Origin of the sequence: Micromonospora citrea (assembly GCF_049629545.1) — a bacterium.
GTDB classification, from domain to species: domain Bacteria; phylum Actinomycetota; class Actinomycetes; order Mycobacteriales; family Micromonosporaceae; genus Micromonospora; species Micromonospora citrea_A.
Window position 1 is genome coordinate 1 of the sequence record NZ_JBNADX010000037.1, and the last position, 42,705, is coordinate 42,705.

General features: G+C 72.9%; 40 protein-coding genes, 3 tRNA genes and 1 rRNA gene. 26 read left to right on the forward strand and 18 right to left on the reverse strand.

From position 1 onward, the window contains the following. Positions 1-70: 70 nt before the first annotated feature. Positions 71-1,219, forward strand: coding sequence for a magnesium/cobalt transporter CorA (gene corA / locus ACPFP2_RS27575; RefSeq protein ID WP_424092823.1), 1,149 nt, complete (start codon positions 71-73; stop codon positions 1,217-1,219). A gap of 139 nt (positions 1,220-1,358) precedes the next feature. Here corA and ACPFP2_RS27580 read toward each other — a convergent pair whose 3' ends face one another. Further along, positions 1,359-2,159 carry a hypothetical protein gene (locus ACPFP2_RS27580; RefSeq protein ID WP_424092825.1) on the reverse strand — a complete coding sequence of 267 codons (801 nt, stop codon included), beginning with the start codon at positions 2,157-2,159 and terminating at the stop codon, positions 1,359-1,361. Between the two features lie 118 nt (positions 2,160-2,277). Here ACPFP2_RS27580 and ACPFP2_RS27585 point away from each other — a divergent pair, with 118 nt between their 5' ends. Both ACPFP2_RS27585 and ACPFP2_RS27590 read left to right on the forward strand, forming a co-directional pair. Then, the gene (locus tag ACPFP2_RS27585; protein ID WP_088976586.1) at positions 2,278-2,808 is read left to right on the forward strand and encodes a peptidylprolyl isomerase; all 531 of its coding nucleotides are present in this window, start codon (positions 2,278-2,280) and stop codon (positions 2,806-2,808) included. Positions 2,809-2,835: 27 nt separating this feature from the next. Continuing rightward, a complete protein-coding gene (locus ACPFP2_RS27590) occupies positions 2,836-3,774 on the forward strand; it encodes a rhomboid family intramembrane serine protease (RefSeq protein WP_424092827.1) in 939 nt (312 codons plus the stop codon). 31 nt (positions 3,775-3,805) lie between these two features. On the opposite strand, the gene ACPFP2_RS27595 is transcribed toward ACPFP2_RS27590, so the two are convergent. Continuing rightward, a complete protein-coding gene (locus tag ACPFP2_RS27595) occupies positions 3,806-4,234 on the reverse strand; it encodes a PH domain-containing protein (protein ID WP_424092829.1) in 429 nt (142 codons plus the stop codon). 85 nt (positions 4,235-4,319) lie between these two features. Here ACPFP2_RS27595 and ACPFP2_RS27600 point away from each other — a divergent pair, with 85 nt between their 5' ends. The 8 genes from ACPFP2_RS27600 (at position 4,320) to ACPFP2_RS27635 (ending at position 12,197) form a co-directional block, all read left to right on the forward strand. Beyond that, positions 4,320-5,492 carry a thiolase family protein gene (locus ACPFP2_RS27600; protein WP_424092831.1) on the forward strand — a complete coding sequence of 391 codons (1,173 nt, stop codon included), beginning with the start codon at positions 4,320-4,322 and terminating at the stop codon, positions 5,490-5,492. Between the two features lie 43 nt (positions 5,493-5,535). After that, positions 5,536-6,528 carry a phosphotransferase gene (locus ACPFP2_RS27605; RefSeq protein WP_424092833.1) on the forward strand — a complete coding sequence of 331 codons (993 nt, stop codon included), beginning with the start codon at positions 5,536-5,538 and terminating at the stop codon, positions 6,526-6,528. A 169-nt stretch (positions 6,529-6,697) separates the two neighbouring features. Further along, positions 6,698-7,567, forward strand: a complete 870-nt coding sequence (locus ACPFP2_RS27610) for a DUF1906 domain-containing protein (protein WP_424092835.1) — start codon at positions 6,698-6,700, stop codon at positions 7,565-7,567. Positions 7,568-7,722: 155 nt separating this feature from the next. Continuing rightward, positions 7,723-8,646: a DUF1906 domain-containing protein gene (locus ACPFP2_RS27615; protein ID WP_424092837.1), complete on the forward strand. Its 924-nt coding sequence runs from the start codon at positions 7,723-7,725 to the stop codon at positions 8,644-8,646. Between the two features lie 117 nt (positions 8,647-8,763). Next, positions 8,764-9,273 carry a hypothetical protein gene (locus ACPFP2_RS27620; protein WP_424092838.1) on the forward strand — a complete coding sequence of 170 codons (510 nt, stop codon included), beginning with the start codon at positions 8,764-8,766 and terminating at the stop codon, positions 9,271-9,273. 68 nt (positions 9,274-9,341) lie between these two features. Next, positions 9,342-10,034 carry a response regulator transcription factor gene (locus tag ACPFP2_RS27625; RefSeq protein WP_424092840.1) on the forward strand — a complete coding sequence of 231 codons (693 nt, stop codon included), beginning with the start codon at positions 9,342-9,344 and terminating at the stop codon, positions 10,032-10,034. Then, positions 10,027-11,550, forward strand: a complete 1,524-nt coding sequence (locus ACPFP2_RS27630) for a sensor histidine kinase (protein WP_424092842.1) — start codon at positions 10,027-10,029, stop codon at positions 11,548-11,550. Before ACPFP2_RS27625 ends, ACPFP2_RS27630 begins: the two co-directional genes overlap by 8 nt. A 56-nt stretch (positions 11,551-11,606) precedes the next feature. Next, positions 11,607-12,197 (forward strand): hypothetical protein, encoded by a 591-nt coding sequence (locus ACPFP2_RS27635; RefSeq protein WP_424092844.1) that lies wholly within the window; start codon positions 11,607-11,609, stop codon positions 12,195-12,197. Positions 12,198-12,275: 78 nt separating this feature from the next. On the opposite strand, the gene ACPFP2_RS27640 is transcribed toward ACPFP2_RS27635, so the two are convergent. Both ACPFP2_RS27640 and ACPFP2_RS27645 read right to left on the reverse strand, forming a co-directional pair. After that, positions 12,276-13,874 (reverse strand): ricin-type beta-trefoil lectin domain protein, encoded by a 1,599-nt coding sequence (locus tag ACPFP2_RS27640; RefSeq protein WP_424092846.1) that lies wholly within the window; start codon positions 13,872-13,874, stop codon positions 12,276-12,278. Positions 13,875-14,023: 149 nt separating this feature from the next. Continuing rightward, the gene (locus ACPFP2_RS27645; RefSeq protein ID WP_424092848.1) at positions 14,024-16,183 is read right to left on the reverse strand and encodes a hypothetical protein; all 2,160 of its coding nucleotides are present in this window, start codon (positions 16,181-16,183) and stop codon (positions 14,024-14,026) included. Between the two features lie 127 nt (positions 16,184-16,310). Here ACPFP2_RS27645 and ACPFP2_RS27650 point away from each other — a divergent pair, with 127 nt between their 5' ends. Further along, positions 16,311-17,018 carry a glycosyltransferase family 2 protein gene (locus ACPFP2_RS27650; protein WP_424092893.1) on the forward strand — a complete coding sequence of 236 codons (708 nt, stop codon included), beginning with the start codon at positions 16,311-16,313 and terminating at the stop codon, positions 17,016-17,018. A 9-nt stretch (positions 17,019-17,027) separates the two neighbouring features. Here ACPFP2_RS27650 and ACPFP2_RS27655 read toward each other — a convergent pair whose 3' ends face one another. Next, positions 17,028-17,954: a transketolase family protein gene (locus tag ACPFP2_RS27655; protein WP_424092850.1), complete on the reverse strand. Its 927-nt coding sequence runs from the start codon at positions 17,952-17,954 to the stop codon at positions 17,028-17,030. Next, positions 17,954-18,670, reverse strand: coding sequence for a transketolase (locus tag ACPFP2_RS27660; RefSeq protein WP_424092852.1), 717 nt, complete (start codon positions 18,668-18,670; stop codon positions 17,954-17,956). Before ACPFP2_RS27660 ends, ACPFP2_RS27655 begins: the two co-directional genes overlap by 1 nt. Positions 18,671-18,715: 45 nt before the next feature. Between ACPFP2_RS27660 and soxR the strand changes: the two genes are divergently transcribed. After that, positions 18,716-19,171, forward strand: coding sequence for a redox-sensitive transcriptional activator SoxR (gene soxR / locus ACPFP2_RS27665; protein ID WP_424092854.1), 456 nt, complete (start codon positions 18,716-18,718; stop codon positions 19,169-19,171). Here the strand turns inward: soxR and ACPFP2_RS27670 are convergent. Beyond that, a complete protein-coding gene (locus ACPFP2_RS27670) occupies positions 19,158-20,135 on the reverse strand; it encodes an NAD(P)H-quinone oxidoreductase (RefSeq protein ID WP_424092856.1) in 978 nt (325 codons plus the stop codon). The two genes, soxR and ACPFP2_RS27670, sit on opposite strands and share 14 nt — an antisense overlap. Before the next feature lie 250 nt (positions 20,136-20,385). Between ACPFP2_RS27670 and ACPFP2_RS27675 the strand changes: the two genes are divergently transcribed. The 3 genes from ACPFP2_RS27675 (at position 20,386) to ACPFP2_RS27685 (ending at position 22,175) form a co-directional block, all read left to right on the forward strand. Further along, a tRNA-Ser gene (locus ACPFP2_RS27675) sits at positions 20,386-20,472 on the forward strand. Positions 20,473-20,552: 80 nt separating this feature from the next. Continuing rightward, positions 20,553-21,452: a 2-hydroxyacid dehydrogenase gene (locus ACPFP2_RS27680; protein WP_424092858.1), complete on the forward strand. Its 900-nt coding sequence runs from the start codon at positions 20,553-20,555 to the stop codon at positions 21,450-21,452. A gap of 189 nt (positions 21,453-21,641) precedes the next feature. Continuing rightward, positions 21,642-22,175 carry a YbhB/YbcL family Raf kinase inhibitor-like protein gene (locus ACPFP2_RS27685; RefSeq protein ID WP_424092859.1) on the forward strand — a complete coding sequence of 178 codons (534 nt, stop codon included), beginning with the start codon at positions 21,642-21,644 and terminating at the stop codon, positions 22,173-22,175. Positions 22,176-22,243: 68 nt separating this feature from the next. Here ACPFP2_RS27685 and ACPFP2_RS27690 read toward each other — a convergent pair whose 3' ends face one another. Then, positions 22,244-22,954 (reverse strand): class I SAM-dependent methyltransferase, encoded by a 711-nt coding sequence (locus ACPFP2_RS27690; protein ID WP_363911098.1) that lies wholly within the window; start codon positions 22,952-22,954, stop codon positions 22,244-22,246. Between the two features lie 211 nt (positions 22,955-23,165). Here ACPFP2_RS27690 and ACPFP2_RS27695 point away from each other — a divergent pair, with 211 nt between their 5' ends. After that, positions 23,166-24,992, forward strand: a complete 1,827-nt coding sequence (locus tag ACPFP2_RS27695) for a hypothetical protein (RefSeq protein ID WP_424092861.1) — start codon at positions 23,166-23,168, stop codon at positions 24,990-24,992. Between the two features lie 14 nt (positions 24,993-25,006). On the opposite strand, the gene ACPFP2_RS27700 is transcribed toward ACPFP2_RS27695, so the two are convergent. Continuing rightward, positions 25,007-25,786 (reverse strand): IucA/IucC family C-terminal-domain containing protein, encoded by a 780-nt coding sequence (locus ACPFP2_RS27700; protein WP_424092863.1) that lies wholly within the window; start codon positions 25,784-25,786, stop codon positions 25,007-25,009. A gap of 286 nt (positions 25,787-26,072) precedes the next feature. Between ACPFP2_RS27700 and ACPFP2_RS27705 the strand changes: the two genes are divergently transcribed. Next, on the forward strand, positions 26,073-27,578 hold the full coding sequence (locus tag ACPFP2_RS27705) for a peptide deformylase (protein WP_424092865.1): 1,506 nt from the start codon (positions 26,073-26,075) through the stop codon (positions 27,576-27,578). A gap of 114 nt (positions 27,579-27,692) precedes the next feature. On the opposite strand, the gene ACPFP2_RS27710 is transcribed toward ACPFP2_RS27705, so the two are convergent. Beyond that, positions 27,693-28,811, reverse strand: a complete 1,119-nt coding sequence (locus tag ACPFP2_RS27710; protein ID WP_424092867.1) for a globin domain-containing protein — start codon at positions 28,809-28,811, stop codon at positions 27,693-27,695. A 120-nt stretch (positions 28,812-28,931) separates the two neighbouring features. On the opposite strand from ACPFP2_RS27710, the gene ACPFP2_RS27715 reads away from it, so the two are divergent. Then, positions 28,932-29,702, forward strand: coding sequence for a CPBP family intramembrane glutamic endopeptidase (locus ACPFP2_RS27715; protein WP_424092869.1), 771 nt, complete (start codon positions 28,932-28,934; stop codon positions 29,700-29,702). On the opposite strand, the gene ACPFP2_RS27720 is transcribed toward ACPFP2_RS27715, so the two are convergent. Then, complete coding sequence (locus ACPFP2_RS27720; RefSeq protein WP_424092871.1) at positions 29,689-30,339, reverse strand: hypothetical protein; 651 nt, start codon at positions 30,337-30,339, stop codon at positions 29,689-29,691. The genes ACPFP2_RS27715 and ACPFP2_RS27720 overlap by 14 nt on opposite strands. A gap of 214 nt (positions 30,340-30,553) precedes the next feature. Between ACPFP2_RS27720 and ACPFP2_RS27725 the strand changes: the two genes are divergently transcribed. The 3 genes from ACPFP2_RS27725 (at position 30,554) to ACPFP2_RS27735 (ending at position 31,992) form a co-directional block, all read left to right on the forward strand. Beyond that, positions 30,554-31,036: a hypothetical protein gene (locus ACPFP2_RS27725; RefSeq protein WP_424092873.1), complete on the forward strand. Its 483-nt coding sequence runs from the start codon at positions 30,554-30,556 to the stop codon at positions 31,034-31,036. Positions 31,037-31,794: 758 nt separating this feature from the next. Beyond that, positions 31,795-31,885 (forward strand) — tRNA-Ser (locus ACPFP2_RS27730). Positions 31,886-31,919: 34 nt separating this feature from the next. After that, positions 31,920-31,992 (forward strand) — tRNA-Arg (locus tag ACPFP2_RS27735). A gap of 819 nt (positions 31,993-32,811) precedes the next feature. Here the strand turns inward: ACPFP2_RS27735 and ACPFP2_RS27740 are convergent. Further along, positions 32,812-33,876 carry a lytic polysaccharide monooxygenase auxiliary activity family 9 protein gene (locus tag ACPFP2_RS27740; RefSeq protein WP_424092875.1) on the reverse strand — a complete coding sequence of 355 codons (1,065 nt, stop codon included), beginning with the start codon at positions 33,874-33,876 and terminating at the stop codon, positions 32,812-32,814. Between the two features lie 222 nt (positions 33,877-34,098). Beyond that, positions 34,099-34,791, reverse strand: a complete 693-nt coding sequence (locus ACPFP2_RS27745; protein WP_424092877.1) for a winged helix-turn-helix transcriptional regulator — start codon at positions 34,789-34,791, stop codon at positions 34,099-34,101. Positions 34,792-34,907: 116 nt separating this feature from the next. Between ACPFP2_RS27745 and ACPFP2_RS27750 the strand changes: the two genes are divergently transcribed. Continuing rightward, entirely contained in the window at positions 34,908-35,270 is a 363-nt protein-coding gene (locus ACPFP2_RS27750) for a DsrE family protein (RefSeq protein ID WP_424092879.1), read from the forward strand. Positions 35,271-35,335: 65 nt separating this feature from the next. Here the strand turns inward: ACPFP2_RS27750 and ACPFP2_RS27755 are convergent, their stop codons facing one another. The 4 genes from ACPFP2_RS27755 to ACPFP2_RS27770 all read right to left on the reverse strand — a co-directional run bounded on the left by ACPFP2_RS27755 (position 35,336) and on the right by ACPFP2_RS27770 (position 38,831). Next, the gene (locus tag ACPFP2_RS27755) at positions 35,336-35,500 is read right to left on the reverse strand and encodes a hypothetical protein (protein ID WP_424092881.1); all 165 of its coding nucleotides are present in this window, start codon (positions 35,498-35,500) and stop codon (positions 35,336-35,338) included. After that, the gene (gene argS, locus ACPFP2_RS27760) at positions 35,497-37,215 is read right to left on the reverse strand and encodes an arginine--tRNA ligase (protein WP_424092883.1); all 1,719 of its coding nucleotides are present in this window, start codon (positions 37,213-37,215) and stop codon (positions 35,497-35,499) included. The genes ACPFP2_RS27755 and argS overlap by 4 nt, the downstream gene beginning before the upstream one ends. Positions 37,216-37,503: 288 nt before the next feature. Next, the gene (trpS, locus tag ACPFP2_RS27765; RefSeq protein ID WP_424092885.1) at positions 37,504-38,562 is read right to left on the reverse strand and encodes a tryptophan--tRNA ligase; all 1,059 of its coding nucleotides are present in this window, start codon (positions 38,560-38,562) and stop codon (positions 37,504-37,506) included. A gap of 98 nt (positions 38,563-38,660) precedes the next feature. Next, positions 38,661-38,831, reverse strand: a complete 171-nt coding sequence (locus tag ACPFP2_RS27770) for a hypothetical protein (protein ID WP_424092886.1) — start codon at positions 38,829-38,831, stop codon at positions 38,661-38,663. A 95-nt stretch (positions 38,832-38,926) separates the two neighbouring features. Between ACPFP2_RS27770 and ACPFP2_RS27775 the strand changes: the two genes are divergently transcribed. Next, positions 38,927-39,052, forward strand: coding sequence for a hypothetical protein (locus ACPFP2_RS27775; RefSeq protein ID WP_424092887.1), 126 nt, complete (start codon positions 38,927-38,929; stop codon positions 39,050-39,052). A 58-nt stretch (positions 39,053-39,110) separates the two neighbouring features. Continuing rightward, positions 39,111-39,374 carry an SCO4848 family membrane protein gene (locus ACPFP2_RS27780; RefSeq protein ID WP_424092889.1) on the forward strand — a complete coding sequence of 88 codons (264 nt, stop codon included), beginning with the start codon at positions 39,111-39,113 and terminating at the stop codon, positions 39,372-39,374. An 87-nt stretch (positions 39,375-39,461) separates the two neighbouring features. Here the strand turns inward: ACPFP2_RS27780 and ACPFP2_RS27785 are convergent, their stop codons facing one another. Next, a complete protein-coding gene (locus ACPFP2_RS27785) occupies positions 39,462-40,328 on the reverse strand; it encodes an NmrA family NAD(P)-binding protein (protein WP_424092891.1) in 867 nt (288 codons plus the stop codon). Positions 40,329-41,102: 774 nt separating this feature from the next. Between ACPFP2_RS27785 and ACPFP2_RS27790 the strand changes: the two genes are divergently transcribed. Then, positions 41,103-42,619: ribosomal RNA gene (locus ACPFP2_RS27790) — 16S ribosomal RNA — on the forward strand. Positions 42,620-42,705: the final 86 nt, after the last annotated feature.

The following is a 42,705-nucleotide window of genomic DNA, read 5'->3' on the forward strand; positions in this document are numbered from 1 at the left end:
GGGTGCGGGGAGGGGGTGGGAGGGGCGGCGTAGCGTGCGGGGTGGGCGGGGTGGGAGGGGAGAGGCAGGCATGGTGGAGCGGGGTGCGCGGGAGCGGTCGGCGACGCAGCACGGCGCGCGGGTGCTCAGCCCACGCGCCTGGGCCGCGCCGGTGCGTGCGATGTCCCGCATCCTCAACGCCGACGGCTCCCCCCGTACCCCGGCGCCGGCCGGGCCGGGGCGCAGCGGCGTGGTGGACTGCGCCCTCTACGTCGACGGTCGACGGCAGCCCGGCGAGTGGCACTACGCCGAGGCGCTGGAGGCCGCCCGCAGGGAGCGGGACGCGTTCGTCTGGCTCGGGCTGCACGAGCCGGAGCTGACCGAGATGTCCGCCATCGCCGAGACGTACGGCCTGCACGAGTTGGCCGTCGAGGACGCGGTCAAGGCGCAGCAGCGCCCCAAGCTGGAGCGCTTCGGGGAGGTCAGCTTCCTGGTGCTGCGTACCGCCCGTTACTGCGAGCACGCGGAGCTGACCGAGAACTCCGACGTGGTGGAGACCGGTCAGGTGATGCTCTTCATCGGGCCGGACTTCCTGATCAGCGTCCGGCACGGCGACGCCAGTCGACTCGCGGCGGTGCGGGCAGACCTGGAGGCCAAGCGGGAGCTGCTGCTGCACGGCCCGTGGGCCGTCGCGTACGCGGTCACCGACCGGGTGGTGGACCTCTACCTGGAGGTGGCCGACCGACTGGAGGACGACCTCGACGTGCTGGAGGCGGACGTCTTCGCGCCCCAGGGCAGTGGCCGGATCCAGCGGATCTACCAGATGAAGCGGGAGCTGGTGGAGTTCAAGCGGGCGGTGGTGCCGCTGCAACGACCGCTGCTCACCCTGGTGGCCGAGGTCAACCGGGAGGTACCCCGGGAGGTGCGCCGCTACTTCCGGGACGTGCAGGACCACCTCAGCCGCACCGTCGAGCAGGTCAACTCGTACGACGACCTGCTCAACTCGATCCTCCAGGCGCGGCTGGCGCAGGTCACCGTCGACCAGAACAACGACATGCGCAAGATCGCCGCGTGGGCGGCCATCGCCGCGGTCTGGACCGCGTTCGCCGGGGTCTACGGCATGAACTTCGAGAACATGCCCGAGTTGAAGTGGACGTACGGATATCCGGGCGTGCTCGCCCTGATGCTCGCCATCTCGCTGGCCCTGTACCGCTGGTTCCGCCGCAACGGCTGGCTCTGACCGACCCCGGCCTCGGCGCAGCGTCGTCGGTCGAGTCGGCCGCCCGGGTCGTCGAACGGGACGAGGGACGCGGGCACGACGGGTGCGCGAACGCCGGCGGCGCGGGAGTCGCCTCCCGCGCCGCCGGCGATGCCGCCGGTCAGCGGCTGCTGGACTTGGCCGTGCCCTTGCCGAGAGCCTTCGACACGTCGTCCGCCGGACGTCCGGAGACGTCGGTGGCGCCCTCGGCGACCGAGGGGACCTTGTCGTTGGCGTGGATCACCGGCTGGGTGCCGGGGGTGGTGGTCGAGGCGCTGTCCCCGCCGGCCACCGCCGAGCTGCCCGCGCCGGTCGGGCCACCGGCGGTGCCGGCACCGCTCGACATCGTCGAGGAGTCGGTCACCTTGCCACCGTTGGCCGAGGGGGTCTCGACCACGAGGGTGTCGACCTCGTCGCTGACGGGGTCGATGCCGCGGGTGGGGTCGTACTCGGCCCACTCCTGCTGCTCGCGGCGGCGGCGGACGGCCATCGCGCCGGCCATGCCGGCGACCGCGCCGGCGGCCAGCAGGCCGGTCATCAGGCCGCCCCGCGACTTCTTCTGCTTCTTCTTGGCGGCCTTGGCGTTCTTGGCCTTCACCTTCTTGTTCACCGCGGACTGCTTCGCAGCGGCGGCCTTCTTCCCGGCGATGACCTTGCCCGCCTGCTCGGCCTGCGCCTTGCGCAGAGCGAGGACCAGCGGCGCGACGGCCGCGGCCGTCGAGGCGAAGCCGCTCGACGCCCTGTCCCGCACGACGATCGCGGTCGGCGCGACGGCGCCCCGGGCTGCCTGGACCCGCGGGCCGACCGTGGCGCCGGCACCCTTCGCCGCGTACGCCGCGGCCTGTCGAAGGTGACCGATGCCCTGGTTCAGCTCGACCTTCGCGAGCTGCCCCTGGGTCTTACGCCGCCCGATTCCAAACACGGTTCCCACCTCCTGGGAGTTGTTCCTTCGTCATCCTCCACCTTCGGATGCCTCCGCACTGCCAGATCGGGCACATGGGAGGATCCGCATGGAACTGACCAACGAGTGAGGAGTACCCGTGGCCGAGGCTGTCTACGCCACCTTGCACACCAACGCTGGCCCGATCCGGCTGGAGCTCTTCCCCAACCACGCTCCGAAGACGGTCCGCAACTTCGTGGACCTGGCCGAGGGCAACAAGGAATACACCGACCCGCGTACGGGTCAGCCGGGCAGCGGGCCGTACTACGACGGCACCATCTCGCACCGGGTGATCAGCGGCTTCATGGTCCAGATGGGTGACCCGACCGGCACCGGCCGGGGTGGCCCGGGTTACAAGTTCGGTGACGAGTTCCACCCGGAGCTGCGCTTCGACCGGCCGTACCTGCTGGCGATGGCGAACGCGGGGCCGGGCACCAACGGCTCGCAGTTCTTCATCACCGTCGCGCCGACGCCGCACCTGAACAACCGGCACACCATCTTCGGCCAGGTCGCCGACGAGCAGTCGGCGAAGGTGGTCGACTCGATCGCGAACACCCCGACCGGTCCGAGCGACCGGCCGCTGCAGGACGTGGTGATCGAGCGGGTCGAGATCGAGCGCACCCCGGCCTGACCGGGGTGGCGAGGTACCTTTGCACGCATGACTGAACGCCCCGGGCAGGCAGGCGACGCCACCGGTGGGTCGGCGCCGACCACTCCGGTCTGCTACCGCCACCCTGACCGGGAGACGTACGTCCGGTGCACCCGCTGTGACCGGCCGATCTGTCCGGAGTGCATGCGGGACGCCTCCGTCGGCCACCAGTGCCCGGAGTGCGTGAACGAGGGACGCCGCAGCGTTCGGCCGGCGCGTACCGCCTTCGGTGGCGGTGCCGCCGGCCGTCGCGGCCTCGTCACCCGGACGCTGATCGCGCTGAACCTGCTGATGATGGTGCTCTCCATCGCCAGTGACGGCGGCGGCGACTCGATGGCCGGCGGGGGGCTCGGTGGCCTGCTCGGTGGCGGCACCCCGCTGACCCAGTGGGGCGCGGTGCTCGCCGAGTGGCCGCCGCGGTTCCCGGTGGAGGGCATCGTCACCGGCGAGTGGTACCGGCTGGTCACCGCGATGTTCCTGCACTACGGCCTGGTGCACCTGCTGTTGAACATGTGGGCGCTCTGGGTGCTGGGGCGGGAGCTGGAGGCCCTGCTCGGGCCGCTGCGCTTCCTCGCGCTCTACCTGGTCGCCGGGCTCGGCGGCAACGTCGCGGCGTACCTGTTCAGCAGCCCGAACGCCGCGTCGGCCGGTGCCTCCACGGCGATCTTCGGGCTCTTCGCCGCCGTGTTCGTGCTGATGCGCCGGCTGGGCCGGGACACCTCGGCGATCGTGCCGATCCTGGTGATCAACCTGATCTTCACCTTCACCGTGCCGGGCATCTCGATCCCCGGGCACGTCGGCGGCCTGGTCACCGGCGCGGCGATGGGCTGGGTGCTGGCGTACGCGCCGCGGATGCGGCGGTCGGTGTTCCAGTCGGTGGGCACCGCGATCATCCTGGTGGCGCTGCTCGGCCTGGTGCTCGTCCGGACGGCCGCGCTGACCGGCTGAGCCCCGACGCCGCCTCGCCCCGGCGGGAGGGTCAGCCGGGTCGGGCCGCCCGGAGCGTCTCGGCCACCTCGTCGGGCGGGGCGTCCAGGTCGTACCGGCCGAAGAGGTGCAGTGACTCCCCGGCGTCGATCTCCAGCGTCTCGGCGGCCAGCCCGAGCCGGGTACGCCGCTCGACCGTGATCGCCTCGACCGAGGCCCACGGCAGCCGGCGCCGGCCGGCGAAGCCGTGCACGACGGTGACGCCGTCGGGGTCGGCGGCGAGGCGCACCGGGACGAGCAGGTCGCGCAGCGCCCAGCCGGCCAGCCCGGCGGCGGCCACCAGCGCCAGCGTCAGTTGCACCAGGTCACCGTCGTGCAGGATCAGGCCGAGCCCGGCCAGCGCGGCCGCGCCGACCAGCTTCACCACGGGCAGGGCCGGCGGCACCCGCCACTGGTGGGCCGGGGACGATGAGGGCTGCACCGGACCAGCATGCCAGCCCGGGGGAGGACGGCCCACCGGTGCAGGACGTACGATCGAGGGCAGCCCAAGTTACCGGGGAGTAGTCATGAGTGACGCAGTCATCGTCGGCGCGGTACGTACCCCGGTCGGGCGGCGCAAGGGCAGCCTGGCCACCGTGCACCCGGTCGACCTCTCGGCGCACGTGCTGCGCGCCCTCGCCGAGCGCACCGGGATCGACCCCGGCCAGGTGGACGACGTGGTCTGGGGCTGCGTCTCCCAGGTCGGCGAGCAGTCCTGGAACGTCGCCCGCAACGCCGTGCTGGCCGCCGGCTGGCCCGAGTCGGTCCCCGGCACCACGCTGGACCGGCAGTGCGGCTCCAGCCAGCAGGCGCTGCACTTCGCCGCCGCCACCGTGCTCTCCGGCCAGGCCGACCTGGTGGTCGCCGGCGGGGTCGAGTCGATGACCCGGGTGCCGATGGGCTCCAGCGTCGCCGACGGCATGCCCTTCAGCGATCAGGTCCGCCAGCGGTACCGGGGCGTCGAGGGCTTCGCCGACGACCAGCCGCTCCCGTTCAACCAGGGCGTCGGGGCGGAGCTGATCGCCGCCCGCTGGCACTTCTCCCGTACCCAGCTCGACGAGTTCGCGCTCGCCAGCCACGAGAAGGCGGCCGCCGCGCAGGACGCCGGGGCGTTCGACCCGGAGCTGGCCCCGGTGGCGCTCGCCGACGGCGGCAAGTTCGCCGCCGACGAGGGCATCCGACGGGACACCACGCTGGAGAAGCTCGGCGAGCTGAAGACCCCGTTCCGCGCCGACGGCGTGGTCACCGCCGGCTCCGCGTCGCAGATCTCCGACGGGGCCGCCGCGCTCGCCGTCACCACGAGCGAATGGGCCAGCCGGCACGGCCTGCGGCCGTTGGCCCGGGTGCACACCGCCGTGGTGGCCGCCGACGATCCGGTCGCCATGCTCACCGCGCCGATCCCGGCCACCGCGAAGGCGCTGCGCCGCGCGGGGCTGGGCATCGAGGAGATCGGGGTGTACGAGGTGAACGAGGCGTTCGCCCCGGTGCCGCTCGCCTGGCTGGCCGAGACCGAGGCCGACCCGGAGCGGCTCAACCCGCGCGGCGGCGCGATCGCCCTCGGCCACCCGCTCGGCGCCAGCGGCGCCCGGATCATGACCACGATGCTGGCGCACATGCGGGACAACGGCATCCGGTACGGCCTGCAGACCATGTGCGAGGGCGGCGGCATGGCCAACGCCACCATCGTCGAGCTGCTCTGAATTCGCTGGCCGCCGTCGGCGTGCGCCGCCTAGCCTGCGGACCGTGACGACTGCCCCCGCTCCCGACTGGTCGGACCCGCTGTGGCGCGACGGCGCGCTCGCCTGGATCGCCGAGGCGCTCGGCCGGCACGGTCGCCGGGTCACCGGCCCGGTCGAGCCCCGGGTACGCCCCTGGTCGCTGGTCTGGCGGGTGCCGACCGGCGCCGGTGACGTCTGGTTCAAGGCCAACAACCCGGGCACCCGGCACGAGGCGGCGCTGCTGGCGGAGTTGGCCCGGCTCGCCCCGGGCCGGGTGCTCGACCCGATCGCGCTCGACGTCCGCCGGGGCTGGTCCCTGCTGCCCGACGGGGGCCCGAGCCTGCGCGACACCCTGGCCGGGCAGCAGGACCTGTCGCACTGGGAACGGCTGCTGCCCCGGTACGCCGCCCTCCAGCTCGCGGTCGCCCCGCACACCCGCGCGCTGCTGGACGCCGGGGTGCCCGACCATCGGCCGCAGCGGCTGCCGGCGCTCTACGCCGAGCTGCTCGACGACGACGCGGCGCTGCTGCGCGGCACGCCGGACGGGCTCACCGCCGAGTCGTACGAGCGGCTGCGAGCGTACCGGGACGAGTTCGCCGCGCTCTGCCGCCGGCTGGCGGAGTACGGCGTGCCGGCCAGCGTCCAGCACGACGACCTGCACGACGGCAACGTCTTCGTGGCCGGGGACGGTTACCGCTTCTTCGACTGGGGGGACGCCTCCCTCGCCCACCCCTTCGGCACCCTGCTGGTGACGCTCCGCTCGGTGGCGTACGCCTCCGGGCTCGGCCCGGACGACCCGGCGCTGCTCCGGCTGCGCGACGCGTACCTGGAGGCGTGGACCGACCGGCACGACCGGCCGAGCCTGCGCGAGGCGGCCGGAGTGGCGATGCGGGTCACCGTGGTCAGCCGGTCGCTCTCCTGGCGACGCGCCCTGGACACCCCGGATCCGTCCCGCGCCGAGTACGCCGAGGCGGTCCCGGGCTGGCTCGGCGAACTCTTCGAACCGCTGCCGGTCTGACCGTCCGCTGCCCGGGCTCGACGGACCTGATGTCCCGGCAGGTTCCGAATCGGACGCCGGCGGGGTGGACAGCACGGCGTGGGCCAGGCAGGATTGTCCCCCGGTCGGTGTTGAGCGCGTGTCCACGCCCGCTCCGCCGTCCGACGACCTTCACCAGAACGGGGAATCCGTGGCGATCACCTCCACTCGTTCGGGTCTGCGTCGGGCCGCCCGTCGGATGCTCACCGCAGCCGTGGCCGGGATGCTCCTCGCGACCGCAGCGGTCCCGGCCACGGGCGCACCGGCGCAGGCCGCCGGCTACACCGGGCCGCATCCGGGCGCCTTCACCGGGCTGGGCTTCGACGCCTGCACCGCGCCGTCGGACGCCGAGATGACCGCCTGGCTGCAGTCGCCGTACCGGGCGGTCGGCGTCTACATCGGTGGGGTGAACCGGGGCTGCGCCCAGCCCAACCTGACCCGGGAGTGGGTGGCGAGCCAGCAGGCGAAGGGCTGGCGGCTCTTTCCGCTCTACGTGGGACTCCAGGCGCCCTGCACGACCTACCTGCGGCGGATCGATCCGGCGCAGGCGGCGGCCCAGGGGCGGGCGGCGGCCGACGACGCGGCGACGAACGCCGGCAACCTCGGCATCGTCCCGCAGAGCACCCTCATCCTGGACATCGAGTACTACCCCGCGGGCGACTCCGTCTGCTCGGCCGCGGTGCTCTCGTTCAGCAGCGCGTACAGTGCCCGCCTGCACGAGCACGGCTACCTCTCCGGCCTCTACACCAGCAGCGGTGGGGGCGGCCTCGCCGACCACGTGGCCGCCTACGGCAGGCCCGGACACGTGTCTCCCGACCTGGTGGACGTCGCCAACTGGGACGGCGTGAAGACGGTGTCCGACCCCGCCATCCCGGCGACGTACTGGGTGAAGCGGCGGATGAAGCAGTACCAGGGCGACCACGACGAGACGTGGGGCGGCGTCACCATCAACATCGACAGCAACTACCTCGACCTGGCACCGACGCGGTACCGGTCCGGTGTGGTGACGCGGACTCGCTGAACCGAACCCTTCCCATGTCCGTCCACCCATGACGGAGCTGACGCCGACAGGGTGGAAAGCCCGGCGACGCCGGGCCTGATCCCCCCCCCGGCGGTGTGGAGCGCGTGTCCACGCCCGCTCCGCCGCACGAGGACCTTCACCAGAACGGGGAACCCGTGACGATCACCTCCGCTCCGTCGGGCCTGCGCCGGGCCGGCCGCCGGATGCTCACCGCCGCCGTGGTCGGGATGCTGCTGGCGACCGTGGCGGTCACCGGCGCGTCCCGGCCCGCCGGCGCGGCCGGGTACACCGGTCCGCACCCGGGCACCTTCACGGGGCTCGGCTTCGACACCTGTGCCGCGCCCTCGGACGCCGCGATGACCGCGTGGTTGCAGTCGCCGTACCGGGCGGTCGGCATCTACATCGGCGGGGTCAACCGGGGCTGCGCCCAGGCGAACCTGACCCGGGACTGGGTGTCGAAGCAGCAGGCCAAGGGCTGGCGGTTCTTCCCGCTCTACGTCGGGCTCCAGGCGCCCTGCTCGACGTACAGCCGGCGGATCGACCCGGCCCAGGCGGCGGCCCAGGGCCGGGCGGCGGCCGACGACGCGGTGGCGAAGGCCCGCAACCTCGGGCTCGCCGCGCGCAGCACGGTCATCCTGGACATGGAGCGCTACCCCGCGGGCGACGCGGCCTGCTCCACGGCGGTGCTGACGTTCAGCAGCGCCTGGACCGCCCGGCTGCACGACCACGGCTACCTGTCGGGCCTCTACACCAACGTCGCCTCCGCCGGCCTGGCCGACCACGTGGGCGCGTACGCGCGGCGCGGGCACGCCCGCCCCGACCTGCTGGACTTCGCCAACTGGGACGGTGTGAAGAGCACCGCCGACTCCCGCATCCCGTCTTCGTACTGGCAGCCGAAGCAGCGGATGAAGCAGTACCAGGGCGACCACCACGAGACCTGGGGCGGTGTACGGATCAACATCGACAGCAACTACCTCGACGTCGAACCGGTGAGCACCCGGTACGGCTCGGCCACGATCACGCGGAGCCGGCCCTGGGCGCGGGTGCTGTGGTCGACGGTGACCCGGGCGGTCCGTTAGCCGGAACCTCCTCGGCGGCCCGCGGAGGTCGCACAGGCGGTGCGACAGGGCGGCGTGGAACTTCCAAAAGTTGGTAGTGACCCACGTCACCCCAGGTCACGGCTCGTTGGGCAGGGCATGGACGTCTTCTCGCGAACGTTCCTCCCGGCCGCCGCCGAGACCGGACTGGCGGTCCAGACGGTGAGCCGGCACATGCCGGTCTTCCGGCAGTGCGTCGGCTCCGGCGACGCCACCATCCTGGTCGCCCGGTGCAGCCGACCCGACCGGCCGGTCGCCGGCGAGTACCTGCTCCTGCTCACCCACCGCCGGATGGTGGTCACCCAGCAGACGCGGGTGCTGCACCGGCTCCGCCTGCACCTCAACACCGAACTGCGCGAGCTGAGCAACGTCACCTGGAGCCCCGACCCCCGCTCCCAGTCCGTCGAACTGGCCGCCACCGCGATCGACGGGGTCCGCGAGCGGTTCGTCGTGCACACCCAGCACCCGAAGCAGGTCTGGCAGCTCGACACCCTGCTGCACCACGCCTTCCGTACCCGGCTGCGCCCGGCGAAGGAGCGGGTGGTCGCCACCATCGGGGAGACGACCACCTCGGCCGGCTCCGGCCTGCGTCCCGTGCCGGCCCGCTGACCGCATCCTTACCTGATCCGAACACGGCCGTACGCCGGTGGTGACCGGCGGTCGGTCATCATGGGCCGGTGACCGCCGACGCCCCGCAGCGTGGGCTCGTCCTCGTCGTCGAGGACGAGCCGGCCATCGCCGACCTGGTCCGGCTCTACCTGGCCCGGGAGGGTTTCGGCGTACACCTGGAGCGGGACGGCACGGCCGGGCTGGCCGCCGCCCGCCGGCTGCGACCGGTGGCCTGTGTGCTGGACATCGCGCTGCCCGGCATGGCCGGCACCGAGATCTGTCGCCGGCTGCGTGGCACGGGCGACTGGACGCCCGTCATCTTCCTCACCGCCCGCGACGACGAGGTCGACCGGGTCGTCGGTCTGGAACTGGGCGCGGACGACTACGTCACCAAGCCGTTCAGCCCCCGGGAACTGGTCGCCCGGGTCCGGGCGGTGCTGCGCCGCACCGGTGGCGCACCCGAGGGGGTGGACCGTCCCCGCACGGTCGGACCGGTCACCCTCGACCCGGCCCGTCGCACGGTCACCGCCGCCGGCAGCCCCGTGCAGCTCACCTCCACCGAGTTCGACCTGCTCGCCCACCTGATGGCCCGCCCCGGCCGGGTCTTCACCCGGGAGGAACTGCTGGCCGGCGTCTGGGGCTACGCCGCGCACGCCGGCACCCGCACGGTCGACGTGCACGTGGCGCAGGTCCGCGCGAAGCTCGGCGACGCCGGCGTGATCCGCACCCACCGCGGCGTCGGGTACGCGGCCGATGCCTGAGCCCGGCCAGCACCCGCCGCCCGGCCCGCACTCGCCGCCCGGCCCGCACCAGCCCGCCGGGCCGGAGCGGGCGCACGGGCCCACCGTCGCGCTGCCGGTGATCGGCGCCGGTCCCACGTCGCCGCCGCCGCGCCGCCGCTTCGCCGGCACGCTGACCGCCCGCGCCATCCTCGTCACCTGCGCGGTGGCGCTGGTCTCCGTGCTGGTCACCGCCCTGGTCGCGGTCCCCCTCGCGGTACGCGGCGTGGAACGTCGGGATCAGGAGGCACTCGCCGCCCAGGCCCGCCTCGCCGCCGACGTGCTCCGGGTCCGCCCCAGCCGCCAGCGCGACGCCGCCGGGGAGCGGTTGATCCGCCAGCTCCGCCAGCAGGAGATCGACGTGTACGTGGTGCAGGGCGGCGCGGCGGACCGCCCCGGCCTGCCCCGGCAGGTGGTGAACCGGATCGCCACCGGCCGGGACGTCTCCGGCCGTCGGCTGGTGAACGGGGAACGGGCGCTGGTCGAGGGGCGTGCGCTGCCCGGCGGGAGCGGTGTGGTGCTGACCCGGGCCACCACCGAGGGCCCGTGGCGGCAGGTGCTCCGCAGCCTCTGGCTGCCGCTGCTCGCCGGGCTCGCCGCCGGGGTGGTGGCCGCACTCCTCCTGGCCCGCCGGCTGGCCCGGCCGATCCGGCACGCCGCCACCGCCGCCGCCCGGCTGCGCGCCGGAGACCGGGCGGTGCGTGTACCGGTGGAGCCGCCGGACGAGGTGGCCGACCTGGCGTACGCGCTGAACGGGCTGGCCGCCGCGCTGGCCACCAGCGAGGGCCGGCAACGGGAGTTCCTGCTCTCCGTCTCGCACGAGTTGCGCACCCCGCTGACCGCGATCCGCGGGTACGCCGAGGCGCTCGCCGACGGGGTGGTCGGCCCGGACGAGGCACCCGGCACCGGCCGCACCATGCTCGCCGAGGCCGAACACCTCGACCGGCTGGTCAGCGACCTGCTGGCGCTGGCCCGACTGGAGGCGGCGGACTTCCCGCTGGAACCGGTGCCGGTCGACCTCGCCCGGTTGGCCGTCGACGCCGGGCGCACCTGGTCCGACCGGTGCGCGGCGGTCGGCGTCCCGTTCCGGGTGGAGGCGCCGGACGCCCCGGTGCCCGCGTACACCGACCCGGGGCGGATCCGGCAGGTGCTCGACGGGCTGCTGGAGAACGCGCTGCGGGTCGTACCGCCGGGGGCGTCGGTGGTGCTCGCGGTCCGGCCCGCCGGCCCGACCCCGGCGGCCGGCGGGATCCTGGAGGTCCGCGACGGCGGACCCGGCTTCACCGACGACGACCTGGCGGTGGCCTTCGAACGCGGCGCGCTGCACCAGCGCTACCGGGGGGTGCGCAAGGTCGGCAGCGGGCTGGGGCTGGCGCTCGCCGCCGGACTGGTCCGCCGGCTCGGCGGGCAGATCACCGCCGGGCACGCCACCGAGGGCGGGGCGGCGTTCACCGTCCGGCTGCCCGGCGATCCTTACCTGACCCGAACATCGGCCTGACCCTGCGCCCACCCGGACGCGCGACGCTGGGCACACCACGGACGAGAGGGAGACTCATGGCAGGTCAGAGAATCGCCGTCGGCACCACGTCGCTGCTCGCGGCGATCGCGCTGGGTGTCGCCGGCTGCGGTCCGGCCCCGGTCACACCGGACGCCCCGACCGCCGCCGCGGTCGACGTGGCCGCCGCGCTGGGCGTCGAGGGCCAGGCGCTCGCCGCGCTGGGCCTCGACCCGGCCGAGCTGGACGTGCAGGCGGCCGCACCCGCGCCGTCGTCCTCGGCCGCCCCGGCGGAGAAGACCCGTGGTGAGCGGGCCGAGGAGTGGCGCAAGCGGCGGCAGGCCCGGGTGCTGCTGCGCCGCAACACCATGCACGGCGAGGCCGTCGTGCAGACGAAGGACGGCGGCACGAAGACCGTCGTGGTGCAGCGCGGCCAGGTCACCGCGATCGACGGCGACTCGGTGACCGTGAAGTCCACCGACGGCTTCACGCTGACCTGGACCCTCGGCGACAAGCTGCGGGTGGTCGAGCGGCGTACCACCATCCGGTCCGAGGACATCGAGGTCGGTACGACGGTCGGCGTCGCCGGGGCGAAGGACGGTGACGCCAGCGTCGCGCGGCTCATCGTGGTCCCGCTGAAGCAGAAGTGACCGCAGCGGCCCGCCGGGTGTCCGACGGGCCGCCGCGGGGGAGCCGGCGTGGCGGCCCGCGCCGGCTCCCCTCGTCGCTCAGTAGACCCGGGAACCGATGAAGTCGTCGTGGCCGTACCCGACGGGGGCGGCGAACGACCGGGACTCGAAGGACCACTGCTGGCGGGTGCTGGTGGAGCAGGTGGCGAGCCGCAGCCGGGGGGTGCCGAACCACGGGTTGTCGAAGGCCACGCAGAGATTGGTCGCGCCGGCCGGCTTGAGCTGGTTGCCGGCGAGGACGAACTGCTGGTTGGCGCCACCGTGGCAGTCGTACACGTTGACCGCGGTGCCGGCCGTCAACGAGGCGCCCGCCACGTCCAGGCAGCGGTCGTGGGACAGCTCGGTGTGCAGTGACCGGCGGGTCGGGTCGTACCAGAAGCCCTGGTTGCGCCCGCCGTGGCAGGCGTACGACTGCTGGACGGTGCCGTTGCGCGAGTCGTACCCCTTCCCGTCGACGCAGGTGCCGGTGGCTGCGTTGCGCAGCTGCCTGAACTCGAACAGCCCGGGGTAGAGCACCCCGGCGCCGGTGCTGGCCGGGTCGACGCAGGTGGCCCGCTGTTGGCCGGAATTCCAGAACTGGGTGACGCACTGGGCGAACATGCCGTGGCCACGGGCGTTCGGGTGGAACGACTGCCGGGCCGCGTTCTCGTCCCAGACCCCCACCTCGATGTAGAGGCCGCGCACCGCGGTGACGTCGGCGCAGACCTCGTGGCCGTGGAACAGGCGGCTGGCGTCCAGGTAGCGGGTGCCGGTGTTGGTCGCCGCAGCCCGCAGCGCCGTCTCGAACAGCGGCACCGCCTTGTTCCGGGCGAACGCCGTGTCGGCCAGGTAGAGCAGGCAGCCGCCGGAGTACCAGCCGGGGAAGTTCGGGTTGTCCTCCACGTCCGGGCTGCCCGGGCTCGGGTACGACATCAGCACCAGTTCGTAGTCGGAGCGCAGGTAGCCGGCGTCGGTCATGGTGCGGCGGATGGCGGTGAGCGCCTCTTCGACGGCGCGGCGGCTGCCGTCGGTGCGGATCGTCCACTGGTCGGTGTAGGTCGGATAGCAGGGGCCCTGGAAGAAGACCCGGCGTACCGCGCAGTCCGTGGCGACCGGCCCGAACTGGATGGTGCCGTCGCCGTTGGCGCCGACCACCACCCAGATCAGCCTGACGTGCGTGTTGCGCGCCTTGATCGCCAGGTGGTCGCCCTGGTTCAGCTCGTTGTGCTGGGTGGGGCCGCCGGCGACCAGGTTCCACGGGGTGGCCCCCGAGCAGGCGATGTTGTACTTCTCGTCGGCGGGGATGCCGGTGCGGAAGACCGCCTGGTCGTACGAGCGGTCGCACCAGTTGCCCGGCTCGTGGGTGCCGGGGACGTAGTTGCCCACGCCCTCGCCGGAGATCTCGCTGTCGCCCATCGTCACCAGGGCGGTGCGGCGCTGCTCCAGCGGCCGGATCTCCGGTGAGCCGTAGAGCGCGGTGGCCTCGGCGGCGCGGACCGCTTCGAGGTTCGTCGGGAGTGGCTGGACGGTCGGACGGTCGTCGGCGGCGGCGGGGGACACCGGCCCGAGGAGCATGGGCAGGACGAGGGCGGCGGCGGTGACGACGGCGAGGTGACGCCGCCGGACCACCGGTGCGCGCCGGGTGGGGGTGCCAGGCATCGACGCACTCCTTTCGCACTCGATCGCGGGACGTCGATCGAGTTACCGGAAGGTAGCGCCGGGGATGCAGCTATGTGAATGTCTCTCGGAAAGGTTTCCGTCATCTGCGCCGCCGGGCAGGGCCGGGCCCGCGAGCCGGGCGGCGTGGGTCAGCGGCCGGGCGGCAGGGCGTAGCCGACGTAGTCGCGGTACTCGACCCGCCAGCCCGCCGGCACCAGCTTGACGCAGGCCGCGCGGCTGCCGGTGCAGACGATCGCGTCCACCGTCGACGGGTCGGCCGGCGGTCGGTCGGGCAGCACCGACTGCAACGCCACCAGCTCCGGCGGGCGGCCCTCGGCGTCGCGCAGCAACAACCACCAGGGGTACTCCCAGTTGTCGTTCTGCTGGACGAGCCCGATCCGGCGCACGCCGTCCCGTCGTACCGCGTCGGCGGCCCAGCGGAACTCCTCGGCCCAGTGCGGCCGGCGCAGGAACCGGGTGTCCCACTCCGAGGTGGTGAAGACCGAGCCGGCCCCGACCAGCCGGCGCGGGAAGCCGTACGACAGGGCCAGCACCCCGGCCAGGGCGGAGGTGGCCAGCACGGTCACCGCCAACGACGCCGCCACCGAACGGCGACCGGGGGCGAGTCGCCGCCGGAACAGCGCGTCCAGCCAGAGCCCGGCCAGCGGCACCGCCGCCACCAGCGCGTAGAGCAGCAGCCGGTTGCCCCAGGTCTGCCACTTGATCATCGCGGTGTGCAGGACGACGGCGACCACGATCGCCGTGGCGTACGCCCGCAGCGCCCCGGCCCGCTCCGGGCTGATCCGGCCCGGCCGGGCCAGCGCGAACACCGCGCCGAGCAGGGCCAGCGACCCGGCCAGCGGGAACGCCACCCGGTCCTCGTCCGGGTACCAGGCCGGCACCGGGAAGACCTCCCGGCCGAAGGTGATGTCCCGGTCCTGCGGGTCGACGCCGATCGCCCGCGAGCCCGCCATGATCGCCTCCGCGCTGCCGGTGCGCAGCGGCGCGAGCGGGGTGTCGAACGCGGTGTGCCCGATCCGCAGCGCGTTGACCAGCACCGAGGCCGGGTCGTGCCGTTCCATCGGGATGGACTCGCGCAGCCGGGGCGGGCCGAGCGGATGCCCGAACTCGGCGGTCACCCGGGCCAGGAACGGGCCGACCACCGCCGCCGCGACCAGCAGCACCAGCAGCGAACCGGCGACCGTCCGGGCCACCCCGGCCGCCGGCCGGGCGGGGCCGGCGGCCGGGGGACGGAACGCCGTCCGGAGCTGGGCGATCCCCCAGAGCACCAGCAGCGGGCCGACCGCGATCAGGCCGCTGGTCTTGGTCAGCGCGGTCAGCCCGGTGGCCGTGCCGAGCGCCAGCAGGTCGCCCCACCCGGCGCGGCGGCGCAGCCCGTCCAGGGCCAGCGTCCCGGCGCAGGCCGCCCAGGCGGCGGCGACCAGGTCGGTCTGGGTGCTGGTCGCCTGGAGCGCCACCATCGGCGTGGTGGCGAGCAGGAAGGCGGTGAGCAACTGGGCCCGCCGGCCGCCGCCGAGCTGGGCGACGACCCGGGTGGCCGCCACCAGGCAGCCGATGCCGGCCGCCCACTGCACCAGGTTGTGCAGCGCGTCGCCGCCGGTGAGCAGCCGCAGGTGCAGCAGCAGGTACTCCGCGCCGGGCGGGATGGTCACCTGCCGGTGGATCGCGGTCGGCCAGAAGTCGAGGCCGCCCTGCGCCACCCAGTGCTCCACCTTGGGCAGGTGGTAGGTCTGCGAGTCGTAGTTGTTGGGTTCGGCCAGCAGCGCGACGAGCAGCTCCACCAGCACCACCCCGACGACCGTGCCGGCCAGCAGTCGCTCGCCCCGCCCCGCCGTACGCCGGAACTCGGCCAGCCGGGCGCGCGGGCCGGCCGGCGTCGGCGTGGGCCCACCCGGCGCGGACGTCGGGCCGGGATCCGCCGGACCGGCGTGCGTGGGCCCACCGCCGGTCGGAGCGGCCGAGCCGGTGGCCGCGCCGACCAGGGCCGGCACGCGGGCGGCGGTGACCGGGTCGCCGGCCGCTGCGCGCCGGGCCCGCAGCCGGGCGGCGGTGACGGTGGCGGCGAGGAAGAGCAGCCACGCCAGCGCGAAGGCCGGCGCGGTGAGCGCGCCCGCCGCACCGAGCAGCTCCACGGTGGCCACGGCGTAGCAGCCGGTCAGCAGCGCGGCGCGGACGACGGCCAGCCGCAGGGGCGCGACCGCGTCCCCGTGGCGGGGCCGGAGCAGCGAGGTGAGCAGGACGAACGCGGCGACGGGTGCCACCACGACCAGGAAGCCGGCTGCCGACATGGGCGGAAGTAAACACCATCCGCCTGAATGGGCGGGTGCCGGACGCCCATGGTGGCGGGGTCCACCTGGCTGACCAGCCAGGCTAGGCTATGTCCGACTTACTGTGCCCACCGTGGAGACGATCCCCGTGAAGCTCTCGATCCTCATGCCGGTCTACAACGAGGAAGAACGCATCGCGGACGCCCTCAAGCAGGCGTTGGCGGTCGATTACCCGTGCGAGATCGAGCTGGTCGTGGTCGACGACGGCAGCCGGGACGGCACCGGTGAGATCCTCGGCCGGGCCGACGACGCGCGGCTGCGGGTGATCACCCACCAGCGCAACGCGGGCAAGGGCGCGGCCATCAGGACGGCGGTGGACAGCGCCGAGGGCGAGTACATGGTCATCCTCGACGCCGACCTGGAGTACGACCCGCAGGACATCCCGCGGCTGCTCGACCCGGTCCTCGACGGCCGCGCCACGGTCGTCTACGGCAATCGGACCTTCGGCAGCCACAGCGCCTACAGCTTCTGGTACGTGATGGGCAACAAGGGCGTCACGATGGCCGCCAACGTGCTGTTCAACTCGTACATCGGTGACCTGGAGACCTGCTTCAAGCTGATGCCGGTCGAGCTGTACCGCTCCCTCGACGTCCGCTCCCGCGGGTTCGGCATGGAGGCGGAGGTGACCGGCAAGCTGCTGCGCCGCCGGATCCGCCCGTACGAGGTGCCGATCAGCTACCGGGCGCGCGGTCGCGAGGAGGGCAAGAAGATCACCTGGAAGGACGGCGTCGAGGCGCTGTGGATCCTCGGCCGGGAGCGCACCCGCCGCCGTCCCGCCCGCCCGGCCCAGCGCTGACAGGCCGGCTCAGCCCGCCGCTGACAGTTCAGCTCCCGGCGGGCCAGCGACTGACAGTTCACCGAGGAAGCCGTCGACCGACCGGCGCAGGCCGGCCGCGTCCAGCCCGTGCCAGCGGGTGTGGTCATCCGCTGTGCCGTACCGCCGCAGCTCCGCCCGGCCCACGCCGAGGCTGAGCAGCCGGTGCGGCCGGTCGGCGAGCGCCTCCGACACCACCCGCGCCGAGGTGCCGGCCAGGTAGGGCTCCACCAGCACCACCTCCGTGCCGGCCAGCGCCCGCAGGCCGAACACGTCGAACGGGCGCGGCCGGTGGGTGTAGGCCACCGTCACCGGCAGGTCGGCCACCGCGGCCAGCGCGGCGTCGAGCACCGGCCCGACCGCCACCAGCAGCGCCGCGCCCGGTCCGGCGTCCCGCACCACCCGCAGGTCGCCGCCGTCCGGGTACGCCCGCGCGTTGCGCCGGGTGGAGAGCCGCAGGTACGCCGACGAGTCCGCGGCCACCGCCGCGCGCAGCAGCGGCGCCACCTCGCCCGGGTGCCCCGGCACGTGCACGGTCCAGCCGTGCAGGCTGTCGATCAGTGCCACGTCGGCGGGGCTCAGGTGGGTACGGCCCGCCTCGGCCCGGTCGTACGACGCCCCGATGCCGACCAGCACCGCCCCGACGCCCTGGTGGTCGAGGTCCAGCTTGATCTGCTCGTACGCCCGCTCGACGAGGAACGGCGCGTAGCTGTGCGCCACCGGCCGCAGCCCGGTCAGCGCCAGCCCGCCGGTCACCCCGATCAGCAACTGCTCCCGGATGCCGACGTTGAGCACCCGGTCCGGGTGGCGGCGGGCGGCCGGGGCGAACGACGCGGCGGAGATGTCCGCCAGCACCACCGCCGTACGCGGGTCCTCGGCGAGCAGGTCGGTCATGGTGTCGATGAAGGTCTCCCGCATCACGGCTGCTCCCCGTCGGTGACGACCGCGACGACGACGTGCGGCCGGTGTCGGTCGTGCCCGGTGAGGGCGCTGTGCAGGGCGTCGTGGTCGCGCCCGTCGACGGTGGCGGCGGTCCATCCGTTGACGGTGAACCGGCTGGCCACCCCGCCGGGCCAGCCGTGGCTCGCCGAGCGGTTGTCGAGCACGATCGCGGTCAGGTTGCCCAGCCCGGTCGCGCCGGCGTACGCGATCGCCTCGTGGTTGGAGCCCTCGTCGAGTTCGGCGTCGCCGAGCAGCACGTACACCCGGGGGTCGGTGCGGCCCGCAGCGCGTAGCCCGAGCGCGGTGCCCACGCCGAGGCCGAGGCCGTGGCCGAGCGAGCCGGAGCCGATCTCCACGCCGGGGACGAGCACTCGGTCGGGGTGGTCGCCGAGGCGGCTGTCCGGGCCGCCCTGGTCGTCCAGCCAGTGCTCGGGCAGGAAGCCCTTGGCGGCGAGCACCGCGTAGTAGCCGGCGACGGCGTGCCCCTTGGAGAGCAGGAAGCGGTCCCGGTCCGGATCGTCCGAGGTCTCCGGGCTGATCCGCAGGACGCGGTCGTAGAGCACCCAGAGCACGTCGATGGTGGAGTACACGTTGGCACCGAACTCGCGGCCGGCGCGGAGCCGTTCCAGCGGGGCGGCGACCGGGTCGGGCAGCGGTGGGCCCGGCGGGGCGGTGGTGGTCGTGGTCGTCATGCGGTTAGCCTGCAAGTTGAAGTTCACTTCAACTCAAGGCGACTGATGCACGAATCACTCACCATCGGCCAGCTCTCCGCCCGCAGCGGGGTCGCGCCCTCGGCCCTGCGCTACTACGAACGGCTCGGCCTGATCCGCGCCGAACGTACCGGCGGCAACCAGCGCCGGTACGCGCGTACCGAGCTGCGCCGGGTGGCGTTCGTGCGGATCTCCCAGCAGGTCGGCATCTCGCTGGAGGAGATCCGCGAGGCGCTGGACTCGCTGCCCTCCTCGCGCACCCCCACCCCGGACGACTGGGCGGCGCTCTCCCGCGCCTGGCGGGAGCGGCTGGACGAGAAGATCCGCCTGCTCGGCAAGCTCCGCGACGACCTGGACGGCTGCATCGGCTGCGGCTGCCTGAGCTTGCAGCGCTGCAAGCTCAACAACCCGGAGGACTCGCTGGCCGGCGAGGGGCCGGGCGCCCGGCTGGTGCTGCCCCGCGCCGACGTCACCCGAGAGTGAGCAGCACCTTGCCGAGGTGATCGCTCGACTCGACCAGCCGGTGCGCCTGCGCCGCGTCGGTCATCGGCAGCCGCCGGTCCACGACGGGCCGGACCACCCCCGACTCGACCAGCGGCCAGACCTGCTCGCGGACCCCGCGGACGATCTCCGCCTTGTCGTCGAGCGGGCGGGAGCGCAACGCGGTGGCCGCCACCGAGGCCCGCTTCGCCAGCAGCGCGCCCAGATCCAGCTCGGCCTTCCGGCCGCCCTGCATGCCGATCACCACCAGCCGGCCGCCGTCGGCCAGCGCCGCCACGTTCCGCGCCAGGTACGACGCGCCCATGATGTCCAGGACGACGTCCGCGCCCCGGCCGTCGGTGACCCGGCGGACCTCCTCGACGAAGTCCTGCTCCCGGTAGTCGACGGTGTGCGCCGCACCAAGCTCGCGCAGCCGCTCGTGCTTCGCCGCCCGGGCGGTCGCCACCACGGTCGCGCCGAGCGCGGCCCCGAGCTGGATCGCGAACGTGCCGATCCCGCTGCCGCCGCCGTGCACCAGCAGGGTCTCACCCTTGCCGAGCCGGGCCAGCCGCACCACGTTCGACCAGACCGTGCAGGCGACCTCGGGCAGCGCCGCGGCGTCCACCAGGTCGACCCCCGCCGGCACCGGCAGCAGCTGCCCGGCCGGCACGGCCACCCGCTCCGCGTAGCCACCGCCGGCCAGCAGCGCGCAGACGTCCTGCCCGACCTCCCAGCCGGTCACCCCGTCGCCGACCGCGCCGACCACGCCCGAGCACTCCAGACCGGGGTACGCCGGCGCGCCCGGCGGCGGCGGGTAGAAGCCCTGCCGTTGCAGCAGGTCCGCCCGGTTGACCGCGCTGGCCCGTACGTCCACGACCACCTCGCCGGGGCCGGGCTCCGGGTCGGGCACCTCGGCCCAGACCAGTGCCTCGGGTCCGCCGGGTTCCGGGATCGTCATCGCGCGCATGGCCCAGTCTTACCCGATCCGCCCCGCGCGCCACGCCCGGCCCGGAATTCCCCTCCGTCGGGGCCCGGTCGTGCCGGCGTCGACTACACCGCCCACTGTGGACCGGCCGGCGGCCCGTGATCGCCGTGATCAGCGCGATCGTCCGGTCGTCCGTACCCCGGCGTCCCGTCGATTAGGGGTGGGAGGACCGCTCGGCCGTACGACGGCCGTGGCAGACTAGGCACCGGCCGTCCCCACGGGTGACGGCCCGGGAGGGTTCGCCTAGTGGCCGATGGCGCTGGTCTTGAAAACCGGTAAGGCAGCGATGTCTTCGTGGGTTCGAATCCCACACCCTCCGCCCTGGCAGGCTCCTCGGTGGCCGACGCTCATGAGCGTGCGGGCACGGCCGGCTCGCCCCGGTCCCGCATGATTGGCGTCGTGCGCTACTTGATCTCTCACCCCGACGCCGTGGCCGACCTCGCCGATCTGGACGTCGCGCTGTACGACGGCACTCGGCCCGTGCCCGAGGACCTGGACGATGTCGAGTTCTACGCGGTGCCGTACGGGATCATCGATCCGCGCCTCTGCGAACCGATCGCCCGGATGCCCCGGCTCAGGGTGGTGCAGACCGTGACCGCCGGCTACGACCACGTCCTGCCGTACCTGCGGCCCGGCCTGACGCTGGCCAACGGCCGGGGCGTGCACGACGCGGCCACCGCCGAACTGGCCGTGGCGCTCACCCTCGCCGCCCGGCGTCGGCTGCCGGACTTCGTCCGGGCGGGGAGCGAGGGCCGGTGGTCCTCGGGCTGGTCGGCCGGGCTGGCCGACGCCCGGGTGCTGATCGTCGGGTACGGCTCGATCGGCGCCGCGATCGAGCGCCGGCTCGCCGGGTTCGAGGTGGAGATCAGTCGGGTGGCCCGGGGCGCCCGCCCCGGCGTACGGCCGGTCTCCGACCTTCCCGAGTTGTTGCCCCGGGCGGACGTCGTCATCCTGGTCACGCCGCTGGCCCCGGAGACCGAGGGCCTGGTGGACAAGGACTTCCTCGCCAGGATGCCCGACGGCGCCCTGCTGGTGAATGTGTCACGGGGACGGGTGGTGGACACCGAGGCGCTGCTCGCCGAACTCGGCGCGGGCCGGCTGCACGCGGCCCTGGACGTCACCGAACCCGAGCCGCTGCCCGCCGACCACCCGCTGTGGTCCGCGCCGAACGTCCTGATCAGCCCGCACGTCGGCGGACTGACCCGTGCGTTGGCCCCCCGGGCCCGCCGGCTGCTGGTCGACCAGGTCCGGCGGTACGCGGCGGGCGAGCCGCTCGCGAACGTCGTGGTGGGGCCGTAACTGTCGGGTCCCACCGCAGGGTGTCCCTTCCGGGCACTCCGGCGGTGTGTGCCCCGGCAGCAGCCGCCCTCGCCGCCGGGGCGTCGTGTCTGCGGAACCGGTTGCGCACACGCGGCGCTTCCGGTTCGGCGGGCGGCGTCGGCGGGGTAAGAAGGGCGCAGGACATCACGCGTACCGGAAGGACCCCCGATGACCCTGGAACGACCGATCGCCCCGGACCCGTACGAGCTGCTGCCGACCGTCGGGTCGTTCGACCTCACCAGCGACGACGTGCGCAACGGCGAGCCGATGGACGCGCGCCACGCGCACGGCAGCGCCGGTGGCGAGAACGTCTCCCCGCACCTGGCCTGGTCGGGCTTCCCGGCCGGGACGCAGAGCTTCGTGGTGACCTGCTTCGACCCGGACGCCCCGACCGGCAGCGGCTTCTGGCACTGGGTGCTGGTCGACGTGCCCACCTCGGTGACCGAGTTGCCGACCGGGGTGAAGGAGGCCGACCTCGGCGGGGCGTTCAGCGTCCGCAACGACTACGGCGACACCGGCTACGGTGGCGCCGCCCCGCCGCCCGGCGACCGCCCGCACCGGTACGTCTTCGCGGTGCACGCGGTGGACGTCGAGCGGCTGGACGTCGGCCCGGGGGCCAGCCCCGCCTACGTCGGGTTCAACCTGGCCTTCCACACCCTGGCCCGGGCGGTCATCCGCCCCACCTTCCACGTCAAGGAGTGACCCGGCGCGAGCCGTGACACGACGAACGGGGCCACCGCGTCTGCGGGGGCCCCGTTCGTCGTACGGCGTCAGCCCGGGACGCGGGCGACGGCGAAGACCGACTGGCCGAACGGGGGGCGTACCCGCTGCTCGGCCGCCTTGGTGGCGGGGAGGACCAGGGTGTCGTAGACCTTCACCATCGGGCCCTCCTTCGGCATCAGCCGGAAGACCTTGGTGGCCATGAAGTAGCCGATCAGGCCGAGGGCGTTGGCGTAGTGGATGGTCTCCACCGTCAGCCCCGCCTCGGTCATCGCCGCGGCGAGGGTCTTCCTGGTGTAGCGGCGCACGTGGCCGGTGGCGATGTCGGCCGGGCTCATCGCGAACTGGAACGCCGGCACGATGATGATCACCTTGCCGCCGGGGCGGACCAGGTCGCGCATGCTGCGCAGCGCGCCGACGTGGTCCTCGATGTGCTCCAGCACGTTGTACGACACGGCCGCGCTGTGGTCGCCGCGCCCGGGGTGCGGCAGCAGCATCTGCTGCACCTCGATGGTGGGCTCGTCGGCGAGGCGCTCCTTGAGCTGGACCAGCCGGTCCGGGTCGGCCTCGGTGGCGGTGAAGCGGGGCACGTGGCGCGCCCACTCCAGCGCGTAGTCGCCGAGGCCGCTGCCGATCTCGATGGGGTTGTCACCGAGGTGGGGCACGGCCAGCTCGACGAACCATCTGCGATGGTTGACCGCCGTCGCCAGGCCCTCCAGCACCTCCGACTGGACGCGCTGATCCCCAGTGATTTCTGCCATGCGTCGATTCCTCACGGTATGACTCGATCCGCGCCTGGACCGACTGAGTGAATCATCCGCATGTTGCGCGGAGGAAACGGGGCACCGTGTTGGCCGAAATGCGGTCGGGAGCTGGGCGCGTGATGAACGGTCGGCGAACCCGGCACATGGTACGGCAGTACCCCGAAACATGTCACGTCGCCGGCATAGGCCAACTACGCTCTGAATTGTCATGACTACTCCCGAATCGGACCCCGGGGTCGCGCGATCCGGCGTCGGGGACGCCGAGGTCGGCGACGACCCCGGCGCACCTCGGCGGGAGGGGCGGTGGTGGGACGTCGCGGCCGTGCTCAGCTTCGTGCTGGGGGCGTTCTGGGTGACCGCGCGCCTGTGGTGGCGGCCCGGCGACGGGCTTCGGGACAACCGGTCGGACCAGTCGCAGTTCGAGTGGATGATGGCGCACGGCGCGCGGGTCGTGACCGAATTCGCCTATCCCTTCGGTTCGGACCGGATGAACGTGCCCGACGGCGTCAATCTGATGGCCAATACCTCCGTATTGTCCATTTCAATACCCCTGACACCGATAACCGTCATCTTCGGGCCGCAATGGTCGTTCCTGCTCTTCCTCACTCTCGGAATGGCCGCCACCGGTGTGAGCTGGTACTTCTTCCTCTCCCGGGTGGTGACCCGGTCCCGGGGGCCGGCCTGGGTCGGGGCCGCGTTCTGCGCCTTCGCCCCGGCGATGGTCTCGCACGCCAACGCCCACCCGAACATCGTGTCCCAGTTCGTGGTGCCCCTGATCGCCTGGCGGACCCTGCGCCTCGCCGAGCCCGGACGCTGGCTGCGCAACGGCCTCCTGCTCGGCCTGCTGATCGTCTGGCAGGCGTTCCTGAACCTCGAGATCCTGCTGATGACCGCGATCGCGCTGGGCGTGGTGGTCGTCGCGCTCGCCGTCGGCCGGCCCGAGCTGCGGCGTGGGTGGCGGCCGTTCCTCGCCGGCCTGGGGGTGGCCGCCGCGCTCTCCGCCGTGCTGCTGGCGTACCCGCTCTACGTCCAGCTCTTCGGTCCCGGCTCGTACCACGGCTTGTCCCGGCTGATCCGCGGCTACCGCACCGACCTCGCCGCGTTCGTCGCCTGGTCCCGGGAGTCGCTGGCCGGTGACGCCCGCTCCGCCGCCCCGTTGGCGCGCAACGCCACCGAGGAGAACGCCTTCTTCGGCTGGCCCCTGGTCGTTCTCGTCGTCGCCCTGGTCTGGTGGCTGCGGCGCAGCGCGCCGGTGCTCGGCCTGGCCGTCCTCGCCCTGCTCTTCGCCGTGCTCTCGCTGGGGCGGGAGGTCCAGCTCAACGGCCGCGACACCGGTGTGCCGGCCCCCTGGGCGGCGCTGGAGAACCTGCCGCTGCTGCACTCGGTGGTCCCCACCCGCTGGTCCCTGGCGATCACCCCGATCATCGGGGTGCTGCTCACGCTCGGCCTGGAGCGGGCCCGCCTGCTGGCCCGTGAGCATCCGGCCGCCCGACGGCAGATCCGCTTCGGCACGGTCACCGTCCTGCTGATGGCCCTGCTGCCGCTGCTGCCGACCCCGCTGCCCACCACCCGCCTCGACCCGACCCCCGCCTTCGTCACCTCCGGCGCCTGGCGTCCGTACGTGGCGGGTGGGCGCAGCGTGGTCACCCTGCCGCTGCCCGACAACACGTACGCCGATCCGCTGCGCTGGTCGTCGCGGACCGGGCTGGAGATGCCGCTGGCCCGTGGCTACTTCCTCTACCCGGACACCCGGCCCTGGGCGGCCGAGCCGGACGTCGCCCTCTTCACCGCCCCGTACCGGCGGACCAGCAACTTCTTCGGGCACGTCGCGAAGACCGGCGAGATCCCGCCGATCACCGGGCGGGACCGGGCCGCCGCCGTGACGGACCTGCGGTACTGGCGGGCCGGAGTGGTCGTCCTGGGCCGGCAGGAGCACGCCGAGGAGTTGCGGACGGCGATGACCGCGCTGACCGGGATCACTCCGACCTACACCGGTGGGGTGTGGGTGTGGGACGTCCGGCCGCTCACCGGATGACGCGCCGGCGCGGGTCAGGCGGGACGGACGCAGCAGCCCTGGCAGACCTTGGGGCTGGGCAGGGTGAAGGCCAGGCAGCAGGTGCGCCGCTGGACCGTCGGCTCGCCGCCCGGGCCGGGCACCAGCTCGACCAGGTCGGCCAGGTCCAGCGCGTCCAGCAGGGTCTCGACGGTCCGCGTCGAGGAGCCCGGCAGCGCGTCCGCCGCGCGCAGGATGCCGTGCGCGATGCCGGAGGCGACCGAGCCGAGCAGCGTACGGGTGCCGACCCGGACCTCCGCCTGGATCGCGGCGATCACCGGGGCGAGATGCGCGTCGAGCAGCGAGGCGCGCAGCACCCGGAGCAGTTCGGCCTCGTCGGTGACGACCCGGACCTCCGGGAGCCCGGAGAGCGCCAGCGGGTCGTTCGGCAGCACCGCCACCCGGGTGGAGCCGCGTAGGCCCATGGTGAGCAGTTGCCGGTGGTCCTCGAAGTGGATCAGCACGTCGGCCGGGTCGAGCAGCGGCACGCGGCGGGCCGAGGCCCAGCCCAGCACCACCGGCAGGGCGACCCAGTAGCTGTAGGACTTCCAGGCCAGCGCGGCGCAGGCGTGCGGGGTGCCACCCCAGCGGCGGGTCGCGGCGCGCAGGAACTCGGGCAGGCGGGTGCCGTCGACCAGCGTGGTCGCCGGGCTCCAGCCGGCCTCGTCGACGACCGTCAGGCCCGGTGCGAGACCGGGCAGGTCGTCGGTGCCGAACATGGCCCGCAGGGTGGCGGTCACCGGGGCGAGCGGCGGGGCGAGGCTCCCCCTCGGCATCACCGCTGTCACCTGCTGGTCCCCCTGTCCGACGAGCCGTCCGTGAACTAAGGCTAGCCTAACCACACTTGCCGCGATCGGGGAAGGCTCACCGAAGCCGGATGGAGAGGCCCGGGTCACTCCGCCGACGTCGCTGGCGGCGGACCGGCCCGGGCTCCGCGTACTACCCGCTGGGTAGGTGCGGAAACTCGGCCCGATGTCAAGCCAAATGTCGGTAAAACGCCAGTTGAGGTGCGGCGTGAGCGATCGAACGTGAAGACTTGTCATCCCGGCCGTGAGGAAGCTGATGACGACCTCCCCCCTGGAGCGGGCCGCCGAGTCCTTCGCCGCCGAGCTGGCCCGGCACCGGACGGGGCGGGGACTCTCCAAGAAGCAGCTCGCCACCATGATGGGCTTCGACCCGTCGTACGTGAGCCACGTCGAGGGGCGACGGCACCGACCCACCGAGGACTTCGCCCGCCGCGCCGAGGCCGTCCTCGACGCCAGCGGCGCGATCTGGCAGCGCTTCCGGGAGTACGACCAACTCCGCCAGGCCAGGGCCGCCCCAGTCCACCGGGAACTGCCGCCCCCCGGGCAGTGGCTCCCCCCGGGCACCGGCCTGGTCGTCGAACGCGAGACCGCCACCCTCACCCACACCGACGACGGCTACCGCTGCCTGGTCCGCCGGCAACTGCACAACGTCGGCGCCGAACCGGTCACCCGGCACCTGGTCCGGGTGGCCGTCGACCGGTGGCCCGACGACCCCGGGCGCTCCAACCGCCACCACCGGGAGCATCCGCTCACCTTCGCCGAGCTGCGACTGCGGGCGTACCGGGACGACGGCGGCAGCCGCGAGCCGATGCACTGGCGGGCCAAGCACGACCGGGACGCGTACAAGGAGATCTGGCTGCTCTTCGAGAACGCCGACGGCCCGTTCCCGCTGCACCCCGGCGAGCGCGCCGAGATCGAGTACGCGTACCACGTCGGGCGGGAGAAGTGGGGTCCCTGGTTCCAGCGGGCCGTCCGCCTGCCCACCCGCCACCTCGCGGTGCGACTGGACCTGCCGGCGGCGCTCGACCCTCGCGTCTGGGGCGTGGAGACCTCGCTCTCCGCCGACGAGGGCCCGCTGCGCACCCCCGTACGCCGGCACGACCGCGGCGACCGGGCGATCTTCGACTGGTCCGTCGACGACCCGCCGCTCAACTCGCGCTACCGGCTCCAGTGGCGGTTCCGCGGCGAACCCGCCGACGCCGAGCGGGCGCTGGCCGCCGCCCGGGCCGGCGACCGGTTGCGCGCCCTCGGCGTGCTGCCCCGCGACGCGGACCTGCTGCGCCGCCCCGCCCGCCCCTTCGACCTGCCCCGGGAGGCCGCCGCCGCCCGGGACGTGGTGGACCGGCTCACCGCCCTGCTGACCCGGGTCGACGAGCTGCACCCGTTCAGCGCCGGGATGGGGCTGGCCGCCCCGCAGGTCGGCGTCGACGCCGCCGCTGCCGTGGTGCGCCCCGCCGACCGGGCCGCCGCGCCGGTGGTGCTGCTCAACCCCCGGGTGGTCGACGTCAGCCCGGACACCGACGAGCAGTACGAGGGCTGCCTCTCCTTCGCCGACCACCGGGGGCTGGTCGCCCGGCCGCTGCGGGTCGACGTGGAACACGCCCGCTGGGACGGCAGCCGAATCATCACCTCGTTCGCGTACGGGATGGCCCGGCTGGTCGCGCACGAGGTCGACCACCTGGAAGGGCGGCTCTACACCGACCGGATGGCCCCGGGCGTGCCGCTGGTCGAAGTCGAGGAGTACCGCGGGACCGGCCCCTGACGGCGTCCAGCGGGGGCACGTGCGGGACGCCGTCAGGGGCCGGTGTGGGGACCGGGTCGCGTGCCCCAGGGGGCGGGGGCACGCGACCCGGTTTTTTCGGGGGGAGGAAAGTCGCTACAGGTTGCCGAAGGTGTCGTACCGGATGTGCGGTGGCGGGACGTCGTCCCCGGCGAGCGCCCGCAGGGTCGCCCGGACCATCGGCGCCGAACCGGAGACGTAGCAGTCGTGCGCCGTCCACGGGCCGTACCGGGTCACCACGTCGGAGATGTCGCCCTGCTCGCCGTCGAAGTCCGGGTCGTCGCTGCACGCCGGGGTCACCGACAGCCACGGGTACGCGGCGACCAACTCCTCCAGGCCGGCCAGACCGTACAGTTCGTCGGTGTTGCGCGCGCCGTAGAAGACGTGCACCCAGCGGGTCCGGTTCCACGCGGTCAGGTCCTCCACCAGCGCCTTGACCGGGGCCAGCCCCACCCCACCCGCGACACAGAGGATGTCCCGGGTCGAGTCGCGGTCCAGCGTCATCGAGCCCATCGGCGCGGCCACCCGGATCAGGTCGCCGGGCTTCGTCCGGCGCACCAGCGCCCCCGACACCCAACCCGCGCCGACCGGCGTACGGACGTGGAACTCCAGCACGTTGTCGTCGTTCGGGGCGTTCGCCACCGAGTACGTCCGCCACACCCGGGGCAGGTGCCGGGGCACCTCGACACTGACGTACTGCCCCGCCTTCCAGGACAGCGGGTGCTGCAGGGCGCGGACGGTCAGCACCGCCGTGTCCGGCCCGTGCCGCTCGTGGGTGAGCACCTCGGCGTGCCAGTACGGCGGGTTCTCGTCGGCCGCCGCGCCGGCCAGCATCTTCTCCGTGATCGCCGCGTACGCGTCCCGCCAGGCCTGGTCGTACTCCAGGTTCCAGCCGTCGCCGGCGGTGCTGCGCAGCGCGTCCAGCAGGGCGACGCCCATCGTCTCGTAGTGCGCCGCGTCCACGTGGTACTTCCGGTGGTCACGGCCCAGTGAGCGCAGGTACTCCTCGAAGCTCTCCGGGTCGTCCACCACCTGCGTGGCGGTGACGATGGCGTCCAGGATCCGGTCGCCCTGGCCGGTCATCTCCACCGGGAAGAGCTTGCGCAACTCGGGGTCGAGGAGGAACAGCCGGGCGTAGAAGTGACCGCTCAGCCGCTCCCGGTCCTCCTCGACCAGGGTCCAGCTCTCCTTCAGCAGTCGTGCGAAGTCGTGCACGGGCGCTCCTCCTCCGGACGGCGGATCGGGCCCGCATAGAATGTCCACGGAGCGTGCACACCGGTCGCACAGACTGTGCGACCACTCCCGCCGGCCCCAGCGGTCGGGCAGAGTGGTGCGGTGACCGTCGACCAGCTCGCCCGCCCCACCTCCCGACGGGTCCTCGGCACCGAGACCGTGCTGGTCCTCGGCCTCTCCCTGGGCAAGTCGGCCGTCTACGCGATGGTCTCCCTCGCCGCCGCGCTGGCCGCCGGACCACTCTCCGCCCAGACCGCCGCGCTGAACACCTCCAAGGAGCCCCGGCCCTGGCTCGACCTGACGTACCAGCTGCTCGGGATCTTCTTCGCGCTGCTGCCGGTGCTGCTCGCCGTACACCTGCTGGCGCGGGACCCCGGCGACCCGGCGCGGACCCTCGGCGTGGACCTGCGGCGGCCCGGCTCCGACCTGGCCCGGGGCGCCGGCCTGGCGGCGCTGATCGGCCTGCCCGGCCTGGCGCTGTTCTGGGTGGCCGCGCAGCTCGGCGTCAACGCCAAGCTGGTCCCCGCCGGCCTGCCCGACCTGTGGTGGGCGGTGCCGGTGCTGCTCCTGGCCGCCGCGCAGAACGCGGTGCTGGAGGAGGTGATCGTCGTCGGGTACCTGGTCACCCGGCTGCGCCAGCTCCACTGGCGGCTCGGCGCGATCATCGCGACGAGCGCCCTGCTGCGCGGCTCCTACCACCTCTACCAGGGCTTCGGCGCCTTCGTCGGCAACGCGGTGATGGGCGTCGTGTTCAGCCTCTTCTACCTGCGCACGAAGCGGGTGATGCCGCTGATCGTGGCGCACACCCTGCTCGACGTCGTCGCCTTCGTCGGCTACACGCTGGCGCCGAAGGCGTGGCTCAGCTGGCTCTGACCGGCCGGTAGGCGGCCACCGCCCGGGCCGCCAGCCGTTCGGCGGCGGCCGCGTCACCCGCGGCCGCGGCCAGCACCGCCGCTCCCGGCACCAACCGGGACGCCAGCCGCAGCGCCGCCCAGCCGCCGGCCTGCGCCGCCAGCGGGGCCGCCAACCGCCACGCCGCCTCCGCCGCGCGCGGCCACGGCCGGTCCCCGGGCCCGTCCGCCGCCCACGCCGCCTCCAGCGCGGCACGCGCGCTGTCGGCGTCCGGGTGCACCTGGGTCAGCACCAGCAGTTCCACCGCCCGCTCGGCGTCCTGCGGATCCCGGCCGTACGCCGCCGCCAGGTGCAGCACCAGCGAGGCCTGGCTCCACAGCACCGTCGCCAGCTCCGCCACCGGCGCGAACAGGCCGGCCAGGGCCGAGGTCGCCCCGCCGATTCCGGCCACCCGCACGAACCGCCGGGTGGCCAGCCGGGCCAGCCCGTCCGGACCCGCATCCGGGTACGCCTCGCGCAGCCCGTGCGCCCACTCCCGGGCGCGCGGTCCGATGCCCTCGACGGCCGCCAGGGCGAGCAGTTCGGGGGCGAAGCCCGGGTGCTGCCGCAGCCGGCTCCGGATCCCCGCCAGGTCCAGTCCCGGGGTACGCCCTGACACCTGCTGCCCCTCCCGCGCGGAGGCGACCGGAGTCGGCTCTGCGGCGGGCGTGGGTGCCAGTGCCGCCTGCTGCGGCGTCGGGGTGTCGGTGAGGGCCGTTGCGGCGGGTGTCGGCGTGGTGGGCGCCCCTGTTGCCTGCTGCGGTGCCGGGGTGGTGTCGGTGCGGGGCGCTGCCGGTGTGGGTGCGGGTTTCGCTTGGTGAGGTGCAGGGCTGATGTCGGTCGGCGACGCGGTGGCCGCTGGCGGTGTAGTGACCCGCGGCGGTGCCGGTGTGGCCTCGTGCCGTGCGGGGTTGGCGTCGGTCGGGGTCGCTGCGGTCGGTGTCGGCTGCGGGGTTGGCGGCGTGGCCTTGCCCGGGGTCGCCTTCCGGGAGGTGGCCCTCTTCCCGGTGGTGGCCCGGGTGGCGGTCGCCTGCCTGGCGGCCGGGGCGGCCTTCTTGACGGGTGCGCTCTTTTTTCGCACCGGTGTCGTCGACTTCGCCGGAGCGGACTCCCGTTTCGCCGGTGTCGTGACTCCCCCACCCGTCCCGGCCCCGGGCTCGTCCGCGGTGGTGGCCGTCCCGGGCTCACCGGCCGTCGTCGACGTGGCGGCGTTTGGAGCCGTGACGCCGGTCGTGCCCGGTTGCGCCGTCGCAACATTGTCAGCGGGACGTGTGGCCGTCCCGTCCGGCTGGGCCGTCGGTGCCTCGTCCGGCTGAGCGGTCGCTGATCCGGCCGAGTCGGGTGCCCGCGTGGCCGGGGTGGTGGCGGGCGTGCCGGTCACGCCGGAACTCACCGGTCCGGTCGGCTCGACCCCACCGGGGACGGTTGCGGGGGGCGTGTGTCCGGGATCACCGGGCAGGTCCGCCGGCGTCGCCTTGGCCGTCCTGCCGGCCCGCGTCCTGCCGGAGGTCGTCGCGCTGACCTGGGCCGATCCGCCCGCCGGGGTGGTCGACTTCCGGGACGCAGGGGCGCGGCGGGGCTTCGGTGTGCCCGCTGCCGCCTCGGCCGTGGTGGTCTCCGGTCCGGTGGTCTCCGGCGCGGTGGTCGTCCGCTCCTCGGTGGCGGCACCCGGCGTCGGGTCGGCCGGGCCGTCGGTGGTGGCCCGACCGGTCCGGCCGGCGTGTCGTGGCGGCGGCGCCTGGTCGGCGGCCGGTGGTCGGAACAGCACGGCGGGCGCGGCCTTCCCCGGCCGGGCCTTCTCCGAGGCCGTCCCGGACGCCGGCTGCTCCTCGGCGGGAGGCGCCTTCGCCGAGCTCGGAGGCGGTGTGAAGGCGGCCTTCGGCGGTCGGCGGCGGGCTCCCCCGGCGGGCTCGCCACGGGGCGGATCGCTCGGCGTCTGCTCCTGCATGTCGATGGAGCGTAGTCGCGAACGTGACATCGCACACGGGGGAATCGCGGCCCCGGCGATAGTCGCTTTGCCCCCGGTGGGTGCGGCCCTGTATCCTCGGGCCCGGTGGTCTGCAGAGGCCACCTGGGAGACTTCGCCTAGTCTGGTCTATGGCGCCGCACTGCTAATGCGGTTGGGGTCTTAAAGCCCCTCCCGGGTTCGAATCCCGGAGTCTCCGCGCGAAACCGGTTGTGTAGACTGGTCGAGCACAAGCGCCCGTAGCTCAACGGATAGAGCATCTGACTACGGATCAGAAGGTTAGGGGTTCGAGTCCCTTCGGGCGCACAGCAGGTGAGGGGCCGTTTCGGGAAACCGGGACGGCCCCTTTTCCGTGCGGTACAGCAGCAAAGAACAGCAGCGGTCATGCCGATTTCCGTGCCGTTCATCCGGTAGCCCAGGCGCTTCAACGCCTCACGGGTCTCGGCAGTCCTCGCCCAGACCGCTCCGGGCTCGCGCTGTCGGCAGGGCGTGGTCGAGCGAGGCTCCTAGCGGGCTGCGGAGTAGGCGGCGTGAATGGTTGGCGCTGTCATCTTCCGGCTTCGTCTCGCTGCGGACCTGCGCCACCGACACGAACGGCAACAGCGTGCAGCAGACGGTCGTCCGGGCCTACCGATTGGGGTCGTGACCTGCGCGTGCGGGGGCCGGCGCAACACCGGCCCCCGCACGCCGTGGCACGGGCGCGGTAGGTCGTAACGCGACATGCGGAGAGGCCGCGGCGCGCCCTCCTGGGCGGCCGGGCCGACGACGACCGCGAACCCACCCGGTCGGGACCGGCCTGCACCAGCGACTCCCGGCTCGGCCGGGCGGGGCTCGGCTCGTGCGCGGGTGGCAGCCGGGGGGATGGGGACACTACGGACCTGATGGCGCTGGCGGATCACGCCGGGCGATCCATCCATGCCATCAGGTCGGTAGTGCCCGCAGACTCACCCCGCTCCCTCGGGCGGCCCACCCGGACTCACGGCCGGACGACCGTTACGGCCAGCCCTCGCCCGTCCGCGTCCGGCCTCCGGCGTCGAGCGGCAGTACGACGTGTTCGCCCGGTCGACGGTCACCGACGGCGAACGGGGGCGGCACCGGTCGGCGCCACCCCCGTCACCGGTGCTGTCAGCGGGCCGTACAGGTGAGGCTCGGTGTGGAGTTGGTGCCGTTCCAGGAGCCGTTGAATCCGAAGGAGGCGGTGCCGTTGGCGCTCAGGGCACCGTTGTAGCCGACGTTGACGGCGGTGACCGACGATCCGCTCGAGGTTATCGACGCGTTCCAGGAGTTGGTGATGCTCTGGCCGTTGGGCCAGGTCCACTTCACTGTCCACCCGGAGATGGCCGAGCTACCGGCCTTCACCGTCACCTCGGCGCCGAAGCCACCGGACCACTCGTTCGTCTTGCGGTAAGTGGCGGTGCAGCCGTCGCCGGTGGGCGGCGGCGTGGTGGGCGGCGGCGTGGTCGGCGGCGGGGTGGTGGGCGGCGGCGTGGTCGGCGGCGGGGTGGTCGGGGGCGGGGTGCCGCCGCCACCGAAGATCACGTCACTGCACAGGTAGTACGGCTGGTCGAGGTGCGACGCCTGCCAGATCGTGTAGACGACGTGCCGCCCGGTGCGGTTGCCCGCGTTCACCTGGGCCTCGTAGAGCCCGGTGGTCGGGTAACTGCCGGTACGGAGCACCAGTTCCAGGCTGCCCCAGGTGAGGGGCTGGGTGGTCGGGTCGAAGCCCTGCTTGGTGATGTAGATCAGCATGTAGTCGGCACCGTGCTTGGCACCGTCGGTCAGCGTCAGCTTGAAGTTGTTCGGCATCGGCTTCGCGGTCCACGCGCCGACCGCGTCGAGCGAGGCGTACAGGCCGCCCTGGGTGCGGCCGCCGCTGCACAGTTGGCCGTCCGGGACGGCGGCCTGGTGGTTGCCGCCGACGTTCTCGCGGAACAGGCCGTTCCAGTTCCACATGGTGTTCGGGTTGGCCTGCCAGGCCTGCCAGCACATCGGGTCGGTCTGGGCCATCGTGGGGTTGAGGTGGTCGGAACCCCAGCGCTCCCAGCATCCGTAGTTACGGGTGGGCGGGTTGGTGACCGATCCGTGTGCCGAGGCCGGGCCGGGCTGGCCGACGACGACCATCGTGAACGCGGCAGCGAGCACGGCGGCCGCGCCGAGTCCCAGACGGCGGGCTGTTGATGAGAGTTTCATGATGCTCCAGTTGATCCGCCGACGCCGAGTCTCCCGCGGGTGCCCAACCCGGAGAGTGTGCGCCGATCGATGAGAACGATCTCGAGAGGCAGGCGGCATGGCTGTGCTGCCTGCGACGGCTGGCGGCTCCCAACCGGAATGGTACTAGATATATCCATCAGCGTGAATCCCGGTGGCGCCCTGCGCGGCGGGCCCGCTGGAGCGGCCGGCGACGGCCCGCATTCACCGGGGCAGCGGGACGGCCGCCCGCTCGACGGCGGCGAACGGGCTGACGGCGAGCCAGCCCGGCAGGGCGCGGCAGGCCACCGGATCACCAACCAGGCGCAGCAGTTCGTCGCGCAGGGCCGCCGACCAGCTCATGTCGCCCATCCAGATGCGGGTGAGGGTCGGCACCTCCGTCTCCAACCACACGCTGATCGGGAAGCCCGGGTCGGTGTCGCACACGTCGGCTCCGCCGGACCGGGACAGGACCAGCCACCACCGTTGCTGGCCGACCGGCGCGTCGCGGAAGTGCACCTGCACGGTGGTCGCCTTCTCCGGCATCCGGGCGGGCCGGGAGTCGCGCTTGATGTCGATCATCAGCAGCGTGGGGTCGAACTCGTCCGGGCGCAGCTCGTGCATCCACCGAGCGCCCCACGCGCCCATCTGCTCCAGTAGGGGCCGCAACTCCGCCCCGGCCGGCGTGAGTCGGTAACGCGGCTCGCCGTCCACCACGTGCCGCTGGACGAGGCCGGCCCGCTGCAACTCGCGCAGGCGCGTCGCGAGCAGCGACGGCGACATCCGTGGGACACCCCGGGCGATGGCGCTGAACCGGTCCTCACCCCAGAGCAACTCCCGGACGACCAGCAACGTCCAGCGCTCGGCGAGGATCTCGGCGGCCCTGGCCACCGGACAGTACTGGCCGTACCGCTTCACCGCTCACGCTCCCCGCGATCGACCGGGCCCCGTCGCTACAGAAAACGTAGCGGGTCGCGGGGGTCGCGTCACTCATCGTCATGAGGGATGCGGAACCGTGCGCGAGGAGGAGTGACATGCCTGGAAAAGCGGTCGTCAGCCTGACCACCGGCCTGGAGGACGCCGAGCGGGTCACCGTGGCGTTCCTGGTGGCGGTCGGTGCTGCCGAACAGGGCCGGCCGACGTTGATGTTCCTGACCAAGGAGGCGGTCCGGCTCGCGCTGCGCGGCGTCGCGACCGCCGTTGCCTGCGCCGGCTGCCCGCCGCTGCCCGACCTGGTCCGGCGGTACCAGGACGCGGGCGGGAGGTTCCTGGTCTGCTCGGTCTGCTTCAACGCCAAGGGCCTCGACGACGCCGAGCTGATCAAGTCGGCGGAGATCGGTGGGACGGTCCAGATGTGGGAGTGGATCGGCGACGGGGCGACGACCTTCAGTTACTGAGCGCATGCGGCCGGTGGCACGTCGGCCGGCCCACCTGCACGGGCCGGCCGACGTGGCCGAGGGGATCAGTTCACCGAGGCGGTGGCGAGTTCCCGGTCGATCAGCACGGTCATGTAGATGACCTCCCAGAGCGCCTGCGGCGCCTCGGTCGTGTCCTGGGTGGTGACCGTCCTGGTGTAGCCGCTGCTCGGTGACTCCGGCGAATCCGCCGGTGCTGGCCGCGCGGTCACATCCGTTCCACCGTCCGGATGCCGAGCAGGTGCAACCCCTGACGCAGCGTCCGGGCGGTCAGGTCGGCCAGCAGCAGCCGGCTCTCCCGCAGCTCGTCCGGGGCCCGCAGCACCTGGCAGCGTTCGTAGAACCCGCTGAAGGCGGTGGCCAGCCGGTGCAGGTAGCCGGCGAGATGGTGGAACTCCAAATTCCGCTCCACCTCGGCGACCACCCCGGCGAAGCCGAGCAGCTCGACCGCCAGCGCCCGCTCCGCGGGCTCGGCCAGCACCACCGGCGCGTCCGGCCGCGCGGCCGTGCCGGCCCGCCGGAACACCGACCGGATCCGCGAGTACGCGTACTGCAGGTAGGGCGCGGTGTTGCCGTCCAGGGAGAGCATCCGCTCCCAGTTCAGCACGTAGTCCTTGCCCCGATCGGTGGCCAGGTCGGCGTACTTGATCGCGCCGATGCCGACGGCCCGGCCGATCTCGGCGGCCGCCTCGGCGTCCAGCTCCGGGTCCTTGGCGAGGGCCAGTTCGGTGGCGCGCGCGACCGCCTCCTCCAGGAGTCCGACCAGCTTCACCGACTCCCCGGCCCGGCTGCGCAGCATCCGCCCGTCCGCGCCGAGGATCGACCCGAACCCGAGGTGCTCGGCCCGGGCGGGTGGGCGCAGCCATCCGGCCGCCCCGGCGACCGCGAAGACCATCGCGAAGTGCTGCCGCTGCGGCAGCCCGACGACGTAGAGCAGCCGGGTCGCGCCGAGGTCGCCGGTACGGTGGCGCAGCGCCGCCAGGTCGGTGGCCGGGTAGCCGAAACCGCCGTCGCCCTTGCGCACGATCAGCGGCAGTGGCTCGCCGTCGCGGCCGACGAAACCGGGCGGGAAGACGCACTCCGCGCCGTCGCTGGCCCGCAGCAACCCCAGCGCGTCCAGGTCCTCGACGACACCGGCGAGCCGGTCGTTGTACGCGCTCTCGCCCCGGAAGTCGTCCCCGGTCAGCGTCACGTCGAGCAGTTCGTACACGGTCAGGAAGTACCGCTCGGACTGCTCCACCAACAGCCGCCACAGCCGCCGCGTCCGCTCGTCGCCGCCCTGCAACGCCACGACCCGACGCCGCGACCGCTCCCGGAACGCCTCGTCGGCGTCGAACTTGCCCCGGGCCGCCCTGTAGAAAGAGTCCAGGTCACCCATCGACAGTTCGTCGGCGGCCTCGGCCTCACCGAGGTCGACCAGGTGCTCGATCAGCATCCCGAACGGGGTCCCCCAGTCGCCCAGGTGGTTGACCCGCACCACCCGGTGCCCGAGCCAGTCCAGCAGCCGTACCGCCGCGTCGCCGATGACCGTGGAGCGCAGGTGCCCCACGTGCATCTCCTTGGCCACGTTCGGCGCCGAGTAGTCGACCACCACCGTCTCCGGCGTACCGGTCTCCGGCACGCCGAGCCGGTCGTCGCCGGCCAGCGCGGCCACCATCCGGGCCAGCGCCCCGTCGGCCACGGTCAGGTTGACGAAGCCCGGGCCGGAGACCTCCGCCGAGGCGCACACGTCGTCCAGCACCGCGTGTTGCAGCACGTCGGCGGCGATGTCGCGCGGCGGGCGGCCGAGCCGCCGGGCCAGCGCCAGCGCCGCGTCGGACTGGAAGTCCGCGCGCGGCGAGCGCCGCACCAGGGGGTCGACCGGGCCGCCGGCCACGGTCGCGAACGCCGGCGCCAGCCGGTCGGAGAGCAGCCTTTCAAGATCCATGGGTACGCCGATCTCGCTCGGACCCGCGCCGTCACGCGGGTCTGATGAAGGGGGATAGCGCGGGCGGACCGAGGGACGATCGGTGCTGACCGGCGGCTCGATCCGCCGGTCGCAGGGAACAGGTCAGCGCGGGCGGGCGACGGATCGCCGGCGTCGCTCCGCACCGACCTGGACGTCGTACGACGTGCCGGTGCCCTGAGCGGTCGCGCTGGTCATGAGGGCAGCGTAGCGGGGCCGGCCGGGCGGGGGCACCCCGTATCCGGCCGGCCCGGTGGTCGTACCCGATCGTCAGGCCGACGTGGCGGCGGCCTTGCGGGCTCGCTCGGCCCGACGCCGAACCTGCTGGTACGCCGCGGTCAGGCCCATCGCCCGGCGGACCTCGACCAGGGTGGCGCGGACCCGCTCGCGGGTCCGCTCGGTGCCCTCGACGATGAGCCGGTCGACCAGGCCGGGGTCGGCCTCGATCCTCCCCCGGCGTTCCCGGATCGGGTCGAGGAACCGGTTGAGCGCGCCGACCAGCGCCTCCTTGACCTCGACGTCGCCGACCCGGCCGCCCCGGTAGCGCGCCTTGAACTCCTCGACCTGCGCCCGGTCCGGGTTGAACACGTCGTGGAAGGCGAAGACCGGGTTCCCTTCGACGGTCCCCGGCACGTCGGCGCGGACCCGGACCGGGTCGGTGTACATCGCCATCACCTTGCGGCGCACGGTCGCCGCGTCGTCGCTGAGCGCGATGGCGTTGCCCCGGCTCTTGCTCATCTTCCCCTGCCCGTCGGTGCCGACGAGCACGGGCGCGGCCGACGCGATCGTCCCGGGCACCGGGAAGACCTCGCCGTAGAGGTGGTTGAAGCGGCGGGCGATCTCCCGGGTCACCTCGACGTGCGCGGCGTTGTCCTTCCCGACCGGCACCACCTGCGCCTTGACGCAGAGGATGTCGGCGGCCTGGAGGACGGGATAGCCGAGCAGCCCGTACGGGATCTCCTCCCGGCCGGCGTCGCGGGCCATCTCCCGCACCGACGGCACCCGCTCCAGGCGGGGCACGGTGACCAGGTTCTGCAGGAGGGTGTTCAGGTCGCCGACCTCGGGGATCGCCGACTGGAGGTAGAACGTCGCGCGCTGCGGGTCGACGCCGCAGGCCAGGATGTCGGTGACCATCTCGCGGGCATTGCCGGCGACCTTCGCGATGTCCTCCCGGGTGTTCCGGGTGGTGAGCATGTGCAGGTCGGCGATGATGAAGTAGCTGTCGTAGCGCTGGTGCAGCGCGACCCGGTTGGCGATGCTGCCGACGTAGTGGCCCAGGTGCAGCCGCCCGGTCGGGCGGTCCCCGGTGAGCATCCGTGCAACGGACATGGTGGTACGCCTCTCGTGCCGTGGGAACGTGGAAGGACGCGCGGGCGCGCGCGATCGACACCCGGGGCGTCGCCCAGGGGTCGTGGGGGGTCAGCTCGTCAGAGCGGGAACCGCCATCGCGCGCCGGCGCGGAACCGCGACCCGTTGGCACGGAGCACGTCGAGGATCCGCTCCCGGCCGTCGCCGGGGCTGGTCGGTGTCAGGGGCGGCACGTGACCGCCCGGGAGACCGTCAACGGCCTCCGGGACGGTGATGACCGGCCGGACCATGCCCCCACGGTAGCCGTGCTGCCCGGCCCGTGGGGGCCTCCGGCGCGTCGACGATTCTGTCCTCGAGTACAAAGCACCGGAAAGGGGGGAGACAGATGCACGGCACCTACCTGCGGGGCAACTGCACGATCTGGGGTGGCCTGATGGCCGCCCCGGACGGGACGGTGCACCACCACGACCGCGCGAACCCGGCGATCGGCGGCATCGGCACCTGCTTCTGACGCCGCCCGGTCCCCGTCCCAGGTGAGGTACCCCCGGCCGCTGGCATACTCGCTGACCATGGTGCTGACCCGCGGCTGGTCCCTCTTCCTCGTCGGTGTCGGCGGGTGGACCTGGGTGATCTGGCCGAGGTTCGCGGTCGCGATCTGGAACGACCCGCGCGCCTGGTCCGCCGGCACCGTCGGCGACGGCGCGCCGACGAGCTTCCTCTGGGTGCACGCCCTGCTCATCGCCGCGTCGCTCGCCATCGGCACCACCGTCGGCCTGCTCGGGGTACGGGGCTGGCGCGCCGCCCGCCGGCGCGGCGACGCCGCAGGCGTCTGACGGCGTTCCCCGGGCACGTCTCGGCTCTGCACCCACCCACGCGCCGGTCCTCCCACGGCAGCGGTGTGTCGCGGGCGGGGCCGCCGGTCAGCGGGTCGGCAGGGGCGACGGCTCCGGTACCCAGGCGGCCCGTTCGTCGTGGGTGAACCGTGCGAACTCGATCGGCGGGCGTCCGAGCAGGTCCTGCACGTCGGTGGTGAGTCCGTCGGCCAGCCCGAGGCGGCAGGTGGTGTAGAGCGCCAGGGTCACCAGCGCCATCGCCGCCGGCATGCCCTGCGACCGCGCCCGTCGCCAGTACCGCACCGGCCCCGCCGGCACGTAGCGGATCGGCCGGCCGAGCTCCGCGGTGAGGATCTCCGCCACCTCGGCGTAGGTGAGCGCCCTGGACCCCGTCGGGGTGTACGCCCGTCCGGCGTGCCCGTCCTCGGCGAGCGCCAGGGCGGCGATCGCGGCGACGTCCCGTACGTCGACGAAGGCGGTGCGTCCACGGCCGGCCGGGAGCAGGATCTCGTCGCGGCCGCGAATGTCGGCGGCGTGCGTGGTGGAGAGGTTCTGCATGAAGAACGCGGCCCGCACGAAGGTCCACTCCAGGTCGGAGGCGCGGAGCCAGCTCTCCAGGGCGTGATGCGGGACGATCGGGTTCCGCTCCGCGCCCTGCAACGACAGCAGCACCATCCGTCGTACGCCGAGCTGCCTGGCCCGCTCCAACGCAGGGAGCATGTCCCGCTTGACGGCGCCGATCTGCGGAGGCCGCATGAGGAACATCCGGTCCACGCCGGCGAAGGTGTCGTCCCATGTCGCCGGATCGGTGAAGGAGAAGCGGACCGCCTCGTCCCACGGGCCGTCGGCGGCGGGGTCGGGCACGCCCGCACGTACCCGGATGCCACCGTCGTGCAGGAGTCGGGCGACGTGCCGGCCGGCACGGCCGGTGGCGCCACTCACCAGGACTGTCATGGGGTCAGCGTCCTCCCGCCGGACGGGACCCGGTCAGGGCGACCGGACCCGCGTCACCGGGTCAGTCGGCCCCTCTTGACGGCCGCTCTTCTACGTCCACCCGCTTGAGCAGGCAAGATAGGCCGGCGGAAATGGTGTGACGCGGCCCGCTACCCCCGGATTTGACGATCAAACCCGCAGACGCGTAACTTTCTCTCTGCCAGCGCGGAACGGGGCAAACGGGACGAGAGCCCGGAACGTCGAACCGGGGCTGGCAACCGGGTCAGACAGGGCGTAGCCCCTGACCGACGCGGTCCGGGTGGTGCTCGACCGAAACGCCGAGGGGCGGATTTGGACGAGCGAAACCGACCGGGTAAGGTTGTCGACCGGCAGGGCACCGGGCGAGCGTGCGGGACACCGCAGCGGCCGGCCTGCCAAATCCGATGATCAAGCGCAGCGGTACGCTGCTGCGCGTGCTCAGCGGCGCCAACCCGTACGAAGCGTGACAGACCGGGACACACCGGTTGACACGGGGAAGACGGTGAGGTAAAGTAGTAAAAGTGCCCGGCGCGAGAGCGTTGGACGCGGTTGGACGATGTGCCCCGGGTCGGGGGTCCTGCGGTTGTGGGGTTTCCGGGCGGTGTGTGGTTGTTCTTTGAGAACTCAACAGGGTGCTTGATAAGCCAGTGCCAATTATGATTTATACCCCGGACTGGCGATTCTCTTTCGGGAGGGTTGTTGGTTGGGATTCCTTTGGCAACACTTTTGTTGTCAGGACAGTTTTTCGACAAGTTTTTGTTGGAGAGTTTGATCCTGGCTCAGGACGAACGCTGGCGGCGTGCTTAACACATGCAAGTCGAGCGGAAAGGCCCTTCGGGGTACTCGAGCGGCGAACGGGTGAGTAACACGTGAGCAACCTGCCCTAGGCTTTGGGATAACCCCGGGAAACCGGGGCTAATACCGAATATGACCTCCGATCGCATGGTTGGTGGTGGAAAGTTTTTCGGCCTGGGATGGGCTCGCGGCCTATCAGCTTGTTGGTGGGGTGATGGCCTACCAAGGCGACGACGGGTAGCCGGCCTGAGAGGGCGACCGGCCACACTGGGACTGAGACACGGCCCAGACTCCTACGGGAGGCAGCAGTGGGGAATATTGCACAATGGGCGGAAGCCTGATGCAGCGACGCCGCGTGAGGGATGACGGCCTTCGGGTTGTAAACCTCTTTCAGCAGGGACGAAGCGTAAGTGACGGTACCTGCAGAAGAAGCGCCGGCCAACTACGTGCCAGCAGCCGCGGTAAGACGTAGGGCGCGAGCGTTGTCCGGATTTATTGGGCGTAAAGAGCTCGTAGGCGGCTTGTCGCGTCGACTGTGAAAACCCGCAGCTCAACTGCGGGCCTGCAGTCGATACGGGCAGGCTAGAGTTCGGTAGGGGAGACTGGAATTCCTGGTGTAGCGGTGAAATGCGCAGATATCAGGAGGAACACCGGTGGCGAAGGCGGGTCTCTGGGCCGATACTGACGCTGAGGAGCGAAAGCGTGGGGAGCGAACAGGATTAGATACCCTGGTAGTCCACGCTGTAAACGTTGGGCGCTAGGTGTGGGGGGCCTCTCCGGTTCCCTGTGCCGCAGCTAACGCATTAAGCGCCCCGCCTGGGGAGTACGGCCGCAAGGCTAAAACTCAAAGGAATTGACGGGGGCCCGCACAAGCGGCGGAGCATGCGGATTAATTCGATGCAACGCGAAGAACCTTACCTGGGTTTGACATGGCCGCAAAACTCGCAGAGATGTGAGGTCCTTCGGGGGCGGTCACAGGTGGTGCATGGCTGTCGTCAGCTCGTGTCGTGAGATGTTGGGTTAAGTCCCGCAACGAGCGCAACCCTCGTTCGATGTTGCCAGCGCGTTATGGCGGGGACTCATCGAAGACTGCCGGGGTCAACTCGGAGGAAGGTGGGGATGACGTCAAGTCATCATGCCCCTTATGTCCAGGGCTTCACGCATGCTACAATGGCCGGTACAATGGGCTGCGATACCGTGAGGTGGAGCGAATCCCAAAAAGCCGGTCTCAGTTCGGATCGGGGTCTGCAACTCGACCCCGTGAAGTCGGAGTCGCTAGTAATCGCAGATCAGCAACGCTGCGGTGAATACGTTCCCGGGCCTTGTACACACCGCCCGTCACGTCACGAAAGTCGGCAACACCCGAAGCCGGTGGCCCAACCCCTTGTGGGAGGGAGCCGTCGAAGGTGGGGCTGGCGATTGGGACGAAGTCGTAACAAGGTAGCCGTACCGGAAGGTGCGGCTGGATCACCTCCTTTCTAAGGAGCACCATCCGTCGAAAGACGGCATGGAGCCCACGGCCCGCGAATGTCGGGTCGGGGTGCTCAGATGGCGGAGACACTGG

Bases quoted from the DNA above. Each gene is read 5' to 3' on its own strand.
- corA (WP_424092823.1), top strand. From the start codon at position 71: ATGGTGGAGCGGGGTGCGCGGGAGCGGTCGGCGACGCAGCACGGCGCG.
- ACPFP2_RS27590 (WP_424092827.1), top strand. From the start codon at position 2,836: ATGACTGAACGCCCCGGGCAGGCAGGCGACGCCACCGGTGGGTCGGCG.
- ACPFP2_RS27600 (WP_424092831.1), top strand. From the start codon at position 4,320: ATGAGTGACGCAGTCATCGTCGGCGCGGTACGTACCCCGGTCGGGCGG.
- ACPFP2_RS27620 (WP_424092838.1), top strand. From the start codon at position 8,764: ATGGACGTCTTCTCGCGAACGTTCCTCCCGGCCGCCGCCGAGACCGGA.
- ACPFP2_RS27630 (WP_424092842.1), top strand. From the start codon at position 10,027: ATGCCTGAGCCCGGCCAGCACCCGCCGCCCGGCCCGCACTCGCCGCCC.
- ACPFP2_RS27635 (WP_424092844.1), top strand. From the start codon at position 11,607: ATGGCAGGTCAGAGAATCGCCGTCGGCACCACGTCGCTGCTCGCGGCG.
- ACPFP2_RS27640 (WP_424092846.1), bottom strand. From the start codon at position 13,874: ATGCCTGGCACCCCCACCCGGCGCGCACCGGTGGTCCGGCGGCGTCAC.
- ACPFP2_RS27645 (WP_424092848.1), bottom strand. From the start codon at position 16,183: ATGTCGGCAGCCGGCTTCCTGGTCGTGGTGGCACCCGTCGCCGCGTTC.
- ACPFP2_RS27655 (WP_424092850.1), bottom strand. From the start codon at position 17,954: ATGCGGGAGACCTTCATCGACACCATGACCGACCTGCTCGCCGAGGAC.
- ACPFP2_RS27660 (WP_424092852.1), bottom strand. From the start codon at position 18,670: ATGACGACCACGACCACCACCGCCCCGCCGGGCCCACCGCTGCCCGAC.
- soxR (WP_424092854.1), top strand. From the start codon at position 18,716: ATGCACGAATCACTCACCATCGGCCAGCTCTCCGCCCGCAGCGGGGTC.
- ACPFP2_RS27670 (WP_424092856.1), bottom strand. From the start codon at position 20,135: ATGCGCGCGATGACGATCCCGGAACCCGGCGGACCCGAGGCACTGGTC.
- ACPFP2_RS27685 (WP_424092859.1), top strand. From the start codon at position 21,642: ATGACCCTGGAACGACCGATCGCCCCGGACCCGTACGAGCTGCTGCCG.
- ACPFP2_RS27690 (WP_363911098.1), bottom strand. From the start codon at position 22,954: ATGGCAGAAATCACTGGGGATCAGCGCGTCCAGTCGGAGGTGCTGGAG.
- ACPFP2_RS27695 (WP_424092861.1), top strand. From the start codon at position 23,166: ATGACTACTCCCGAATCGGACCCCGGGGTCGCGCGATCCGGCGTCGGG.
- ACPFP2_RS27700 (WP_424092863.1), bottom strand. From the start codon at position 25,786: ATGCCGAGGGGGAGCCTCGCCCCGCCGCTCGCCCCGGTGACCGCCACC.
- ACPFP2_RS27705 (WP_424092865.1), top strand. From the start codon at position 26,073: ATGACGACCTCCCCCCTGGAGCGGGCCGCCGAGTCCTTCGCCGCCGAG.
- ACPFP2_RS27725 (WP_424092873.1), top strand. From the start codon at position 30,554: ATGTCGGTCGGCGACGCGGTGGCCGCTGGCGGTGTAGTGACCCGCGGC.
- ACPFP2_RS27740 (WP_424092875.1), bottom strand. From the start codon at position 33,876: ATGAAACTCTCATCAACAGCCCGCCGTCTGGGACTCGGCGCGGCCGCC.
- ACPFP2_RS27750 (WP_424092879.1), top strand. From the start codon at position 34,908: ATGCCTGGAAAAGCGGTCGTCAGCCTGACCACCGGCCTGGAGGACGCC.
- argS (WP_424092883.1), bottom strand. From the start codon at position 37,215: ATGGATCTTGAAAGGCTGCTCTCCGACCGGCTGGCGCCGGCGTTCGCG.
- trpS (WP_424092885.1), bottom strand. From the start codon at position 38,562: ATGTCCGTTGCACGGATGCTCACCGGGGACCGCCCGACCGGGCGGCTG.
- ACPFP2_RS27770 (WP_424092886.1), bottom strand. From the start codon at position 38,831: ATGGTCCGGCCGGTCATCACCGTCCCGGAGGCCGTTGACGGTCTCCCG.
- ACPFP2_RS27775 (WP_424092887.1), top strand. From the start codon at position 38,927: ATGCACGGCACCTACCTGCGGGGCAACTGCACGATCTGGGGTGGCCTG.
- ACPFP2_RS27780 (WP_424092889.1), top strand. From the start codon at position 39,111: ATGGTGCTGACCCGCGGCTGGTCCCTCTTCCTCGTCGGTGTCGGCGGG.
- ACPFP2_RS27785 (WP_424092891.1), bottom strand. From the start codon at position 40,328: ATGACAGTCCTGGTGAGTGGCGCCACCGGCCGTGCCGGCCGGCACGTC.